The sequence below is a fragment of the Erysipelatoclostridium sp. An15 genome, from assembly GCF_002160675.1.
In the GTDB taxonomy this organism is placed as follows: domain Bacteria; phylum Bacillota_I; class Bacilli_A; order Erysipelotrichales; family Coprobacillaceae; genus Thomasclavelia; species Thomasclavelia merdavium.
The window spans coordinates 1-44,920 of record NZ_NFLA01000021.1; the positions used below are offsets into that span (position 1 = coordinate 1).

At 29.7% G+C, this 44,920-nt stretch carries 43 protein-coding genes and 1 other RNA gene; 11 read left to right on the forward strand and 33 right to left on the reverse strand.

Annotated elements, in window-relative coordinates; all coding sequences use genetic code 11:
• Positions 1–116: 116 nt before the first annotated feature.
• Positions 117–566: a D-aminoacyl-tRNA deacylase gene (gene dtd / locus B5E92_RS07995; protein ID WP_087300986.1), complete on the reverse strand. Its 450-nt coding sequence runs from the start codon at positions 564–566 to the stop codon at positions 117–119.
• Positions 567–642: 76 nt separating this feature from the next.
• Between dtd and B5E92_RS08000 the strand changes: the two genes are divergently transcribed.
• Positions 643–1,914, forward strand: a complete 1,272-nt coding sequence (locus tag B5E92_RS08000) for a replication-associated recombination protein A (RefSeq protein WP_087300989.1) — start codon at positions 643–645, stop codon at positions 1,912–1,914.
• Positions 1,915–1,927: 13 nt separating this feature from the next.
• Here B5E92_RS08000 and B5E92_RS08005 read toward each other — a convergent pair whose 3' ends face one another.
• From B5E92_RS08005 to rny, 12 genes are all read right to left on the reverse strand, one after another.
• A complete protein-coding gene (locus B5E92_RS08005) occupies positions 1,928–2,746 on the reverse strand; it encodes an MBL fold metallo-hydrolase (RefSeq protein ID WP_087300992.1) in 819 nt (272 codons plus the stop codon).
• Positions 2,733–3,668, reverse strand: coding sequence for a tRNA (adenosine(37)-N6)-dimethylallyltransferase MiaA (miaA, locus tag B5E92_RS08010; RefSeq protein ID WP_087300995.1), 936 nt, complete (start codon positions 3,666–3,668; stop codon positions 2,733–2,735). The genes B5E92_RS08005 and miaA overlap by 14 nt, the downstream gene beginning before the upstream one ends.
• On the reverse strand, positions 3,668–5,521 hold the full coding sequence (gene mutL / locus B5E92_RS08015; RefSeq protein ID WP_087300997.1) for a DNA mismatch repair endonuclease MutL: 1,854 nt from the start codon (positions 5,519–5,521) through the stop codon (positions 3,668–3,670). The genes miaA and mutL overlap by 1 nt, the downstream gene beginning before the upstream one ends.
• 4 nt (positions 5,522–5,525) lie before the next feature.
• Complete coding sequence (gene mutS / locus B5E92_RS08020; protein WP_087301000.1) at positions 5,526–8,039, reverse strand: DNA mismatch repair protein MutS; 2,514 nt, start codon at positions 8,037–8,039, stop codon at positions 5,526–5,528.
• A 75-nt stretch (positions 8,040–8,114) separates the two neighbouring features.
• On the reverse strand, positions 8,115–8,609 hold the full coding sequence (gene cotE / locus B5E92_RS08025; protein WP_087301004.1) for an outer spore coat protein CotE: 495 nt from the start codon (positions 8,607–8,609) through the stop codon (positions 8,115–8,117).
• Positions 8,610–8,713: 104 nt separating this feature from the next.
• Complete coding sequence (locus tag B5E92_RS08030; protein WP_087301007.1) at positions 8,714–10,228, reverse strand: IMP dehydrogenase; 1,515 nt, start codon at positions 10,226–10,228, stop codon at positions 8,714–8,716.
• 73 nt (positions 10,229–10,301) lie between these two features.
• Entirely contained in the window at positions 10,302–10,640 is a 339-nt protein-coding gene (locus B5E92_RS08035) for a YlbF family regulator (protein ID WP_087301010.1), read from the reverse strand.
• The gene (gene miaB, locus B5E92_RS08040) at positions 10,621–12,066 is read right to left on the reverse strand and encodes a tRNA (N6-isopentenyl adenosine(37)-C2)-methylthiotransferase MiaB (RefSeq protein ID WP_087301013.1); all 1,446 of its coding nucleotides are present in this window, start codon (positions 12,064–12,066) and stop codon (positions 10,621–10,623) included. Before miaB ends, B5E92_RS08035 begins: the two co-directional genes overlap by 20 nt.
• Before the next feature lie 138 nt (positions 12,067–12,204).
• Complete coding sequence (locus B5E92_RS08045; RefSeq protein ID WP_087301015.1) at positions 12,205–12,450, reverse strand: hypothetical protein; 246 nt, start codon at positions 12,448–12,450, stop codon at positions 12,205–12,207.
• Positions 12,451–12,539: 89 nt separating this feature from the next.
• Positions 12,540–12,800, reverse strand: coding sequence for a stage V sporulation protein S (locus B5E92_RS08050; protein WP_087301018.1), 261 nt, complete (start codon positions 12,798–12,800; stop codon positions 12,540–12,542).
• A gap of 42 nt (positions 12,801–12,842) precedes the next feature.
• Positions 12,843–13,619 carry a TIGR00282 family metallophosphoesterase gene (locus B5E92_RS08055; protein ID WP_087301021.1) on the reverse strand — a complete coding sequence of 259 codons (777 nt, stop codon included), beginning with the start codon at positions 13,617–13,619 and terminating at the stop codon, positions 12,843–12,845.
• Positions 13,620–13,658: 39 nt separating this feature from the next.
• Positions 13,659–15,215, reverse strand: a complete 1,557-nt coding sequence (rny, locus tag B5E92_RS08060; RefSeq protein WP_087301024.1) for a ribonuclease Y — start codon at positions 15,213–15,215, stop codon at positions 13,659–13,661.
• A 268-nt stretch (positions 15,216–15,483) separates the two neighbouring features.
• On the opposite strand from rny, the gene B5E92_RS08065 reads away from it, so the two are divergent.
• Complete coding sequence (locus B5E92_RS08065) at positions 15,484–17,658, forward strand: DNA topoisomerase III (protein WP_087301027.1); 2,175 nt, start codon at positions 15,484–15,486, stop codon at positions 17,656–17,658.
• A 15-nt stretch (positions 17,659–17,673) separates the two neighbouring features.
• Here the strand turns inward: B5E92_RS08065 and B5E92_RS08070 are convergent, their stop codons facing one another.
• Both B5E92_RS08070 and B5E92_RS08075 read right to left on the reverse strand, forming a co-directional pair.
• On the reverse strand, positions 17,674–18,246 hold the full coding sequence (locus B5E92_RS08070) for a DUF4352 domain-containing protein (RefSeq protein WP_087301030.1): 573 nt from the start codon (positions 18,244–18,246) through the stop codon (positions 17,674–17,676).
• A 71-nt stretch (positions 18,247–18,317) separates the two neighbouring features.
• Positions 18,318–19,373 carry a protein kinase gene (locus B5E92_RS08075; protein WP_087301033.1) on the reverse strand — a complete coding sequence of 352 codons (1,056 nt, stop codon included), beginning with the start codon at positions 19,371–19,373 and terminating at the stop codon, positions 18,318–18,320.
• Between the two features lie 57 nt (positions 19,374–19,430).
• Between B5E92_RS08075 and B5E92_RS08080 the strand changes: the two genes are divergently transcribed.
• Positions 19,431–19,844, forward strand: coding sequence for a helix-turn-helix transcriptional regulator (locus B5E92_RS08080; RefSeq protein WP_158095207.1), 414 nt, complete (start codon positions 19,431–19,433; stop codon positions 19,842–19,844).
• A gap of 31 nt (positions 19,845–19,875) precedes the next feature.
• Positions 19,876–20,463, forward strand: a complete 588-nt coding sequence (locus B5E92_RS08085; protein ID WP_087301039.1) for a hypothetical protein — start codon at positions 19,876–19,878, stop codon at positions 20,461–20,463.
• Positions 20,464–20,509: 46 nt separating this feature from the next.
• On the opposite strand, the gene recA is transcribed toward B5E92_RS08085, so the two are convergent.
• The 4 genes from recA to B5E92_RS08105 are packed head-to-tail and all read right to left on the reverse strand — an operon-like array spanning position 20,510 to position 23,650.
• Positions 20,510–21,568 (reverse strand): recombinase RecA, encoded by a 1,059-nt coding sequence (recA, locus tag B5E92_RS08090; RefSeq protein WP_087301042.1) that lies wholly within the window; start codon positions 21,566–21,568, stop codon positions 20,510–20,512.
• 38 nt (positions 21,569–21,606) lie between these two features.
• A complete protein-coding gene (locus B5E92_RS08095; protein WP_087301045.1) occupies positions 21,607–22,065 on the reverse strand; it encodes a CinA family protein in 459 nt (152 codons plus the stop codon).
• Entirely contained in the window at positions 22,065–22,658 is a 594-nt protein-coding gene (gene pgsA / locus B5E92_RS08100; RefSeq protein ID WP_087301048.1) for a CDP-diacylglycerol--glycerol-3-phosphate 3-phosphatidyltransferase, read from the reverse strand. Before pgsA ends, B5E92_RS08095 begins: the two co-directional genes overlap by 1 nt.
• Complete coding sequence (locus tag B5E92_RS08105; protein WP_087301051.1) at positions 22,658–23,650, reverse strand: RodZ family helix-turn-helix domain-containing protein; 993 nt, start codon at positions 23,648–23,650, stop codon at positions 22,658–22,660. The genes pgsA and B5E92_RS08105 overlap by 1 nt, the downstream gene beginning before the upstream one ends.
• Positions 23,651–24,046: 396 nt before the next feature.
• Here B5E92_RS08105 and fucO point away from each other — a divergent pair, with 396 nt between their 5' ends.
• Entirely contained in the window at positions 24,047–25,192 is a 1,146-nt protein-coding gene (gene fucO / locus B5E92_RS08110; protein WP_087301053.1) for a lactaldehyde reductase, read from the forward strand.
• Positions 25,193–25,319: 127 nt separating this feature from the next.
• On the opposite strand, the gene B5E92_RS08115 is transcribed toward fucO, so the two are convergent.
• The 5 genes from B5E92_RS08115 to gpsB all read right to left on the reverse strand — a co-directional run bounded on the left by B5E92_RS08115 (position 25,320) and on the right by gpsB (position 28,698).
• Positions 25,320–26,696, reverse strand: coding sequence for an MATE family efflux transporter (locus B5E92_RS08115; RefSeq protein ID WP_087301056.1), 1,377 nt, complete (start codon positions 26,694–26,696; stop codon positions 25,320–25,322).
• Between the two features lie 33 nt (positions 26,697–26,729).
• Complete coding sequence (locus tag B5E92_RS08120) at positions 26,730–27,182, reverse strand: MarR family winged helix-turn-helix transcriptional regulator (RefSeq protein WP_087301059.1); 453 nt, start codon at positions 27,180–27,182, stop codon at positions 26,730–26,732.
• A 114-nt stretch (positions 27,183–27,296) separates the two neighbouring features.
• Complete coding sequence (locus tag B5E92_RS08125) at positions 27,297–27,851, reverse strand: TetR/AcrR family transcriptional regulator C-terminal domain-containing protein (protein WP_087301061.1); 555 nt, start codon at positions 27,849–27,851, stop codon at positions 27,297–27,299.
• Positions 27,852–27,935: 84 nt separating this feature from the next.
• Positions 27,936–28,261: RNase P RNA component class B (gene rnpB / locus B5E92_RS08130), an RNA gene on the reverse strand.
• Positions 28,262–28,365: 104 nt separating this feature from the next.
• A complete protein-coding gene (gene gpsB / locus B5E92_RS08135; protein ID WP_239404252.1) occupies positions 28,366–28,698 on the reverse strand; it encodes a cell division regulator GpsB in 333 nt (110 codons plus the stop codon).
• A gap of 195 nt (positions 28,699–28,893) precedes the next feature.
• Between gpsB and recU the strand changes: the two genes are divergently transcribed.
• The gene (recU, locus tag B5E92_RS08140) at positions 28,894–29,493 is read left to right on the forward strand and encodes a Holliday junction resolvase RecU (RefSeq protein WP_087301066.1); all 600 of its coding nucleotides are present in this window, start codon (positions 28,894–28,896) and stop codon (positions 29,491–29,493) included.
• Positions 29,483–32,152: a transglycosylase domain-containing protein gene (locus tag B5E92_RS08145; RefSeq protein ID WP_087301069.1), complete on the forward strand. Its 2,670-nt coding sequence runs from the start codon at positions 29,483–29,485 to the stop codon at positions 32,150–32,152. The genes recU and B5E92_RS08145 overlap by 11 nt, the downstream gene beginning before the upstream one ends.
• A 63-nt stretch (positions 32,153–32,215) precedes the next feature.
• Here B5E92_RS08145 and nth read toward each other — a convergent pair whose 3' ends face one another.
• The 6 genes from nth to spoIVA form a co-directional block, all read right to left on the reverse strand.
• Positions 32,216–32,872 carry an endonuclease III gene (gene nth / locus B5E92_RS08150; protein ID WP_087301076.1) on the reverse strand — a complete coding sequence of 219 codons (657 nt, stop codon included), beginning with the start codon at positions 32,870–32,872 and terminating at the stop codon, positions 32,216–32,218.
• On the reverse strand, positions 32,865–33,455 hold the full coding sequence (locus tag B5E92_RS08155; protein ID WP_087301110.1) for a DnaD domain-containing protein: 591 nt from the start codon (positions 33,453–33,455) through the stop codon (positions 32,865–32,867). The genes nth and B5E92_RS08155 overlap by 8 nt, the downstream gene beginning before the upstream one ends.
• Before the next feature lie 4 nt (positions 33,456–33,459).
• Entirely contained in the window at positions 33,460–33,948 is a 489-nt protein-coding gene (locus B5E92_RS08160; protein ID WP_087301079.1) for a hypothetical protein, read from the reverse strand.
• Positions 33,949–34,031: 83 nt separating this feature from the next.
• A complete protein-coding gene (locus B5E92_RS08165) occupies positions 34,032–34,739 on the reverse strand; it encodes a zinc metallopeptidase (protein ID WP_087301081.1) in 708 nt (235 codons plus the stop codon).
• Positions 34,740–34,812: 73 nt separating this feature from the next.
• The gene (locus B5E92_RS08170) at positions 34,813–35,085 is read right to left on the reverse strand and encodes an HU family DNA-binding protein (RefSeq protein WP_087301084.1); all 273 of its coding nucleotides are present in this window, start codon (positions 35,083–35,085) and stop codon (positions 34,813–34,815) included.
• A gap of 144 nt (positions 35,086–35,229) precedes the next feature.
• Positions 35,230–36,705: a stage IV sporulation protein A gene (gene spoIVA, locus B5E92_RS08175; protein ID WP_087301087.1), complete on the reverse strand. Its 1,476-nt coding sequence runs from the start codon at positions 36,703–36,705 to the stop codon at positions 35,230–35,232.
• 129 nt (positions 36,706–36,834) lie between these two features.
• Here spoIVA and rbr point away from each other — a divergent pair, with 129 nt between their 5' ends.
• From rbr to B5E92_RS08195, 4 genes are all read left to right on the forward strand, one after another.
• The gene (rbr, locus tag B5E92_RS08180) at positions 36,835–37,512 is read left to right on the forward strand and encodes a rubrerythrin (RefSeq protein ID WP_087301090.1); all 678 of its coding nucleotides are present in this window, start codon (positions 36,835–36,837) and stop codon (positions 37,510–37,512) included.
• 118 nt (positions 37,513–37,630) lie between these two features.
• Positions 37,631–38,119, forward strand: coding sequence for a MurR/RpiR family transcriptional regulator (locus B5E92_RS08185; RefSeq protein WP_087301093.1), 489 nt, complete (start codon positions 37,631–37,633; stop codon positions 38,117–38,119).
• A gap of 479 nt (positions 38,120–38,598) precedes the next feature.
• A complete protein-coding gene (locus B5E92_RS08190) occupies positions 38,599–38,862 on the forward strand; it encodes a SemiSWEET transporter (RefSeq protein ID WP_204215224.1) in 264 nt (87 codons plus the stop codon).
• 304 nt (positions 38,863–39,166) lie between these two features.
• On the forward strand, positions 39,167–39,517 hold the full coding sequence (locus tag B5E92_RS08195) for a hypothetical protein (RefSeq protein ID WP_087301099.1): 351 nt from the start codon (positions 39,167–39,169) through the stop codon (positions 39,515–39,517).
• Between the two features lie 181 nt (positions 39,518–39,698).
• On the opposite strand, the gene B5E92_RS08200 is transcribed toward B5E92_RS08195, so the two are convergent.
• From B5E92_RS08200 to pyk, 3 genes are all read right to left on the reverse strand, one after another.
• Positions 39,699–41,930, reverse strand: coding sequence for an alpha-galactosidase (locus tag B5E92_RS08200; protein WP_087301102.1), 2,232 nt, complete (start codon positions 41,928–41,930; stop codon positions 39,699–39,701).
• A gap of 37 nt (positions 41,931–41,967) precedes the next feature.
• Positions 41,968–42,870 carry an ROK family protein gene (locus tag B5E92_RS08205; protein ID WP_087301105.1) on the reverse strand — a complete coding sequence of 301 codons (903 nt, stop codon included), beginning with the start codon at positions 42,868–42,870 and terminating at the stop codon, positions 41,968–41,970.
• A gap of 131 nt (positions 42,871–43,001) precedes the next feature.
• Positions 43,002–44,432 carry a pyruvate kinase gene (pyk, locus tag B5E92_RS08210; protein ID WP_087301107.1) on the reverse strand — a complete coding sequence of 477 codons (1,431 nt, stop codon included), beginning with the start codon at positions 44,430–44,432 and terminating at the stop codon, positions 43,002–43,004.
• Positions 44,433–44,920: the final 488 nt, after the last annotated feature.

The following is a 44,920-nucleotide window of genomic DNA, read 5'->3' on the forward strand; positions in this document are numbered from 1 at the left end:
AATTCTTTTTTTTACTTTTTTCGCTCGGCCCTTCCTTTGAACCTCGCTCCTTCTCTCGAGTGCCCTATTAATCTACCACATCCTCTCTCCTTTGTAAATACCTTTTTTTACTTTTTTTAAAAAATTTCTTTACTATCTAAAATAATTGTTACTGGACCATCATTTACTAGTGATACTTCCATCATTGCTCCAAACACTCCAGTCTCTACCATTACACCTTTTTCTTTTAACTGTTGATTAAAGTATTCATATAAAGGTTTAGAAATATCCGGTTTTGCCGCTTCAATAAAACTTGGTCTCCGTCCCTTTTTACAATTAGCATATAGTGTAAATTGTGAAATTGATAAAATACTTCCCTTTACATCTAATAATGACAAATTCAACTTATCATTTTCATCTTCAAAAATACGTAAATTAATTAATTTATCAACCATCTTATCTACAATCATTTTATTATCACTATCAGTAATACCAACTAAAACCATAAAACCTTTGTCAATACTACCAACTACTTCATTATTTATTTTTACATTACTTGAACTTACCTTTTGAATAACTAATCTCATTTAATACACCTATCTTTCAATATCTAAAAATGCTATAATCATTATAACTGATTTTTAAAGTGAAAGGAAGATACTAATGTCTACTACTCTTGCAAATAAAATGAGACCAAAAAAATTATCTGATATCATTGGACAACAACACTTAGTAGGACCAAAATCAATCCTTACTAAATTTGTTGAAAAAAAACATCCTTTTTCAATTATCCTTTATGGTTCACCAGGATGTGGTAAAACTACAATTGCAATGTGTCTAGCCAATGATTTAAATATTCCATACCGTTTATTTAACGCTTCAACTGGCAATAAAAAAGAAATGGATGCAATAATTGCCGAAGCAAAACTTTCAAATGGTTTATTTGTAATTATTGATGAGGTTCACCGTTTAAATAAAGCTAGACAAGACGACTTGCTTTCCCATGTTGAAAGTGGCTTAATTACTATTGCTGGCTGTACAACAAGTAATCCATATCATTCAATCAATCCAGCAATTAGATCTCGCTGTCATATTCTTGAAGTCAAACCATTAACAACAAATGACATTATTGATGGATTAAAGCAAGCACTATTATCATCTGAAGGCTTTAATAATGAATATACCATCGAAGACTCTGTTTTAACTAAAATTGCTAAAGCAAGCAGTGGTGATATTCGTTTTGCATATAACTGTTTAGAAATCTGTTCTATCATTTGTGATAATAATCATATTGATGAAAATGTTTTAGAAGCAGCCATGATCAAAACTAATGTAATTTATGACCATGATGAAGATAACTATTATGATACTTTAAGTGGTTTACAAAAATCAATTCGTGGTAGTGATCCTAACGGTGCTATGTTTTATCTAGCTAAATTAATTGAAACTGGTGATTTTGAATCATTACAAAGACGATTAATGACGATCGCCTATGAAGATGTTGGCTTAGCTAATCCTAATGCTTGTATGAGAACTGTAATTGCCTTACAAGCAGCTAAAACAATCGGTTTTCCAGAAGCACGAATTCCATTAGCTAGTGTTATTATTGATCTATGCTTATCACCAAAATCTAAATCAAGCGAAGCTGCAATTGATAGTGCAATCAGCGCTACTAGAGTACAATCATATCGAACTCCAGAATATTTAAGAATGACTCCTGTTGGTTTACAAGAAGATGAAAAATATGATTATAATCGGCCTGAATTATGGGAATATATCCAATATCTTCCAAATGAACTAGCAAATCAACAATTCTATGTTCCTTGGATGACTAGTAAATATGAAAAAGCGTTAGCTGAAAATTATCGTCGTATTTTAAAACATGGTCGTACTAATAATATTAAAAAACTCAATCAAAGCAAAAAAGCTGGCTAAATTCCAGCTTTTTCTATTCAATTTCCATACCACTATGAATCAATACTAACTGTTCACCCATAATTTCTTTCATTATTGCAAACGCTTCTTTTCCGGTACAATGTCCGGTATAAAATACTGCGGGTACTTTAGTTAAGATATTAGCAGTTTCTTTAATCATCGTAATTTCATCTTGATCATATGGTATTTTTTTAATCATATGAAAACCACTAATAATTTTATCTGGATACTTTTTAAAAATCTGATCATACCGTTTTAATATATTAACAATACCATTATGAGCACAACCGGAAAATAAATACGAACAATTATTTTCATTTACAACTAAACACTGTTCATGATCAAAATCATCTTGAATCAAAACACCATTTTCTCTTTTTTTCAATCTTTGATTAGTCTGTGGCCAAAATTTACGATCAGTAATATTTGAAAATATAGTTAATTCATCATCAATATTAAGCAAATCATCAATGTAAACTATATTTGACAACAATAAAATCTTTTTATCAATTCCAATATAAGCCGGCCCATTTTCACGAATACTATAATAATCATTCACAGCATTTTTTTGGATATAAATAGTCGCATTAGGATTAATTTTAACAAATGATAAAATACCACCACTATGATCGTAATGACCATGACTTAAAACTACAATATCCACTTGTTTTAAATCAATCCCCAATTGTGTCGCATTTTTTATAAAAGCATCACTAGCTCCAGTGTCCATTAATATCTTATGCTTTTTAGTTTCAATATAAAAACTTAAGCCATGTTCATATAAACAATCGCTACTTCCAGGAGTATCTTCAATTAAATTAATTATTTTCATTTTTAATACCCTGTTTTTTTAAATACCCTTTAACTTCATCAACAGTACTATCAAAATCATCAAGATTAACACTAAACCAGTTCACTGGCACCTGATTATTAAACCAGGTATATTGTCTTTTAGCATAATTACGCGAATGTTTCTTTATTAATTCGATAGTTTCTTGTAAAGTTTGTTTTTTATCATAATAAGCAAACCATTCTTTATACCCTATTGCTTTCATGCTCTGTAAATCACTTGAATAATTTTTTTCCATCAATGATTCAATTTCTTTTAATAAACCTTGTTCCATCATTAAATCAACACGTTCATTGATTCTTTGATACAACAATTCACGATCTAATGTTAGCCCAATAAATTTAGCATCATAGATCATTTCGTGTTTTTGTTTAGCTAAAGTTTCACTCTTTTTAACTCCAGTACTTTCATAAATAGCAATTGCTCGCAATACTCTTTGACGGTTATTTGGATGCAATTCTTTAGCACTCAGTTCATCAATTTCTAATAAGTATTGATATAATTGTTCATTTGTATAATCTTGATATTTTTTTACATATTCTTGATGTTCAATTTGGCTATCACTAAACTGATAATCATAAAGAGCTGCTTTAATATATAGTCCTGTTCCTCCAACTATAATTGGCAGTTTATTACGCATAGTTATTTCTTTGATTTTCTTTCTAACTTCATCTTGAAAATCTTTAACACTATAACTTTCATCAGGATTTTTAATATCGATCAAATGATGAACTACCCCATCCATTTCCTGCTTTGTTACCTTAGCTGTACCAATATCCATTGTTTTATAGATTTGCATTGAATCGCCACTAATTACTTCGCCATTAAAATACTTAGCCAAAGCTACACCCATTTTAGTTTTTCCTACTCCCGTTGGTCCAACAACAACTATTACTTTATCCATTACGCTACCCGTTTAAACAATTTTTCAATTTCATAACTAGAATAATAAACTAAAGTAGGGCGACCATGAGGACAAACATAAGGGTTATCACAACGCATTAAATTATCAATAATATTTTGCATTCCTTCATTTGATAAATGGGTATTACCTTTTAATGACGCTTTACAACTCAATGTGGCAATCGCATGATCTTGTAATTTAACAACATCGACTTTATTATCTTTTAAAACCTGATCAACCATGTCTTCAATAAAAACCTGTTCATCAATATTTTGCATCCATAGTGGTAGTTGTTTAATTACATATCCACAATTACCAAAAACTTCTAGATTAATTCCAACCTGGCTCAACAATTGTTTTCGCTCTTCAATAATCAAAAATTCACTTAATGGATATTCTAATGTAATCGGTACTAATAAATCACGCATTGATAAATTTAAATGCTGATACTTATCTAAAAAATATTCGTAATTAATTCGTTCTTGTGCTGCATGTTGATCAACTAAATACATACCAGTTTCATCTTCACAAATAATATATGTACCATGTACCTGTCCTTTTACAAGTAGTTTCTTTTTCATTAATTTTTCACGAGATTCAACCTTAGTTTCAACTACTTGCTTATCAGGTACAATATATTCGATATTTTGTTCTTGAACTAAATTATAATTATTTTCTTTATCCACAACTTCATTTTCAATATTATCAAAAGTTTCGTTATTTTTATCATCTACATGATTAATATTTTCATTGTCTGTACTTTTTAAAATCGGGTCGATTTCATCTTCTACATCATAGTTAAATTCAAAAGCTGGCTGTTCAATATTTACTTTTGGTTTTTTATAATCAGCTACTGCATTATAAGTTAAATTAACATTTGCAAGCGCCTCGCTTATTCCTTGATATATTAATTCTTTTAATTTCATTTCTTTTGAAAACCGTACTTCTAATTTAGAAGGATGAACATTTACATCTACTAAATAAGGATCGATTTCAATATTAAGAATTGTAATCGGATAGCGTTTTTCAGCCAAATAACGTGAATAAGCATTTTTAATACTATCAATACTAACCTTATTTCTAACTACTCGTGAATTAACCATTGTAATCATATGATTTCTACTAGCACGATTTACATCAATTTTAGAAATAAATCCAGTTATATGAAATTCATCATCACCAAAATCAACCGGAATCATCGCTTTAGCAACATTCAATCCATAAATATTGGAAATTACTTCTAATAAATTACCATTACCATTAGTCTTATAGATTGTTCGTCCATTATGAACTAATAAAAAAGCAATATCTGGATGTGATAAAGATAACCGCTCTAAATAAGTTTGAATATTAGCAAATTCTGCATTCGTAGAACGTACATATTTTAAACGAGCTGGAACATTTTGAAATAATTTTTCAACTTTGATATTAGTTCCTTTTTTACTATCACTTTCTTTATTTTCAATATATTTACCATATTCATAAACCACACTAGTCCCTATTTGACCAGTACTAGTCTTTAATTCAAAATGACTAATAGAGGCAATTGATGGAATAGCCTCGCCACGAAATCCTAATGTTTGGATACAAAACAAATCCTGATCATCTTTGATTTTACTAGTTGCATGACGACTAAAACAAAGCAAAGCATCTTCTTTGTCCATTCCATCACCATTATCAATAACTTGAATTAATTTTAAGCCACCTTCTTCAATAATTACATCGATCTTGCTGCTATTGGCATCGATACTATTTTCAACTAATTCCTTAACAACATTCGCAGGTCGTTCGATTACTTCACCCGCTGCTATTTTATTAGCTAAAATATCATCAAGTTGTCTTATTTTTTGCATTTAATCACCTGCTTTCATTCAATTTCTTTAACTCGATTAAAGTCGATAAAGCATCAATCGGTGATAATGTCATTGGATCAATTCCATCAAGATATTTTTCTACCACACTAGGTGAATTTACTGGAACTTCTTTTAATGAATCATCACTCAAATGATTTTCAATATTGTTCTCTTCTAACGCTTCTAATAATACATTTGCCCGGTTTAAAACTTCATCTGGCAATTTTGCTAGCTTAGCAACATTTACACCATATGATTTATTAGAACGTCCTGGTTTAATACGATATAAAAAGACTAAATCATCATTTTCAATCGAAGCACTAGCATGGACATTTTTTATTCCTAAATTCTTATCTTCTAAGAATGTTAATTCATGATAATGCGTTGAAAATAATGTAATGCATTTAATTTTAGTTGCAATATATTCAATCATTGCTTGAGCGATAGCCATTCCATCAAATGTAGCAGTTCCTCGTCCAATTTCATCAAAAATAATCAATGAATTTTCAGTAGCAAAACGTAAAGCATTATTTGCTTCTAACATTTCAACCATAAAAGTTGATTGTCCAGATACTAAATCATCACTAGCACCAATTCTAGTAAAAATCTGATCAAAAATTGGTAAATTAGCATGACTACAAGGAACAAAACATCCAATTTGGGCCATTAAAGCAATCAAAGCAATTGAACGCATATATGTTGATTTACCACCCATATTTGGTCCAGTAATCATTAAAACAGGATTTTTACTATCAATGTCGACATCATTTGCAACATAACTGCCTTCACTCATAACCCGTTCAATAACCCCATGACGTCCATCAGTAACATTAAATATCTTTTCATGATTAAAAATAGGTCTTACATAACTATTTTCACTAGAAATCATTGCAAGTGATTGGAAAACATCAATTCGAGCAATTACTTTTGCAACATCCTGGATTAGATGAACATCTTTTTTTATTGTATTTCTAATTTGTGTAAAGATTGCATATTCTAGTTTAACCATTTTATCCTGAGCGTTTAATAACTTTGATTCCATCTCTTTTAATTCCGGTGTAACAAAACGTTCTGCGTTGGCTAAACTTTGTTTACGAGTATAGTTAAATTCATCTTTTACTAATGATAAATTTGCTTTGGTCACTTCTATGTAATAACCAAAAACACGATTATATCCTACTTTTAACCCTTTAATTCCAGTACGATCACGCTCTTTTTGTTCAAATTCAACAAGCCATTGTTTACCATGATTACGAATGTAACGAAGTTCATCTAACTCCTCATTAAATCCTTCTTTAATGATATTACCTTCTTTTACAGTTAATGGCGGATTATCAATGATTGCCTGGTCAATCAAATTAATAATATGATTTAAATCTATTAAATGATTAGCTAAATCATTTGTAAGCGGCTCATCTAATGATAATAGTTGATTTTTTAACTCCGGAATTACTTTTAAAGAAGCACTGATCCATTTCAAGTCACGAGCATTTATATTACCAAAAGCAATTCGAGAAGATAAGCGCTCTAAATCATAAATATCTTTTAAAATCTCTTTGATACTTTCTCTTTGAATAAAATAATTAGTAAAAATTTCAACTACATCTAAACGTTGTTCAATTTGCTGTTGATTTAAAAGTGGTCTTTCAATCCATTGTTTAAGCATTCTTGAACCCATGGCTGTTTTAGTATGGTCTAATAACCAGTATAAACTACCATATTTATCATTACTTTTAGAGCCTGTTGTTAATTCTAATGCTTTTTTGGTATATTGATCCATTACTACATAATCTTCATTTTTTATTTCTTCAATGATCTGTAAATGCTCTAATTCTCTTTTTTGAGTATCTAATAAATAGTTCAATAATAAAGATGCTGTTTTAATTTGTTTTAAATCATTTATCTTAGAAAAAATCTTATCATATTTTTCATTATATTTATCATGAGGAAAAGGGGAATTTAAAATATTGTCAAAATTACGAATTTGATCAGGTAAAGTCACTAGCTCTTTAACTGCCATTGTTTCTAATTGATTCATCAATAACTTTTCTTTCTTTTCAATATTTACAACACTAAATTCTCCAGTTGTAATATCACAAAAAGCTAAAGTATAATTAAAATCAAATTCTTCTAAAGCGGCAATATAATTATTTCGATTATTTGTTAATGATTCATCAAAAATTGTACCAGGTGTAATTATTTGAACAACACCACGTTCAACGATCCCTCTTTTACCTGGTTCTGTTAATTGTTCAACGATAGCGACACGATGTCCATTATCTACTAATTTTTGAATATATCCACTTGCGGAATGAAAAGGTACCCCACACATTGGTACTCTTTCTTTAGCACCCGCATTTTTACCAGTTAATGCTATTTGTAATTCTTTGGAAACTAAAATAGCGTCATCAAAAAACATTTCATAAAAATCCCCCAATCGAAACATAACGATTGAATCTTGATTTTCTTCTTTAATAGATAAATACTGCATCATCATTGGACTATATTTTTGTTTCATAAATCAACCTCATTTCTAAAAAAATCATTTTCTATTATAACACAAGAATTATTAAAAGAAAAAAGGCTTCCGCCTTTATTTAATAAAATTTTCATCAATCGTTATATTATCAAATTCATCCCACGATTCCATTTCATTTTTTGTTTCAACCCTAATAGTAGTTTTACCAACTACACTTAATGAAATCTCTTTTTCAACTTCAATGACGACTTTATCTTCTAAACAATTAACACCTATACATTTAGGTTCTTGATTACATGTAGCAATCAATTCATCTTGATCATTAAAACTGCGCTGTTCTTTTTTTACTAGATCAAGTTCATTTAAATAACTTACTGTTTGTTTTAAAATATTACTATCATCACGATAGTTATACCACAAGTGAACATCAAAGGTTCCTAAGACTACTGGTTTATCATCTCTAAAAGTTGCATTATAGCGATGATTAGTAATCCAGCAGCCTAAAACCTTATCAAAATTACTAATTTCAAAAGGATATTTATTAATAGTCCTTTTCTTTCCCTTAGCAATTACTGCTTGGGTAATAATCTCACGAATATTATTTGCCATGTTCTCACCTAATTTAATATATGTAAGGTAAGTGAAAAAATGTACTAAAAAGTGGAATATTTATTAGATTTGTCTAATTTAAAAGGTACTTCTAAGAAGTACCTTTAATTTTGATGACCATTTGAAGATGTTGAATCTTTTAAGACAACATCATGTGCTCCACCTTCAACGATACTTGTTGAAGATACAAGAGTAATTTTAGCTTTTTTCTGTAATTCAGGAATTGTTAAAGCACCACAATTACACATTGTTGATTTGATTTTACTTAAAGTTAAACCAACATTATCTTTTAAGCTACCTGCATATGGTACATATGAATCAACACCTTCTTCAAAAGAAAGTTTAGCATCTCCACCTAAATCATAACGTTGCCAGTTACGCGCACGAGCAGAACCTTCACCCCAGTATTCTTTCATATATTGACCATTAATACTTACTTTATTAGTTGGAGATTCATCGAATCTAGAGAAATAACGACCTAACATGATAAAATCAGAACCCATAGCCAAAGCTAAAGTCATATGATAATCGTGAACAATACCTCCATCAGAGCAGATTGGTACATAAATACCAGTTTCTTTAAAGTATTCATCACGAGCTTTAGCAACTTCAATTGTCGCTGTTGCTTGGCCACGACCAATTCCTTTTTGTTCACGAGTGATACAAATTGATCCACCACCGATACCAACTTTGACAAAATCTGCACCAGCTTCAGCTAAAAATCTAAATCCTTCAGCATCAACAACATTTCCAGCTCCAACTTTTACACTGTCACCATAATGTTCTCTAATCCAATCAATAGTAATTTTTTGCCATTCAGTAAATCCTTCAGATGAATCGATACATAAAACATCTGCACCAGCTTCAATTAAAGCCGGAACACGCTTAGCAAAGTCACGAGTATTAATACCAGCACCAACTACATAACGTTTAGATGCATCTAATAATTCATTAGGATTTGATTTTTTAGTTTCATAATCTTTTCTAAAAACAAAATATGCTAATTTTTGATCATCATCAATAATTGGCAAAGCATTTAACTTATTGTCCCAAATTAAATCATTAGCTTCTTTTAAACTAATGCCTGTATGACCACAAATTAGTTTATCAAACGGAGTCATAAATTCAGACACTTTTGTATCTAAAGACATTCTAGATACTCGATAATCACGACCTGTAACAATACCTAATAATTTACCATTAGCACTGGCATCATCAGTTACTGCCATTGTTGAATGTCCTGTTTTTTCCTTTAATGCGATAACATCAGCTAACGTATCGTTAACACTTAAGTTAGAATCACTTGGTACAAAACCAGCTTTATATGTTTTTGCACGTTTAACCATTGCTGCTTGACTTTCGATTGTTTGCGATCCATAGATAAATGAAACGCCTCCTTCGCGTGCTAAAGCAACAGCCATATTATCATCAGAAACAGCTTGCATAATTGCTGAAACTAATGGAATATTAAGTGATAATGCAGGTTCTTCACCTTTTTTAAATTTAACTAATGGTGTCTTTAAACTAACATTTTTAGGTTGACACTCTGTAGAAGAATATCCTGGTACTAATAGATATTCATTAAATGTACGTGATGGTTCATCAAAAAAATATGCCATTTTCTATCTCCTTTTCTTTGTTTTTATTTAATATTTCATAAATTATAATTAGAAATAATTATGAAGTCAAGACCTATTTCAACAATTCTCTATTAATATATGCATTTATCGTTTGTAATAAATTATTTACTTCATCTTTTAAATATAAGTAATTAACTACTAAGGGATGATTTTCAAATTCATCTTTGAGCTGTTGATATTTTTTTATCGTATCAACAACATTACTATCCTGCTTTGCTTTTTGATTAACTATTTTTTTTTGATATGCTTTCATCTTATTTTCCAAAGCTTTTATTTCTTCATTATTACTTATTAAATCTTCATATTTTTGATATTCTTTAATAACATCCAAATTCAATAAATAATCATTTAGTTCTTTTGCATATTCAAAACTATGATTCAACAGCCTCACCCTTTAAAGCCCATGTTTTAGCTTCGGTAATTTTAACTTTAATTATCTTACCAATATCATCAGGGTTTCCTTTAAAATTAACTAATTTTTGATGACTTGTATAACCTGTCAACATTGTTTCATCACGTTTTGAAGTTCCATCAACTAAAACATCGACTACTTTATTTAAGAAACGTTGATTTTGTTTATACGCTTTTTCAGTAACAATTTCATTTAAGCGATATAAACGTTGATCTTTTTCTTCACTTGGAATATTATCAGCCATCTTAGCCGCTGGAGTTCCTTCACGAGGTGAATATACAAAAGTATAAGCTAAATCATATTCACACTCTTGATATAAAGATAATGTATCTAAAAACTGTTCATGAGTTTCATTAGGGAAACCAACAATAATATCAGTTGTGATGGTACAATCAGGAATATATTTTTTAATTTTGTAAAATAAATCTAAATACTGTTCACGAGTATACCGACGTCCCATTTGTTTTAAAACCTGGTTGTTACCAGATTGTACTGGTAAATGAATAGCAGGCATAATATTATCATACTTAGCAATGATTTTGATCATATCTTCACTAAAATCCCATGGATGACTAGTTGTAAATCTAATTCGATCAATTCCAGTTTTAGCAACATCTTCTAAAAGATTCGCAAAACTATAATCATCACCAAGATCTTTACCATAACTATTAACATTTTGACCTAATAAAGTTATTTCTTTATAACCTTGTTTGATCAAATCTTTTACTTCTTCAATAATATCACTAGCTAATCTTGAACGTTCTTTACCTCTAGTATATGGTACAATACAGTATGTACAAAACTTATTGCAGCCATACATAATATTTACCCATGCTTTATATTTATTAGCTCTTTTAACAGGAGTATTTTCTATTACATCGCCTTCTTTAGACCAAACTTCAACGACCATTTCTTTACTATACATAGCCTCTTTTAATAGTTCAGGTAAACGATGAATATTATGAGTTCCAAAAATCAAATCAACGTGCGGATGTTTCTCTAAAATTCTTTTAATAACAACTTCTTCTTGAGCCATGCAGCCACACATTCCAAAAATTAAATCAGGATTAGTCTTTTTTAAATTTTTTACATATCCAACTTTACCAAAAACCTTTTCTTCAGCATTTTCACGAATTGCACATGTATTTAAAATAATAACATCAGCTTCTTTAATATCTTCAGCTGGTTTATATGACATACTCTCTAAAATTCCCGATAAAGTCTCGCTATCACGCTCGTTTGCTTGACATCCATATGTTTGAATATAATATTTTTTCCCTACTCCGGCTTTAATCATATCAGCAGGAATATGATAAGCATCATCATATCTATTTACTCGATCATGACTCCTTTTTTTAGCTTCATTAAGTGAAGGTCCTTTAAAATAACTACTATAATCTTTCATTTGTTCACCACTTTTCCTAATTATTATATACATAATTATAACATTCCAACACTAATATCTGTATACATTTGACTATTCTAGTTGGTTTTTATTAATTTGTCTAGAAAAAAATAAGGACTTGCGTCCTTATTTGCTTAATTAACCAAAGAATCCATCTGGTTGAATAGAGAAATATAAAACTGCTCCATCTTTAGTTTTCTTAAAAACACTTTTACAATGTCCAGCAGCTTCTTCAGGTGAAAGTTCAGTTTCACATTCTACTTCTGCTTTAATACCTGTTTTTTTAATGAATTTACATTTTACTTTATCATCTTCATATCCATCAAAAAAATCAATTAATTTTTGTGTTTGTGCTGTTTGCATTAATAATTTACATTTTGCCATACAAATTTCCTCCTATATCACTTCTTACATTATAACTCATGCACCAAAAAAAATAAAGCCCTTTCAACTAAGTAAATTTAATTTTTATACTACCTTAATTCTAAGGTCAATCTTAATGCTGTTATCTCTTTATCATCGACAATTAAATCATGAAAAGAAGGGATACAGATAATCTCATTACCTGTAGGAATAATATAACCCCTAGCAATAGCAATTGCTTTTACAGCTTGATTTAACGCTGCGGCACCAATTACTTGAATTTGTAATTTTGAACTATTTCTTATCATACTTGCAATAGCGCCAGCAACATTATTCGGACATGATGATGATGATACTTTTATTGTTTCCATATTTTTCCTCCTAAAAGAATATATGAAAACAATTTTTAATTATTACAAATATGGATGATCTTGATTGATTAAAATTCGTTCTATTTTAATAGGACTATTATTTTCAAAAGTCATCACAACACCAGATAACTGGCCACTGCTTTTAGCAACAATAAACGGTGCCGATGACCCTTTTAATCTTTTTACAATAGAATCCAAATCACAACCAATAGCACTCATATACGGTCCTGTCATTCCAGCATCACTAATAAATGCTAGTTTACCATCAATTATTTTTTCATCAGCTGTTTGAACATGAGTATGGGTTCCAAGTACTGCACTAGCTTTATCTTTTACATAATGGGCAAAAGCAATTTTTTCACTTGTAGCCTCTCCATGAAAATCAATAATATGAATATCTTGTTTTAAATCTAAATATTCATCGATTGCTTCAAAAGGATTACTATAACGACTATCCATAAAAGCTACTCCTAAAACATTAGTAACTCGGATTTTTTTACCTTTTACATCAAAAACTCTTGTTTTAACACCAGGTAAAACTTTAGGCTGATTAATCGGAACGACTAGTTTATCAGCTTCATCAATATAATCATATAACTCTTTTTTATCAAAAGTATGATTTCCCATAGTCATTGCCTGAATACCACAAAATGATAATTCATCATAATGACGTTTTAATAGTCCTTTACCATGACTAGTATTTTCTACATTTGCAATTACAAAATCAATTTTTAAATCATTAACTAAGCGATGTAAATAATCATTAATCATATCTCGGCCAATTGAACCAAAAATATCGCCAATAAATAATATCTTCATTTTTCTTCCTTTCATAAAAAAGATAGGCAATGCCTATCCTTATTTTGCAATTTCACTTGCCCTAACTTCCCTAATGACTGTAACTTTAATATGTCCAGGATAAGTAAGTTCTTCTTCAATTTTATTTTTAATATCACGAGCAATTTTATGTGACATTAAATCATCTACTTTATCTGGCTTAACCACGATTCGTACTTCACGTCCAGCCTGGATAGCAAAGACACGATCAACACCTTCAAAACTTTTAGCCATTTCTTCTAATTTTTCAAGACGTTGAATATAATTTTCAATTGTTTCACTTCTACTTCCTGGTCTAGCAGCACTTAAAGTATCAGCTGCAGCAACCAAAACTGAAATGACACTAGTTGCTGGTACATCACCATGATGTGATTCAATAGCATTAACAACAGTAGCATTTTCACCATGCTTTTTAGCAAATTTAGCTCCTAATTCTACGTGGCTACCTTCCATTTCATGATCCATTGCTTTTCCTAAATCATGAAGTAACCCTGCTCTACGAGCCAATTGTTGGTTTAAACCTAATTCAGCTGCCATGATTCCTGCTAAGTGAGCAACCTCTAGCGAATGCTGCAAAGCGTTTTGACCATAGCTTGTACGATATTTAAGTTTACCAATCATCTTGACAATGTCTTTATCAATTCTTGAAATTCCTAACTCAAATATAGCATCTTCACCAGTTTTTCTAATTACTTCGTCTAATTCATTCTTAGTTTTTTGAACAACTTCTTCAATTCGTCCTGGTTGAATTCGTCCATCTCTAATCAAAGTTTCTAATGATAAACGAGCAATCTCTCGTCTTACTGGATCAAAACAAGAAATTGTAATTGCTTCTGGAGTATCATCAATTATTAAATCAACTCCAGTACATTGTTCAATCGCTTTAATATTTCGTCCCTCGCGACCAATAATTCGCCCTTTCATTTCCTCACTTGGTAAAGCTACTACCGAAACAGTTCTTTCTACTGTTTCTTCTTGAGCATAACGGTTTATCGCATTAGCAATAATATCACGAGCAAGCAAACTTGCTTTTGATTTAGCTTCCTCTTCACGATCTTTTATGTAAGCCGTCATTTCTGTAGCTGTCTGCTGTTCGACCTGCTTAAATAATTCCTGCTTAGCTTCTTTAGCTGACATGGCAGCAATCTTTTCAAGTTCAACAACTTTGGCATCAATTTTTTCTTTCAATTGGTCTTCTAGTTTACCTAGTCTTGCTTCCCGTTCATCTAATTGTACTACTCTTTGCGCTAAAACATCTTCTTTTCCTTGAATAGCAATATCACGTCGATCAATTGTTTTTTCACGTTGTAAAAGTTTATTTTCATATTCATTAATCTCTTCTCTTTGCTCTTTAGCTTCTTTTTCTGCCTGAAGCTTTAATTCATAAACTTCGGTTTTGGCATCTAAAATAGCCTCTTTAACAAGGGTATCTGCCTTAGCAGTTGCATCATCTATAATTTTCGCAGCACTTACGTTAGCTTTAGAAATTTTTAGTTTATTAATTAAATAACTAACAAAAAAACCTATAGCTACAGCTAGAACATAGGTAAAGATAGAAACGACAATATTTCCTGACATATTTCGTCCTCCTCTTTTTACTATGTAATATATTATTATGAATCTATTTAAATTCATTGTGCGACAAGCACAATAACATTGTATAATATTTTGACATCTTTTACAATGAAAAGTGTTTGTCATAAATTTATTTTATCAATATATTATTTAGTTTATAACAACTGTAAATAGTATTTTTCTATCAAATATAATACTGAAATAGATTATAATTAGTTTTGCTATTAAAAAAGGATAATGCTAAAATAAACAAGAAATGAGGGATATAAAAATGACAAAAACACTTGTATTAGCTGAAAAACCATCGGTAGGAAAAGACATTGCTCGTGTATTACAATGTCACAAAAATATCAATGGCGGTTTAGAAGGAAATAAATATATCGTTACCTGGGCTCTTGGTCATCTTGTAACCTTAGCTGATCCAGAAATGTACGACCATAAATATCAAAAATGGAACTTAGATGATCTGCCAATTATGCCTGAAAGAATGAAATTAGTTGTTATCAAAAACACCGCCAAACAATTTAATGCAATAAAAAATCTTCTTAATCGAAATGACATCAAAGACATTATCATTGCAACTGATGCAGGACGTGAAGGAGAGTTGGTTGCTCGCTGGATTATTAATAAAGCCCATGTAAAAAAACCAATGAAACGTCTTTGGATATCATCAGTTACTGATAAAGCAATTAAAGATGGTTTTAAAAATTTAAAAAATGCTCGTGATTATGAGCCGTTATATCAAAGTGGCTACAGTCGTAGCGTAGCTGACTGGCTAGTCGGTATTAATGCTACCAGAGCTTTGACATGCAAATACAATGCTCAATTAGCTTGTGGTCGAGTTCAAACACCTACTTTAGCGATGATTGATAAAAGAGAAACAGAAATCAAAAATTTTCAACCCAAAAATTATTATGGCATTGAAATTTTAAGTAATAACATCTACTGGTCATGGCTTTCAAACAAAAATGAAAAACATATATTCAATCAAAATAAAATAGATAATATTATTGAACAATTACAAAATAGCAAATTGAAAATTACAAATATTACTACTAATAATAAAAAATCATATGCCCCTTTGCTTTATGATTTAACAGAATTACAACGTGACGCTAATAAAATATATGGATTTTCAGCCAAAGAAACATTATCAATCATGCAAAGCTTATATGAATATCATAAAGTGCTAACATATCCACGAACTGATTCTCGTTATTTGACTGAAGATATTGTACCAACTTTAAAAGAACGACTTATTGCAAGTAAAGGTGGCTATTTTGATGATGTTATCGATCAAATATTAGCCAACCCGATTAAAAAACAAAATCATTTTGTCAACAACAAAAAAGTAAGTGACCATCATGCAATTATTCCAACCGAACAGCCCGTCATGTTAGGTGCATTTAGCGATAGTGAGTTTAAAATTTATGATTTAGTATTAAAACGGTTTTTAGCAGTACTATTGCCACCATATATATACAAAAAAACAACGATCAAAGCTAAAGTCAACCAGGAAACATTTACTACTTCTGGAAAAATTGAAATCCAAAGCGGTTGGCAACAAATTTACAATCATGATAACACTGAACAGTTTGAACAAGTACTTCCACTAATGAAAGAAAACGATCAATATGTTGTTAGTGAAATTAAAAAAACCTGTGATCAAACTACGCCGCCAGCATATTTTAACGAAGCTACACTTTTATCAGCAATGGAAAATCCGGTTCACTATACCAATAATAAATCTAAACAGCTAAATAGTACTTTAATTAACACTGGTGGGCTAGGTACTGTTGCTACTAGAGCTGATATTATCGATAAATTATTTAATACTTTTTTGATTGAAAAAAGAAATAATGAAATTCACGTTACCAATAAAGGGAAACAACTATTACAGTTAGTTCCACAAGATTTAAAAGAACCAGAATTAACAGCTAAATGGGAACTCCAACTCGCTAAAATTGCTAAAAAACAACAAAAGCCCGACCAATTCATTAATGAAATACGACAATACACAAAAAAAATAATTAATGAAATCAATAGCAGTCAGGCAACATTTAAACATGACAACCTAACAACTAAAAAATGTCCTGAATGTAATCATTTTATGTTAGAAGTTAATGGTAAAAAAGGTAAATTATTAGTTTGTTCCAATCCTGATTGCAAGCACAAAGAAACTGTATCAATCATTACCAATGCTCGCTGTCCTAACTGTCATAAAAAATTAGAGTTAGTTGGTAAAAAAGAAAAACAATTATTTGTTTGTAAAACTTGCGGTTATCGCCAATCAATGAATGCTTTTAAAAAAGAAAGAGCAACAAAAGATAATGAAGCTCGTAAAAGTGATATCAAAAAATACTTGCAACAACAAAAAAAGCAGCAGACTAACATTGAAGATTCGCCTTTTGCTGCCTTATTAAATATTAAAGATGAGTTAAAATAGTACTACTATTTTAACTTATCTTGCAAGTGAAATAACATCCTTTTCACTTCCCCAAACTCCTGTTTGCACTTGTAATTCAGTTTTCATATCATTAGCAATAGTTTCTGGAACATCAAAAATTAATCTTCCTTGCAAAGTCACTTCAGGATTTATTTCCTGATATATAATTGAGCTATCTCCCAGATAAATTGCCCCATTATCATCAGTAGAATATTCATTACCGTTATTTAATAGTTTAAAGAAACTATCAGAGACTGTCAAAGCTTCTGTTTCATGATTAGTTATTGAAATATCAATAATTAAATATGTATCATTAGCTTCACTTTTTAAATATTCATCACCGACACTCTTAGTAATTTCAACACCGTTAATTAAATAATCAACTTTGCCCACTGTTACAGTTTCACCAATGCTATGATTTTCTTTTTCTTGAGTGCTTTCATTTGTTGTAGATTTATTTTCTGTTTTATTACTACTAGAATCCTCACTACTAGAACCAGCCGCTATAGCAACAATTCCAACAATCAAAACAATACATAAAATCTTTTTTATTAATGAAAGTTCTTTAAATTTAGTAAATATTTTCATCTATAATCCTCCCTCATTAAGGATTATAGCTTATTTAGATAATTTATCGGTATGCTAGTAGCAGACATTAATTAAATACTATTGATACATCCAACAATAAAGGCTTCTAAAAATATCCAGGCTGTCGCTGTAACAACAATCCCAATAACTCGTACAAGTTTCGATTTAGATTTTGCTAAAAAGCAACGATTCCAGATTTCTAAATAATTACCAGCAAATAAAATTATAGTCATTAAAACAATAAAAACTAATATTCGATTAAGCCATAAATCAAAACCAGTTAAAACTTTATTATCAACCGTCATTTCACTAATCATACAAACTAAAAAAATTAATATATAACCAGCTAATGCTAGTATTTTTTTAATCAATGAATTAGTTTTAAATCCTGGTAAATTTATTAAATAATACTTTAATTTAAAACTTTTATCTTCTAAATTCAAATCCACTAACATCATCGAAACACTTTCATAACGCTGTTTGGGATCAATATTGATAGCTTTATTTATCACCTTACTTTCAAAGCCATCATATATTTTTTCATTTGGCAGCTTTTTAGTTAAAATAAAATTTAATAAAACTCCTAAAGCATAAATATCACTTTGCTGATTAGTTTGTCTAAAACCAAACTGTTCAGGAGCAGCGTAACCTACACTACCTAATATATAAGTATCTTTATTTTTATCACCTTGGTAATTTCGAGAGATATCAAAATCAAATAAATATACTTTTGAACCATCGTAAAAAATATTACTTGGCTTGATATCACGATGAATTACTGGTGGTTTTAAATTATGAAGCTCTTTAACAATATTACATATTTGTTTAAATATTAATAAGGATTCTTGCTTATTTATTTTATTATTAAGTACATATTCTTCTAAGGTACTAGCATTAATATATTCTTCTATTACTACTATTTTATTACCAATTTCTTGAAGCTGGTAAATTTTAGGAATTTGTTTAATTTGATTTTTTGCTAATTGATAATAAACTTCCTTATTATATGCAGGTATTTCTCGTTTTAAATATAGTAATTGATCTATTTTATTTCTAACCAATACCAATCGTTTATTTTCATTTTCTTTTATTATTTCTAATTCATGATAGAGATTTCTTATATCCATTTTTTTCTCCTTGCATTATTAAATAGACCAAGCTAAGATATATTATAGGTGATTATGATGATTTCAACAACTCAATTATTAGATATAATCAAAAGTGATGAAAATCTGACTTTAGAACAATTACTTCTACAAGTTCCAGAAATAGATTTTGTTACTTATTTAGAAACGTTATTGTTAAAAAAAGATGTTTCTAAAAGCGAATTGATAAAAATGACTAATTTACATCGAACATATGCTTATCAAATTTTTAATGGACAAAAAAAGCCTAGTCGTAGTAAAATAATTCAAATTGCTTTAGCATTGCAACTAGATATTCGTGAAACTAATAACTTATTATCGTTGTCTGATAATGGTTATTTATATCCCAAGGTTAGATATGATGCAATTATTTTATATGCATTAGAGCATAAAAAATCAATTATCGATACTAATCTTATTTTGGATATGTATGAATTACCAATTTTAGAGTAGTTTACGAATTTAATATTTTAGGAGGATATATATGACTAATAAAGAAAAATTATGGAACGTTATAAATCAAGAAGATACTTTAAATTCATTAAAAACAGCATTTGAAAATCGAATCAAACCTGTTTCTGACGAATTTAAAAAAGTTATTGATAAATGTTTAAATACTAAATTACAGCAAGATACTAGACTGATTATATGTGGTGAACCAATATATTCAAAATGGGGAGATTTTGTTGGCTATGACATTCAACTACAAGAAATGGATTTTGCTACTCAGATAGCTCAAGCTAATTTAATTTTAAGCGATACTTCTGATTATAAAAAATATTTTACTTTATCTCCAGAAAAATTTATTACTGATTTTCTAAAAAAATACATCTTACAACACACAAGTGATGCAATTGAGTTTGATGAAGAATTACCTGAAATATGTTCATGGGCTAAAGATTGTAAATATTGGGATGAACTCGCTTATACTTTGATTTGTGAAAGAATCCAGCAGAATATTGAATTTAAACTTGCTAGCAAATTTGAACCTTGCGAAGAAATGAACACTATAACTTTAAAACAAAACAATGAAGAATTAATTAGTTTTGGAGTATATTTTGATATATGCTAAAAATGGAAAGAGAGTTAATTACAACTTCTCTTTCCATTTTTTATAACTATTTTTTTGTTTTCTTATCAGTTTCTTCAACGTCATTTTCTAAAGTAGCAACAATTGCCTGAGTAATTTCTTCCATAATATCAGGATGTGTATTTAAAAAGTTCTTAGCATTTTCACGACCCTGACCAATTTTTTCGCCCTTATAGGCGTACCAGGCACCACTTTTTTCGACAATATCATGTTCTACTGCTAAATCTAACACTTCACCATCACGAGAGATACCTTTTCCATAAATAATATCAACTTGCGTAGATTTAAATGGTGGAGCAACTTTGTTTTTAACTACTTTAATATTAACTTTATTACCAACTATATCACTACCAGACTTTATAGCTTCACTACGACGAATTTCTACTCTAACTGATGAATAGAATTTCAATGCACGACCACCAGTAGTTGTTTCTGGATTTCCAAACATAACTCCAATTTTTTCTCTCAACTGGTTAATAAAAATAATTGTACATTCAGATTTATTTAACTCTGCAGCAATTTTACGTAATGCTTTAGACATTAAACGTGCCTGCAATCCCATTTGAGCATCACCCATTTCCCCATCTAATTCAACTTGAGGAACTAATGCAGCAACTGAGTCAACTACAACTAAATCAATCGCTCCAGAACGTACTAATGTTTCCGCAATTTCTAATCCTTGTTCACCAGAATCTGGCTGTGATAAAATCAATTCATCAATATTTACCCCTAAATTTTGAGCATATACAGGATCAATGGCATGTTCTGCATCAATAAAAGCAGCACGACCACCTTGTTTTTGACATTCAGCAATAGCATGAAGTGTCAATGTTGTCTTACCACTAGATTCCGGTCCGTATATTTCAATAATTCTCCCTTTAGGATATCCACCAATACCCAAAGCTAAATCTAAAGTTAATGAACCAGTAGGAATGACATCAACACTAACAGCAGCACGATCACCTAACTTCATTACTGATCCTTTTCCATATTTCTTTTCAATTGCTTTAATTGCATCTTCTAAAGCTTGAGCTTTTTTAGCTTCTTCTTTACTAGCTTTAGTTTCTTTTGTCTTTGCTTCTGCCATCTTTTTTCCCTCCTACTATATATATACTCCCAAAAATCTTAATTTACTTTTATCTTCTTTGTTAACTTTCTAATAACAAAATCAATTGCCTGCTTTTGAATTTCCTGACGACTACCTTTTAAATTCAATTCATAAACATTAATACCATGATAATAGATACCAATATAGACTAAACCAACCGGTTTACCTTCCATAGCATCAGGTCCAGCATTGCCAGTAAACGAAATGCAAATATCGCTATCTAAAATCTGTTTTCCATTAATACACATTAAAGAAGCGATTTCTTTACTTACAACGCCATATTTTTGAATTATATCATGAGAAATTCCTAACAGTCTTTCCTTTGTAACACTTTGATATGTTACTAAACTACCCTTATAAACCTTAGAAATGCCAGGAATACTTCCTAGCATTGCGGCAAAGTTACCTACTGTAAAACTTTCTACACTAGATATACTTATATTATTGTCAATTAAAAATTTTGCTAATTCTTCCATCACATAGTCTCCATAAGCATTTCACGATTTTTCATAAAATAATCAATTCCACTAATTACAGATACTACCGTTGCTATCCAAGCAAAAATAGTTGCTACATCAATATTTAAAGCACTAAATGGAAAATTATTTAATAATAACATACAAATTGCAATTATTTGCGTTACAGTCTTAAGCTTTCCTAATTTACTAGCAGCAACTACTACTTGTTTACTAGCTGCAGACATCTTAATTGCATCAACAATAGTATCCCGAGATATCATAATAATCGGGATAATAATATTTATTACCTGGTTACTTGCTAATAATAGAAAGATAGTATTTATTAATAACTTATCAGCAATTGGGTCAACAAACTTACCAAATGTCGTAACCAGATCTTCTCGACGAGCAATTTGCCCATCTAAATAATCTGTAAACGAAGCGACAATAAAAATCACTAAAATAACTAAATTAACTAATGAAATATCTGTATTTAAAACATGAAAATTTGCTACTTCAATGCCAAAATCGGCATATGGAAACATATAAATGATAATTAATACCGGTACCAGTAAAATTCTGGTAATCGTGAGTCGATTTGGCAAATTCATTATTGCACCTTCGTTAAGACAAGAGTTTTCTTACCCCCATCGTATTCACTTGGATCAATTTCAATTTGCGTATCGTTTATATAGAAACGATGTCCCATAAAATATCCCATTGTCAATTCAAGAGTTTGGAATTCATCTTTATTAAATTCTAACTCTACTACTTCTGGCGTAGCATCTAATGAATTACTTGTATTTGCATCATTATAAATTCCACTTCTAAAACCATCATATTCACTACCATTATAAGTTAATCGACACCATGAACGCCCAACAAATTCAACTCTGAATTTAATAGTTGGTTGACTTTCATCTACACTAAAACTGTAATCTAATTCACCATTTTTAGTAATAGTAACTGCTGGTGTCTGCTCAGCTGGTTCTTGGTCAGCTTGATTATTATTGTCTTCGGTATTGTTTTGTTCATCAGTATTTTGATTAGCTGCTTCGTTATTTCCTTCTACTGTAGGTGTATTATTGTTATTAAAATCACTACTATCATCTGATTTACTTGCAATAATTGTATACCAGACAACAAATACTAATGCTATGCAAATAACTCCTACTAACGCATATTTAAGATATCGTAATAAATAACGGTCTTCATAAACACGTTTATTAGAAATTGGTTTCTTTGGTTTTATTTTTTTCAAATCTTTGAACGAATCACTAACCTTTTCAGAAATAGTAATGTTCTTTTTATTTTCATCAGCTAAACGTTTAGCCAAATCCTCTTGTCGTATTTCTTCTAATTGTATTTCTTGAGTTAATGCTTCAAAATCTGCATCAAGCTCTTTTTCTTCTAAACCTAAATATTTAGCGATTTTTCTTAAATACATTTTAAGATATAATTCATCACCTTTAAATGTATCAAAATTTCCAGATTCTATATCTTTCAAGACAGCCACTGAAATAAATGTTCCTTTAGCTAGTTCTTCAAGGGTAATCCCTCTAGCCTCACGTTCTTTTTTAACACGTTCGCTAATGTTTTCCATGAGCTATCCTCCTTTTTATTTTAAAAAAACGTCTTTAATAAACAAATAAATTATATCATAATTCTTACTTATGACAATAACCTAATCACATTTATTTTATGAAAGATTTATTTTAATATACATCTTTATTACTATTTTATTTTACCTTATAAATATAAACTTTTGATGTACTAATAACAAGTTTTTTTAGAAAAATTTTTTTATTATCTAAAAATAATATTTTTAACTATTTTCTTAAAAAAATATATAAACCACAAAAATTTGTTAAAAACATAAGTCATTAACAAATTTAAGTATTTATTTAAATGTTACAAACGCTTACATTTGTAACTTGTTTTTATTTTCACAAGAATGATAAAATATAGACAGTTAAAACAAAGGAGGAGACTTAAAAATATGGCAAACAGATTTGTATTAAACGAAACAAGTTATCATGGAAAAGGAGCAATTAATGAAATTCCTAACGAAGCAAAAGCAAGAGGATTTAAAAAAGCATTAGTTTGTTCAGATCCTGATTTAATTAAATTTGGTGTTACCAAAAAAGTTACTGATTTATTAGATGAAGCTGGATTAGCTTATGAAGTTTATTCAGATATTAAAGCAAATCCAACAATCGAAAATGTACAACACGGAGTAGAAGCATTACACAACGCTAAAGCTGATTACATTATTGCAATCGGTGGAGGATCTTCAATGGATACTGCAAAAGCTGTTGGTATTATTGATAGAAACCCAGAATTTAGTGATGTTAGAAGCTTAGAAGGTGTTGCAGATACTAAAAACCCATGTACTCCTATCTTCGCAGTACCTACTACTGCAGGAACAGCTGCTGAAGTTACTATCAACTACGTAATCACAGATGCTCAAAAAGATAGAAAAATGGTTTGTGTAGATGTTCATGATATTCCAGTAGTTGCTTTTGTTGATCCAGATATGATGTCAACTATGCCAAAAGGTTTAACAGCAGCAACAGGTATGGATGCTTTAACTCATGCTATTGAAGGTTATATTACTAAAGGTGCTTGGGAATTATCTGATATGTTCCATTTAAAAGCAATTGAAATTATTTCTAGATCATTAAGAGGTGCTGTAGATAATACTCCTGAAGGTAGAGAAGGTATGGCTTTAGGACAATATGTTGCAGGTATGGGATTCTCTAATGTAGGTTTAGGATTAGTTCACTCAATGGCTCACCCACTTGGAGCTTTATATGATACTCCTCATGGTGTAGCAAACGCAATTATCTTACCAACAGTTATGGAATATAATGCTGAATATACTGGTGAAAAATATAAAGATATCGCAGAAGCTATGGGTGTTGATACAACTGGTATGTCACAAGAAGAATACCGAAAAGCCGCTGTTGATGCAGTTAAAAAATTATCTCAAGATGTTGGTATCCCAACTGACTTAAAAGATATCGTAAAAGTTGAAGACTTAGATTTCTTAAGTGAATCTGCTCTAGCTGATGCTTGTTGTCCAGGTAACCCAAGAGACACTAGTGTTGAAGAAATCAAAGAATTATATAAATCATTATTATAATAATAAAACAGAATTTAATAAAAATCCCACCTCCGTAGATTGGTGGGGTTTTTATTATAACAAAGCTGGTCTAAATGCAAAAAATAAGTGATAGCTTTTTTAACTATCACTTTATTTATAAAATCAGTTATTTACTTTCATTCATCTTTTTCATCATATTTTTAAATTCAAAATAGAACATTATTGTAGTAGTTAACACCGCAATAGTATCTGCAATTGGTTCAGCTAAAAATACTGCGAAAACTTGATCTTCAATAAATAATGGTAAAATATAAATAAGTGGAATTAAAACAATAATTTTTCTAAATATTGCCAAAAATGCACTTTTTTTAGAATTACCAAAAGCAATGAATGATTGTTGACAAGAAACTTGAATTCCCATCAATAATACTCCTGCCATATAAATTCTTAATGCCCATTTTGTAATTTCCATTAATTGTGGATCACTTGTAAAAATAGAAACAAATACTGATGGTACTAACATTACTAAAGCCCATAATATAGATGAATAAGTAAAACAAGAAATAGTTTGCAATTTGAAAGCTTCTTTAACTCTACTAGCATTATTAGCACCATAGTTATAACTAATAATTGGTTGACCACCTTGAGTTAATCCTTGTAATGGTAACATCGCAAACTGCATAATACTTGATAAAATAGTCATCGCACCAACAGCTAAGTCGCCACCATATTTTAATAATGATGAGTTAAAGCATAACACTAAAATACTTTCTGTTGCTTGCATTACAAACGGAGCGATTCCTAATGCAATACATGGTGCTAAAATATGCATATCTATTTTTAAGTTTTCTTTTTTCAATTTTAAAATTGTATTTTTACCTGATAAAAACCAGATTGCCCAAACAGCACTTAAAGCTTGAGATAATACGGTAGCAACAGCTGCACCTTTTACTCCCATATCAAAACCAAAAATCAAAATTGGATCTAAGATAATATTAGTTACCGCACCAATAATAACTGTAAGCATACTAATTTTTGAAAAACCTTGTGCCGAAATAAATGAATTTAAACCTAATGTTAATTGAACAAATATTGTTCCTATTGCATAAATAGTAATATATTCAAGAGCATAAGGAATAGTATTCTTACTAGCTCCAAAAAGATATAACAACGGTTCTTTAAAAACTAATACAATTGCTGTTAATAAAATTGCAACAATAACTAACGCTGTAAAACAATTTCCTAATATTTTTTCTGCTGTTGAATTATCTTTTTTTCCCATATAGATACTAGCTCTAGGAGCACCACCCATACCTAATAAATAAGCAAAAGCAGAAACAATCATAATAATCGGAAAACAAACCCCAACACCTGTTAAAGCAGCAGAACCAATGTTTGGTATATGACCAATATACATACGATCAACCATATTATATAAAGCATTTACTACTTGTGAGGTAATTGCTGGAACTGCTAAAATAAATAATAAATGTTTAACTGGCTCTTTTCCAAGATCGACCTCTTTAGACATTTTTAATTTCATAAAACATACCCACCTTTCAACAATAAATCCTAATTATTTAAATTCAGATTCATCATTTTTACTTTTAAACGCATTTGCAATATCAATCATCGTTTCTTCCATAATTTTTATTCTTTCTTCTGGAATATCATCTAAAATTTCTGTATTAATTTTCTCTATTTCTAATTGTAATACTTTACTTACCTCATCTGCTTTATCAGTTAAATAAAGATGCACTACTCTTTTATCTTCACTATCTCTTTTACATTCAATTAGCTCTTTTTTTACTAGTGCATCAATGCTTCTACTTATTAATCCTTTAGAAACGCCAAGCAATACAACCAGCTGGCTACTAGTAGTAATAAAGTGATTATTTGATAGTAAAATTAAAATAGAAATTTCATTGGGCGATAAATTAATATCTTTCAAGCGTTTATTTAGCTCATTAGCATAATATCTTCTTATTTGAGTAAAATAGTTCAACATTGTTTCTAAATTTGTTGTCATATGTCACCACCTAACTTAGTTTACTTGTAAACTATTTCATAGTATAGTCTTGATTAAATAAAAAGTCAATTCATAATTAAAAATAAAAAGCAACAGTTTTCTGTTGCTCAAATATTATGAATTTACTATTAAAATAAATGGTTCTAATCGTTTTGGCAAAGCTTCAATTAATAAACTAACAATTTTTTCAATACTAATTGGCATATCATTTAATACCCAATCAACAGTCATATCAATCGATCCCTTACAATACATTTTTAATAAAAAGTCTAAATCATCATCAACACTATGATTAAGATTCTTTTCAATTATCCCTTTATAAAACTCATAAATACAGTTAAAATCATAATTTACTAAATTATTATAATCATTAGACTTAAATGCTTCTTTAAAAAAAGAATGTTCGCTGTTAATAAAAGCAAACTTTAATTGTAAAGCTTCTTGTAAAGAACATCCGTTACCCATTTGACGAAATGATTGTAACACTAGTTTTTCAAAATACCAGTTAACTAGATCATATTTATCTTTAAAATAGCGATAAAAAGTTTGTCTAGTCATTCCACTTCTAGTTACAATATCAGTAACAGCAATTTTATCTAAAGGAACAACTTTAATTAAGTCTTTGATTGCTTGTGCAAAAATATATTTTGTTTCATCATGTCTGTCCATTTTACATACCTCTTATTCTATTATAAACTAGTAGTAAAATTTAGACAAATAAAAAAAGCTGAAAAATCAGCTAATTAAGACTCACTTTGTAAGCCAAGTTCTGTTTTTCAAACGATTATTTATCTATGCTTTAAGCATCCGTCTTTTAGTTCATTTCCCTCAAGACGATTCCCCTACCAAATTTGGGTTTCTTCCTTGCAGAGTTTACCTCTTTTCAGCTAGTTTTTCAACTAGAATTGTTTCTGTGGCACTTTATAGCTTATCAACCGTGCAATAAAATTGTTTAGGTCTTAGGCTTGTCGTTAGCTCACGCTACCGTAACTTATTTATTCGTTACGTACAAACACTACAAGCATCGCAGCTTGTGGAAGCCTGGACTTTCCTCTGTATTACAGCAATCGTTTTCTATGAGTCACTACTATTTTACATATTTTTTTTAATAAAACAAGTTTTAAAATGATAAATATTAAAAAAGCTAAATAAATCATGATGATCATTTAGCCTTCTATTTCTTCTATTTTTTTCCAAAAACAGCTTTTTCTAATAAAGATAATCTTTTTAAAATATCAACATTAGTAGATAAATTTTCTTCCATTGCATGGATATTATCATCTTGTAATGTTTTTTCGCGTTCAAGTTTTGCAATTTTTACTTTTTGTTCACTTATTCTTCTTTCTAATTGATCAATTCGATCATAAGAAGCATTTAACATTGCTGCAAAAGCCTCATAGTCTTTTACAACTAAATCTAGAAAATGATCAACCTCTTCAGCATTATATCCTTTAAAATCCACTTTAAATTCTTTATCAACAATTTTTTTAGGACTTAGTACTACTTTTCTTTCCAAGTCTATCAACTCCTTTATCATATTATATATTATATTGAAACAAAAAAATCTTTTAAATGCAAGTAGGTAATCGATTATTAACATATTCTTTGATATTTTTCATAAATTAACAATGTTTTATAATCTTAGAAGATATTATGATATTTTTACAGATATATGGTATAATAGCCTAGTAAAGTAATAGAAGGAGAAACTATGGTTAATTATCCAAATTTGAAAAAAACAACTGTTCATCAAACTAAATTAATTGATGGTAAGCTAAATACCCGCCATCGGGGTATGAATTTAGAAGAAGATTTGAATATGACTAATAAATATTATTTAGCTAATGGAATTGCAAATATTCATAAAAAGCCAACTCCTATTCAAATTGTTAAGGTAGATTATCCTAAAAGATCAGCAGCACGAATAGTTGAAGCTTATTTTAAAACCCCTTCAACAACTGATTATAATGGAATCTACAAAGGAAGGTATCTTGATTTTGAAGCAAAAGAAACGAAACGAATGAATTTTCCTTTTACAAATATTAGTGTCCATCAAATTGAACATTTGAAGAGTATAATTAAACATCAAGGAATTGCTTTTGTTATTATTGCTTTTACACATCTAAATGAGGTATACTTAATTGATGCTTCTTATGTAATTGAAGCATATTATCGCGCTGATCAAAAATCAATGTCCTATCAGACAATTAAAGAAAAAGGACATTTAATTGAAAGTGGCTATAATCCACGATTAAATTATTTAAAGATTATTGATCAATACTATTTAGGAGGTCTCGAAAATGACAGATAGCCTTACAAGAACTAAGAAAAAAAACAAAAAGAAAAGCCAACTTAACTGGAAAAAAGTTCTCGTATCACTAATAATTGTCTTTATAATTATTTGTTTAGGTATGGGGTGTTTCTTTGCCTGGTCAGTTTATAAAGAAACTGAAGACTTTTCAGCTGAACGTTTACTTTCGGGAGAAGCAAGTAAAATTTATGATGCCAACGGTGAATTAATGTATACTTATGGTAGTGATGAAAATGGTAAACGTGAAAACGTCACATATGAAGAATTACCACAAGTATTAATTGATGCGGTTGTATCAGCTGAAGACTCTAGATTTTTTGAACACGATGGTTTTGATTTACCACGTATTGCAAAAACATTTATTACAAACTTAGCTTCATTAAGAATTACAGGTGGTGGTTCTACTATCACTCAACAAGTAATTAAGCAATCATATTTTCCTGATGCTGAAAGAACTTATACCCGTAAGTTAAGCGAAGTAATTCTTGCTATTCAGGCTACTAAAGAAATAAGTAAAGAAGAAATTATCACTTTATATTTAAACAAGATTTATTTTGGTCGTAGTACTAGTTCAATTGGAGTAGCAGCAGCTAGTAAATATTATTTCAATAAAGATGTTTCTCAACTAACTTTACCAGAAGCTGCTTTATTAGCTGGAACATTAAACTCACCTTCTCGCTATGATCCATACTACAACCTTGAAGCTGCAACTTCTCGTCGTAATGTAGTTTTAAATTTAATGGTTCAACATGGCTATATCACTCAAGAAGAATGCGATCTTGCAAAACAAGTTAAAGTTGAAAATATGTTATCTCAAAGCAGTACAACTTCTGATAGTTCACTAGCAGCTTATGTTGATTTAGTAACCGAAGAAGTAATTGAAAAAACAGGTATGAATCCTGCAGAAACACAAATGAATATTTATACATATTGTAATCAGGATTTACAAAGAATGGCTACACAAATGGCTAATGGTGAAACTTATGATTACACTGATGAAGATTTACAAATGGCCGGTAGTGTTCAATCAACTCAAGATGGTCGTATTGTTGCTGTAATTGGTGGTCGTAACTATAAATCTGGTGACTTAAATAAAGCAACTGTAAAACAACAGCCTGGTTCATCAATGAAACCAATTTTAGATTATGGTTTAGCTTATAAATATTTAGATTGGTGTACTGGTCATACTGTCGAAGATAAAGAAACTACTTTTAATTCTCATGGCAGCAATTCATGGACACCTAAAAACTGGGATGGAAGCTTCCATGGTTCAATGACTATTTCTGAGGCATTAGTAAATTCATGGAATATTCCAGCCATTTCAACATTTGAACAAGTTTTAGATAGTGGTGGTGAAGATGCCGTTATTGAAGATATGAAATCATTAGGAATTGATATGTCATATGAAGAAGAAAATGGTATTCAATTGCCATATGCAATCGGTGGATGGGCCAAAGGTGTTAGTCCAGTAGAATTAGCAGGTGCCTATGCTACAGTTGCTAATAATGGTATATATATTGAATCACATACTATTAATTATGTAGAAATCGTTGATAAAAATGAAACTGTTAATGTTGATCAAGACATTCAAGATAATGCTACTCAAAGCCTTGGTGAAGATGTATCATTTATGATTAGAGAGACAATGCTAAGTTATTCAAGCAGTGGTTCTGGAAGCTATGCTTATTTATCTGGTATTGATAATGTCGGAGCTAAAACTGGTACTTCAAATACTGAAAGTGGTGCTAGTAAAGATTTATGGATGACAGCTTATACTCCTGATTATACATGCTCAGTTTGGATGGGATTTGAATCTCAAGCATTAAAAGAGGGTAAAAACACTAGTAGATATCGTGCTTATCCTGGTAAAGTTGTTGGAGATTTATTAGAATATTTAGAAGATAACACTACCGAAAAGAAATCATATCCAGATCAACCTGACAGTGTTGAACAAATTCAAATTGTCGCTGGAGTATATCCTTATCAAAGTCCAAGCTCTAGTACTCCTGCAAGCAGTGTAGTTACATGCTGGGCAAAAAAAGGAAAAGGTCCTACATCAACCGCCGCTGAAGCAACAATTAATAATTTAAATTCATTTGAAGCCACACTTAATAGCAGTGGAACAATAAATGTATCTTTTGGAGCTTATGATACTTCATCAGGTACTACTTATGGAACTGTGGTCTATGTTGTAGAAGTCTATGATGAATCAAATCAATTAGTTCATACTGAAACATTATCAAATAATACGGGAACTATTAATTATAAACCTACTGGTAATGTTCGAGTTGTCGGTTATTATAAATATGCTGAATTAGAAGTAACTTCTAATAAAGTAGAAAGAACTATCAACGTTAATACTTCACAACTAGATGATGTTAATTATACAATAACAAGTAATGGTAGCACCGTTTCTAATGGATCTACTATTTCTGGTACATCAATTGCTATAAATGTACACGCTCAAAATGAAAGTAATACTATTACAATTCAATTTTTGAGTTCTACAGGAGAATCTATTCTTGATCCAATTACTTTTACAGGTAGTGCTACTAGAGAATTTACTTTAGATTCTGGTTTCACTTATACAGTAAGAGTAACTGAAAGTAATGGTACAAATAGTGTTAATCGATCTACTACATTTACAGTAAGTGGATAATATAAAACCTCTAAAGAATATTCTTTAGAGGTTTTTAAGTAAGAAATAATTGTTTTGTTACAATTATTTTTTTATATTATCAAGATATTTCTTTTTTATTGGATCTTTACACATATCCGATAGTTTACATTCATTGCAATTAGGATTAGTAGCTTTACAAAAATAACGACCAAAGAAAATAAATTGATGGTGAGCTTTATTCCAGTAATTTCGAGGAATAGAACGACACAATTTCTTTTCAACTGTTAATACACTATCATCTTTTTTAGCAAAACCTAACCGTTTCGAAATTCTTTCAACATGTGTATCGACTGCAAAAGCTGGAATATCAAAAGCAACTGAACGAACTACATTTGCTGTCTTTCGTCCAACTCCAGGTAGACTTTCTAACTGCTTTTGATCACTTGGTACCTTTCCATCAAACTTTTCAATTAATGTCTTTGCCATCGCTAAAAGATTTTTAGCCTTATTGCGGTATAAACCAATTGTTTTTATATCTTCTTGTAATACACTCAAATTGGCATTTGCCATTGTATAAACATCTGGATATTTCTTAAATAAAGATTCCGTTAGCTGATTGACTTTTTTATCAGTAGTTTGTGCCGAAAGCATTACGGCAACTAATAATTGAAAATCTGTTTCATGATTCAATTCACAATAAGCATCAGGAAACAATTCATTAAAATATTCTAATACTCTATTTGTCTTTTCTTTATTCATCTTCCCACCACTTATATTCACTTATTGGTACACTTCGTTGTGGTTCTTCACTTTCAACATAACGGGTTTTAACCCCATTTTTAGCCCAATTATGAAGTATCCCTTCTATATATCTAAAATTTAATACTTGGCTTTTAACAGCCTCTTTTAAAGCTTTAACGATCATTTCATCATCATAATTACTTTCTTTCCATTCTCTTAAAATATTCAATTCAATAGGTGATAATGCCCGTCCGAACTGTTCTTCGAAAATAGAAACTAAACTGATTGCTTCTTCTGGTTCCTCTTCATTTTTTTCCTGTAACAATCTTTCTTCTAAATGATTTAAACTAATTGCTCCAGAACGATTATAAATAAACTTTTTACTTAATAAACTTTGTAAAACCTTATTTAAATCATGAGTTGATAATAAAGAGTAATTCTGTAACATCGCCGGTGTTATCAAGCGAACACTAGCTTCTTTTAAAGCATATATTAATAACAAAATATGACACTCATTTCCATCAAGCCCTAATTCCTTTGCTTTTAAAACAAGCAATCGTTCAAAATTAATACATTTACTTGAAACCAAACTCTTTAACATACTACTAACCATTATCAATACGATATGCTTTTACAAAATCGCCAGTATCAATTCCATAAAAAGCATAAATCAATGAATCCTTTCCTTGATACATCAAACTATAAACAAAAATTTCATTTTCATAGCCAATGGTAACTTTATCAGGTTCAACATTATATCTATTGATAAAATCGTCAATACATACTTGCTGATCCACTACATCTTCACTATAAGATTTAATAAATTTAGCTTTATCATCAAAAACTGCATATTGTTTTTTATCATCTTTTGTTGCATGAATAATATAATAGCTTTTATCACTATCATAACGATCAAAATATTCAACATCACTATACTCATTAGCTTGAACAATTTGATTTTCAACCCGCTTAATAGCATTTTGATTTTGCGAATATGGTAAGTGCACCCATAACATAAAATAACTAACAAAAATAAATAGTAAAATTAAAAAAACAATAAATATATTAAAACGATTTTTTCGTAAAAATTTCAAAATCACACCAACTTTCTTCGTTTATCATTATACTATCAATTTACTCAAGATAAAAGAAAAAATCTCAAATGAATTTTGAGATTTTAATCACGATCATTTCCAGCTACAATCAATACAATTCTAAGTAATGATAATACAGTTGAAAGCATTGCCGCTACATAAGTAAATGCTGCTGCCGACAGCATTGATCTAGCACCGCTATATTCATCAGTAGTTAAGTAATTTGCTTTTAGAATTCCTAAAGCTCTTGATGAAGCATCAAATTCTACCGGCAAAGTAATTATCTGAAATAATAAGATACCAGACATTAAAATAACTCCCAGCCAAGCAATATTACTATTTCCAAAAATTAAACCAACAATTACTGCAATCCATCCTAGATATTGTCCCACATTACATAGTGGTAAAATCCCATTTCTAATAACTAATGGTTTATATCCCACTAAATGTTGAATCGCATGACCACATTCATGACTTGCAACAGCTAATGCAGCTATTGAAGTACCATCATAAATGCCTCGTGATAAATTAATTGTTCGATTACGAGGATTATAATGATCTGATAGCTTTCCACCAACAGCATTGATTCTAACATCTTGCAAACCATTACGATCCAAAATTTCTCTAGCTACCATCGCCCCAGTCATATGGCGACTGTTAGGAATTTTAGAATATTTACTGTAAGCACTATTAACTTTTATTTGAGCATAAATCATTATCAAAGAGCCAATGATTACTAATAAATAACCTATTAAGTAAGCTCTGCTCATTGGGAAATAATAAAATGGCATATTCTCACTCTCCTTTTAGTATTATTATACACTATATTGTTAACTGATTATGAAGAAAATAAAATGCAATGAATTAATTCATTGCATCTTTCAAACGGCTGCTAGGTTTAAATGTAACTGTTTTACTAGCAGGAATTACCATTTCTTCTTGAGTTTTTGGTGAGATTCCTTTACGAGCCTTACGATCATTAACTTTAAATGTACCAAATCCAGAGATTAATACTTTATCTCCTTCGATGACACTACGTGAAATTGTATTAAAAACAGTGTCGACTAAAAGTTCTGCATCTTTTTTAGTTAAGTTTCTTTCTTTAGATACTGTTTCAACTAATTCTCTTTTATTCATAACTACCTCCAAAAATCTAATACCACGAAAGTATAACATTAAAAAGTGCCGATTTCAAGCTATTTTAGAAGCAATATTTACCTTTTTGAACATTACCATAATTTACCATTTTTACAGCTTAATTTCACGGTTTTTTATTAATCCTTATAAAACAATAGCAATAACATTACTTTTACCCTTGTTTACAATTTTTGATAAAATATCATGAATTCTCATACTTGCATTTTCAGGAATAGCATTTAATTTAAAATACATACCTTCTTCAATCAAATCACCTAACTTTCTACCAAACACATCACAATTGAAAATTGCCTGTTTATCATCACCATTAGAATTTAAATAATCAATGAAGGCTTCTGCCTGTTCTTTCGATCCAATAATTGGTTCAAAAGTACTTTCAATATCAACTTTAATCATATAAGTTGTTCCCGCTTTAGAAACCAACTTAATTCCAAATCGTGGTCCTTGTTTAATTAACTCTGGTTCACTGAGTTCAATTTCATCCAATTTTGGAATCGCATAACCATAACCAGTCTGTTTAACCATCCTAATAGCACTCGAAAAACCTTCATATTCATTTTTAATATCAACTAGTTCTTGAATAAAAGTTAAAAACGTTGCTTGATCAAATCCTTTATCACCAATTATTTCTTCTAATATTTCATTATAGAGTCCACTTCTTTCTTCAATTTTCAAAGTTGCACTCGATGTTGTAGTATCAATTCCCGTTAAATAAGCTTTATCAACAAAATCATATTCACTTATAGTATCGCCAATTCGTTCAACATCTTTAAATTTCTTAATTGACTGTAAAGATTCTTTTAAAGAATTATCCAACGTTTGTTTTAACCAGTGATTATTTGATAACATCGCTAACCATTTTGGTACTTCTATCCGTACTTCACTAATTTTAAATTCATATAATGCTTCTTTTAATAAAGATACAATCTGTGGTTCTTCCATTCTGGTAACATCCATAGTTAAGATTGGAACATCATATTTTGCCGTTAAACGATTATATTCTTGTCGACACGCTACACTATTAATATCTCGACTATTAATAATGACAATAAATGGTTTATCTATTTCTAATAACTCTTCAATAATATCATCGGTTGCCTCATTATAATTAGCACCTGGAATATCACATATACTACCATCACTAGTTATAACTATTCCAATAGTAGAATGATCTTGAATTACCTTTTTAGTTCCTATTTTAGCCGCTTGATCAAAAGGAATTGATTCTAAATACCAAGGGGTTTTTACATACCTGATTCCCTGTTCATCCTGGTATCCTTTAGCACCATCAATAACATAACCGACACAATCAACAAGCCTTACCTTCACTTTAAAGTTTTCATCCATAACCATTTCAATAGCCTGATTTGGAATAAACTTCGGCTCTACAGTCATTATCATTTTTCCTTTGCCTGATTGGGGCAGTTCATCAATAGCTCTTAACTTAGCATCTTTATCTTCGATATATGGAATGACCGCCATTTCCATAAACCGCTTGATAAAAGAAGATTTCCCGCTTCGTACCGGTCCCACCACCCCTAGATATATGTCGCCATCGCATCTTTTAGCGATATCATGTAAAATATTTTTTGTTTCCATGTTAAACTCCTCTCTTCGTATTATTTATATGAGTTATTTATTCATTTAGAACTTATTGCTTGCTTTTTAAAATATTAGGTATATAATTAAATAGTAATCATTACTATTTAAGAAATTTGGAGGATAAAAATGAAATACGTATGTAAAATTTGTGGCTTTATTTATGATGAAGCAACACAAGAAAAAAAATGGAATGAATTAGATGAAAACTGGGTTTGCCCTGTTTGTAAAGCACCTAAAAGTAAATTTGAAGCTGTTAATGAAAACAGTGGTAATAAATATGCTGGGACTAAAACAGAAAAAAATCTAATGGAAGCATTCGCTGGTGAATCAATGGCACGTAACAAATACACTTACTTCGCTAAAGCTGCTCGTGAAGAAGGATATGAACAAATCGCAGCTATTTTTGAAGAAACTGCTAACCAGGAAAAACAACATGCAAAGATGTGGTTCAATGAATTCCATGGTATTGGAAGTACTGACGAAAATTTAGAAACTGCTGCTCAAGGTGAAAATGATGAGTGGACAGATATGTATGTAAGAATGGCTAAAGAAGCTCGTGAAGAAGGATTTGAAGAATTAGCAGTTAAATTTGAATATGTTGCTAAAGTTGAAAAATCTCATGAAAGACGTTATTTAAAATTATTAGAAGCATTTAAAAATGGTACTACTTTTAAAGGTGATGCTCCTAAAGGATGGAAATGTCGTCAATGTGGTTTTATTTATGAAGGTCAAGAAGCACCTGAAAATTGTCCAGTATGTGGATATCCAAAAGCATATTTTGAAAGAATGTGTGAAAATTATTAATAATAAAATACGAAGAGTAGATGATAGTTATCTATTCTTCTTTTTTGTACCTGAAAATATTTTTGATAATTTAATTTCTATTAAATAAAGCATCATAGTATATTAAAATTATAAATAGGTGATATCATGGAACTTATTAAAAAAATTACAGCAAAAAGTAAATTTTACCGAAAGGGAAGTAGTAATTGCCGATTACATTTTAAATCACTGTGAAGAAGTTCTTAAAATGACAACAAGACAATTAGCTAATGAAACATATACAAGTGCAACTATTATTGTACGTTTTGTTCGTAAATTAGGTTATCAGGGATTTAATGATTTTAAAATTCATTTATTAACTGATTTAAAAGAAAATAGTTATCAGGAAATTGAAGTAGAGAAAAAAGAAAGTCTGATATCTATTGTTAATAAGGTTTCTTCATTACATGAAAAAGTACTACTAGAAACAAAAAATAGATTATCTATTGATGACTTAGAAAAAATTCAGCAAGCTATAAAAAATGTTGATCAAATAAATATTTTTGCACTAGATGCAAATGCATCAATTGGTGAATATGTTTATCATAATATTATGCAAGCTGGTAAATTATCAAATGTTTATCAATAGATAAAATATTATTATATTAGTTTTTACATTAAAAATCAGTAATCATTGTTATTTCTAGAATGGGCAAAATAAAAATATGTTAAAAGCGATTCAAAACTTACGAAAAAAAAGGACACTTTGTTATTTTATTTCATCTAATAAAGATTCTCCGTTTGTAAAAAATGTGGATGTATGTCTATTATGCACCTATAAAGAAAATATTATTGAATTAGGTGATTCTCTTTTCCACACTTCAGTTTCATATATTTTGGATATTCTTATTTCAATAATCATCAAAAACAACTATGATACTGCCATTAATTTATATCAGCTCCATGATCAATTATATGAATATTAGTTTACAGTGTTTCATCTTTTAAAGTAATTTTCTTTAAAAGTATGTAACACTGTTTTTTTGTATTCTAATTTTCTTTTTTTAACTTAATTTTTATCTATAATACTCTTGTAAGAAGATTTATAAATAAAAAGGAGGCATGAATATGATTCAATTTATTGGTCCAATAGGAGCACTACTTACAACAATTTCATTTATCCCACAAGTCTTGCAAGTTTTAAAAACAAAAGATGTTTCTGGAATATCTTTAGGAATGTATATCATTTTTGTCCTTGGTGTTATATTATGGACTGCATATGGTCTTATCCTTCATGATATAACAATTATTTTATCAAATGGAATAACAACTTTGCTGGCAGGAATTATTTTATATTATAAATATAAAGAATCATATTCTTCAAAAAAATGAATATATAACTTAAAAAAGCATATCTAACTTAAATTTTTTCTTAACATAATGATATCTTTTATAGATAATCTATATATGAGTTGATATAAACAGATTGCAAATATATAATGTAATTAGAAAATGTTTTCAAAACATCAAAAATTATATTACTGTTTATAGGTATTTATTCCATTAACATGAACTTAGTTCATTAGATAAAAAATTACTTTACTAATAATAAAAAAGCCCCACTACAGTTTTTAAAATACTCCGACATAATATCAAAATATGAAAAAAGTAAATTACATGTAAGGATAAGATTTTTATGGAAAAATTTATTAATTTATTAAAGAATAGATATTTTAAGTGTATTTTGATAGTTATTATTGCAATCCTATGTTTAAAGTTATATACAAATTATTTATTTGAAAGCTTAAATAATGAAACACCTAGAGAAGCTATTGTTGAATTTATATATGATGAAACACATAGTTGGAAATCTTTCTTTATAGAAATAGAAGAATCTAAAAATATTGATAAAACAGATGAAAATAGTCTTTACTATAATATAAAATATAATGGCTGGTATTCTATACCTGGAGACTTAGGTGGAACAATAGAAGTAAAGAAAATAAATAATCAGTATTACGTTATTAAATACATAGGATATTGTTAGACTATTTAGTAAACTAGATAAAAGTAGTTTTTAAAATCTAATGGCAACTTAATGTATCCTATCAAATAGACACCTTAAATATCTAAATACAGACACAAGATATTAATATCATGTTTGTATAATAATCTGTACTTTTAAACAAAAATCACTATTAGGCCAGAATTTATCTGGCCTAATAGCTTTATTTAGCTTTTAAAAGATAGATTTTAGAATAATAATCACCATTAGTACCATCATATACTTCATGATTTTCACCACAAGAATGATCACTATTAATTAAACCAATATTCATCAGTTCATCACCAAAATGATCACTTTCTAATCTAGATACATGATAACAATAATCAGGATTTAACCCTTGTAATCGTAAACGACGATAACCTTGATTAACCTCTAATAAGATTCGATAATAGCCAACAATAGCAGTTTTTTGATCTTTAGAAACAACCATCCAGGCTGTTTCATTTCCGTTACCATCAAACGGACTTAATAAGCGATAAAAAGTTCCAAACTGAATGATCTCACGATATTCTTTCATAAAAGTAATTTGTTCAACGATTTTCTTTTTTTCATCATCATTTAATTTATTTAAATCCAACTCATAACCAAAAGTTCCAAAATAGGCCACATTAGCCCGAGTTTCAAGTGAAGTATTTCTAAATACTTGATGATTAGGTATTGCTGATACATGAGCTCCCATACTTGAAACAGGATATACTAATGATGTTCCATATTGAATTTTTAAACGTTCAATTGCATCGGTATCGTCACTAGTCCATGTTTGTGGTGCATAATATAACATTCCTGGATCAAACCTTGCCCCACCGCTAGCACATGATTCAAATAAAATATCTGGAAAACGTTTAGTTAAACGTTCATATAATGAATAAACACCTAAAATATATTCATGCATTACTTGCCCTTGCTGATAGCTTTGATGACTAGACGAATATACTTCAGACATACAGCGATTCATATCCCATTTTATATAGCTGACGTTTCCTTGTTCTATTATTTTAACCATCATTTGATAAATGTATTCAATAACATCAGGATTAGAAAAATCTAAAACATATTGATTACGACCATGGCTCATATTGCGCTTAGGAGTTGCTAAGACCCACTCCGGATGGCTTCGATATAAATCTGAATCTTTATTGACCATCTCTGGTTCAAACCATAGACCAAACTTTAATCCTAAATCATTAATTTTTTTACTAAGATTAGCTATTCCATTTGGTAATTTATCTAAATTAACATACCAATCCCCTAAACCTGTATGATCATTATTTCTTTTACCAAACCAGCCATCATCTAATACAAATAATTCAATTCCTAATTCACTAGCAGTTTTTGCGATAGCTAATATTTTTTCTTCATCAAAATCAAAATACGTTCCTTCCCAATTATTTACTAATATCGGCCTTGCCAAGTTACGATATTTACCGCGAACTAATCGATTCTGGTATAAATAATGGTATGTCTGTGACATTTTATTTAGCCCTTGATCACTATATACCATTACTACCTCTGGGGTTTGGAAATGCATATTAGGATCTAGATTCCATTTAAAACAATGTGGATGAATTCCCATCATTACTCTAGAACAATTATAAGTATCCACTTCTACCTGGGCTAGAAAATTGCCACTATAAACAAAACTAAACCCTAAAACTTCCCCACTAAATTCATCAGCATTCTTTCTTTTTAAAGCAATGAAAGGATTAAAATTACTACTTGAACATCCTCTCAATGAATAAATCGATTGAATTCCATGTTCTAATTTTCTTTCTTTTACATATCGTTCACGTGACCAGGCCCCTGTGAGTTCTAACATTATATAATCACTATCTGGTAAGTCTAATGATAAACTCATAGCTCTATTTAACACTAATTTTTGTTGTCCGTTATTTTCAATATATGCATTACGAGTAATAACTGGCATATTTTCATAGATTGTATAATTTAAAACAATTTTTGTATTAATTACTTGATCAACTAAGGTAATTGACAACGTAGTCACTTCATTTTCTTCTTCACTGTAAGTTGCCGGTAAATTTTCTAACTTAGGTTTTTGATTAAAAATTAAATGACTGTGATAAGTAAAATTTAAAATCCGACTACCATTTTCTTGAATAATATCAATTGCCATTTGACGCATATCCCCACTACCATATACTGGATATTCTTGCTTTATATGTTCTAATGAAAATGTTGAATCATTTTCAAAACTGCAAACTGCCATCGGCCGATGATACATTTCTAACAAATGATCAAAATTTTCACGATCTTTTATCGCTTTACCATAATACAATTGACCTAATTGATTATTTTTTAAAATTTTAATAATATAACTTACTTCTTGATTATAAAGATGAAAAGTTTTACTTTTTTCATGAAATACTATTGGCATAAATTACCTCCGATTATTTAATAAAAGACTAGTAAAACTAGTCTTTAAAAGTATTAATATGTTGATAAAAAGCTCCTATCAAATTAGCATCATTTAAATATTTACATGCTACAACTACCGGTCTAGAAATTGGTGAATTAAATTCTAATCCTGTTTGATACATTTCTTCAATGTGTTTTTCAGTTAATTCTAATAATAATGGCTGTGCTGAAATACCTCCACCAATTGCAATTTTTTCTGGATCAAATAAAGCTTGTAAATTATAAATTTGTACCGCTAAACGATTACAAAATTTGTCTAATCCCGCTAACACATCAGGATTACCATTATTAGCCATTTCGAAAATTTCTTTTCCATTAAAAACCTGATCAGTATGCGTTGCTTCTTGAACAGTTTGTAAAAGTCCTGCGATACCATTTAAAGAACACCAGGTATTAGCAAAATTATTACCATCATCTCCATTAGTTCTCATCCATGAAAATTCCCCAGAAGAAAAATGTTTACCAATGTGCACTTTACCATTTTGAACAATACAACCACCAATACCAGTTCCAAGAATAATTACAGCAGCATCATCTACATCTTTTAAACAACCGAATCCTACTTCAGCATTAGCAGCACATTTAGCATCATTACCAATTGTAATTGGAAGCGGACAACGTTTTTGTAATATTTCGACAATATTCATATCTTTGATATATTCATAGGCACCACCAGTATAAGCAAAACCTTTATCAGGATCAATTGCTCCAGGCATTGAAATTGCCATTCCAACAATATTATCTTTATATTTATCATATAAATCACCAATTATAGAAACAAATTGATCAATTCCATCTTTTGGTGCTGGAGCATTACCTTTTTCTAAAAATTCCCCTTCTTTATTAATGATAGCGTACTTAATTGAACTACCACCAATATCTAATGTTAAATAATTCATAAAATCTCCTTTCATAACCACTATTATAAGTATATCGTATCAATTAAGAAAATAAAAGCATTGACTTTTAACAAACCACAAAAAAAAGACTGTAATTTGATTCTTAAATCAAATCCAGTCTTTAATAATTATTATTTTACCCTAATCAATTCTAAATAACTAGTATCACCACTAATACCTGGTTTTCCTCCAGTAACTAGAATTAATTCACCAGACTGAACCCCATTTTCTTTAGCTAAAATTTCAGCATAGTCCATCATAGTTGCACGAGTTTGCATATGTTTACATTTTACTGGTAATACCCCCCAGTTAATCGCAAGTGATCTAGTTGTTTTCTCTTCAGGAGTTGCTGCAATAATTAAAGCTTCAGGACGATAACGTGACATCTTACGAGCAGTAAAACCACTTTCTGTAAATGCAATAATAGCAGCTACGTTAAATTTTGAAGCAATTTCAGCTACCGACATACAAATTGCTTCCGATGTATCTTGTGGTGCAGTTCTAACTGCTTGACGATGTAATGAATCATAATCTAAACTTTTTTCAGTTGTTAAAGCAATTTTATTCATAGTCATTACAGCTTCTTGAGGATATAAACCTGAAGCTGATTCCCCAGATAACATGATTGCATCAGTTCCATCAAAAATAGCATTAGCAACGTCACTTACTTCAGCACGAGTTGGACGTGGATTTTGTTGCATGCTTTCTAACATTTGAGTAGCAGTAATAACTAATTTACCACTGTCTTTACATTTTTTAATAATTTCTTTTTGAATTAATGGTACATCTTCAGCAGGTACTTCAACCCCTAAGTCCCCACGTGCTACCATGATTCCATCAGCAACCTTTAAAATCTCATCCATATTTTCGACACCTTCCTGGTTTTCGATTTTAGCGATTACTTGAATATCAGGACGTCCGTTTTCAATTAATAATTTTTTTACATCAATTACATCTTGAGCACGTCTAACAAATGATGCAGCAATAAAGTTAAATGGTTGAGTGCATCCAAATGTAATATCTGCAATATCTTTTTCAGATAAATATTCAAAACCTAATTTGATTCCAGGAACGTTAATTCCTCGTTTATCTTTTACAACTCCATTATTAGCACATACACAAACAATATCTTTACCTTCAACATGGTCAACTAATAATTCAACTTGACCATCATTAACTAAAATGAAACCACCAGGTTTAACATCTTTATATAATTCTTTGTATGTGATTGTAAAACGATCACTTGTTCCTTCAATATCTTCAGGTGTAATGACAGAAACTTGTCCCTTTTTAAATTCTGTTTGTCCCCCAACAAAGTTACCAGTTCTAATTTCTGGTCCTTTTGTATCTAACAAGATAGCAACTTTACTTCCTAATTCATTATTAATTTCTGTAATCAATTCAATTTTCTTTAAATGTTCTTCATGACTACCATGAGAAAAATTTAATCTCATTACATTCATCCCAGCTTTTACTAATTTAGATAACATTTTTTTATTATCCGAAGCTGGTCCAATAGTACAGATTATCTTTGTTTTGCTTACTTCATTATTTTTCAACATACTTATATTACCGTCCTTCTTCTCAATTTCGTACATTTCTATTATATCCCATTACCGCCTTTGTTGCGATATTTTTTGTTAACTTTTTATGGAAAAAATCAAATATTTTTCCCATATCAAGCTATAAAATTAAATTTAAATCAATTTTAAATTAAAATATAGTTAACAAATAATTCTATTTACCAATAAATTCAATTTCATTAATAAATTTATCTAAACAATCAAAACATCTTCCTTCTTTATATTTTCGCCATTTTTTCCAATTATAACCATTAACATATATAATCTAATTCATTAGTTCTAGATTTAACAAATCTTATCACAAAAACAAATGAATTCTAAAAATTATTTTTTCCTTTATAAAACATATTTAAAAAGGGGCTGTAACGAAAGGAGGTTTTTTTAACCTTTAATGAAGCGTTACAGCTTCTTTTTTGTTTTGAAGATTATTTTTTGGAAAATTTAATTTTTTTGCTATTTTTAATTAA

Excerpts from the sequence above, each read along its gene's own strand:
- B5E92_RS08030 (WP_087301007.1), bottom strand. The coding sequence starts at position 10,228 with ATGGCATATTTTTTTGATGAACCATCACGTACATTTAATGAATATCTA.
- B5E92_RS08105 (WP_087301051.1), bottom strand. The coding sequence starts at position 23,650 with ATGGAAAACATTAGCGAACGTGTTAAAAAAGAACGTGAGGCTAGAGGG.
- pyk (WP_087301107.1), bottom strand. The coding sequence starts at position 44,432 with ATGTTGAAAAATAATGAAGTAAGCAAAACAAAGATAATCTGTACTATT.
- B5E92_RS08095 (WP_087301045.1), bottom strand. The coding sequence starts at position 22,065 with ATGGAAGAATTAGCAAAATTTTTAATTGACAATAATATAAGTATATCT.
- miaA (WP_087300995.1), bottom strand. The coding sequence starts at position 3,668 with ATGGATAAAGTAATAGTTGTTGTTGGACCAACGGGAGTAGGAAAAACT.
- B5E92_RS08075 (WP_087301033.1), bottom strand. The coding sequence starts at position 19,373 with ATGGATATAAGAAATCTCTATCATGAATTAGAAATAATAAAAGAAAAT.
- B5E92_RS08070 (WP_087301030.1), bottom strand. The coding sequence starts at position 18,246 with ATGAAAATATTTACTAAATTTAAAGAACTTTCATTAATAAAAAAGATT.
- B5E92_RS08195 (WP_087301099.1), top strand. The coding sequence starts at position 39,167 with ATGGAAAAATTTATTAATTTATTAAAGAATAGATATTTTAAGTGTATT.
- B5E92_RS08055 (WP_087301021.1), bottom strand. The coding sequence starts at position 13,619 with ATGAAGATATTATTTATTGGCGATATTTTTGGTTCAATTGGCCGAGAT.
- B5E92_RS08065 (WP_087301027.1), top strand. The coding sequence starts at position 15,484 with ATGACAAAAACACTTGTATTAGCTGAAAAACCATCGGTAGGAAAAGAC.
- B5E92_RS08170 (WP_087301084.1), bottom strand. The coding sequence starts at position 35,085 with ATGAATAAAAGAGAATTAGTTGAAACAGTATCTAAAGAAAGAAACTTA.
- B5E92_RS08165 (WP_087301081.1), bottom strand. The coding sequence starts at position 34,739 with ATGCCATTTTATTATTTCCCAATGAGCAGAGCTTACTTAATAGGTTAT.
- B5E92_RS08155 (WP_087301110.1), bottom strand. The coding sequence starts at position 33,455 with ATGTTAAAGAGTTTGGTTTCAAGTAAATGTATTAATTTTGAACGATTG.
- mutS (WP_087301000.1), bottom strand. The coding sequence starts at position 8,039 with ATGAAACAAAAATATAGTCCAATGATGATGCAGTATTTATCTATTAAA.
- nth (WP_087301076.1), bottom strand. The coding sequence starts at position 32,872 with ATGAATAAAGAAAAGACAAATAGAGTATTAGAATATTTTAATGAATTG.
- B5E92_RS08200 (WP_087301102.1), bottom strand. The coding sequence starts at position 41,930 with ATGCCAATAGTATTTCATGAAAAAAGTAAAACTTTTCATCTTTATAAT.
- recA (WP_087301042.1), bottom strand. The coding sequence starts at position 21,568 with ATGGCAGAAGCAAAGACAAAAGAAACTAAAGCTAGTAAAGAAGAAGCT.
- fucO (WP_087301053.1), top strand. The coding sequence starts at position 24,047 with ATGGCAAACAGATTTGTATTAAACGAAACAAGTTATCATGGAAAAGGA.
- pgsA (WP_087301048.1), bottom strand. The coding sequence starts at position 22,658 with ATGAATTTGCCAAATCGACTCACGATTACCAGAATTTTACTGGTACCG.
- recU (WP_087301066.1), top strand. The coding sequence starts at position 28,894 with ATGGTTAATTATCCAAATTTGAAAAAAACAACTGTTCATCAAACTAAA.
- B5E92_RS08115 (WP_087301056.1), bottom strand. The coding sequence starts at position 26,696 with ATGAAATTAAAAATGTCTAAAGAGGTCGATCTTGGAAAAGAGCCAGTT.
- B5E92_RS08190 (WP_204215224.1), top strand. The coding sequence starts at position 38,599 with ATGATTCAATTTATTGGTCCAATAGGAGCACTACTTACAACAATTTCA.
- B5E92_RS08045 (WP_087301015.1), bottom strand. The coding sequence starts at position 12,450 with ATGGCAAAATGTAAATTATTAATGCAAACAGCACAAACACAAAAATTA.
- cotE (WP_087301004.1), bottom strand. The coding sequence starts at position 8,609 with ATGGCAAATAATATTCGTGAGATTATTACCCAAGCAGTAATTGCTAAG.
- B5E92_RS08080 (WP_158095207.1), top strand. The coding sequence starts at position 19,431 with ATGATTTCAACAACTCAATTATTAGATATAATCAAAAGTGATGAAAAT.
- B5E92_RS08005 (WP_087300992.1), bottom strand. The coding sequence starts at position 2,746 with ATGAAAATAATTAATTTAATTGAAGATACTCCTGGAAGTAGCGATTGT.
- miaB (WP_087301013.1), bottom strand. The coding sequence starts at position 12,066 with ATGAAAGATTATAGTAGTTATTTTAAAGGACCTTCACTTAATGAAGCT.
- B5E92_RS08205 (WP_087301105.1), bottom strand. The coding sequence starts at position 42,870 with ATGAATTATTTAACATTAGATATTGGTGGTAGTTCAATTAAGTACGCT.
- B5E92_RS08120 (WP_087301059.1), bottom strand. The coding sequence starts at position 27,182 with ATGACAACAAATTTAGAAACAATGTTGAACTATTTTACTCAAATAAGA.
- B5E92_RS08000 (WP_087300989.1), top strand. The coding sequence starts at position 643 with ATGTCTACTACTCTTGCAAATAAAATGAGACCAAAAAAATTATCTGAT.
- mutL (WP_087300997.1), bottom strand. The coding sequence starts at position 5,521 with ATGCAAAAAATAAGACAACTTGATGATATTTTAGCTAATAAAATAGCA.
- rny (WP_087301024.1), bottom strand. The coding sequence starts at position 15,215 with ATGTCAGGAAATATTGTCGTTTCTATCTTTACCTATGTTCTAGCTGTA.
- dtd (WP_087300986.1), bottom strand. The coding sequence starts at position 566 with ATGAGATTAGTTATTCAAAAGGTAAGTTCAAGTAATGTAAAAATAAAT.
- B5E92_RS08125 (WP_087301061.1), bottom strand. The coding sequence starts at position 27,851 with ATGGACAGACATGATGAAACAAAATATATTTTTGCACAAGCAATCAAA.
- rbr (WP_087301090.1), top strand. The coding sequence starts at position 36,835 with ATGAAATACGTATGTAAAATTTGTGGCTTTATTTATGATGAAGCAACA.
- spoIVA (WP_087301087.1), bottom strand. The coding sequence starts at position 36,705 with ATGGAAACAAAAAATATTTTACATGATATCGCTAAAAGATGCGATGGC.
- B5E92_RS08145 (WP_087301069.1), top strand. The coding sequence starts at position 29,483 with ATGACAGATAGCCTTACAAGAACTAAGAAAAAAAACAAAAAGAAAAGC.
- B5E92_RS08085 (WP_087301039.1), top strand. The coding sequence starts at position 19,876 with ATGACTAATAAAGAAAAATTATGGAACGTTATAAATCAAGAAGATACT.
- B5E92_RS08050 (WP_087301018.1), bottom strand. The coding sequence starts at position 12,800 with ATGGAAACAATAAAAGTATCATCATCATCATGTCCGAATAATGTTGCT.